This is a genomic window from Rhizobium sp. UFLA01-1127 (genome assembly GCF_059803845.1).
This window is the reverse complement of sequence record NZ_JAUQTZ010000003.1, coordinates 1-56,124: the sequence shown is the minus strand read 5'-3', so window position 1 is coordinate 56,124 and position 56,124 is coordinate 1. Positions and strand designations below refer to the sequence as shown.

Annotated in this window: 54 protein-coding genes and 1 pseudogene; 31 read left to right on the top strand and 24 right to left on the bottom strand. The window is 56.9% G+C overall.

What is annotated here, in order from left to right; genetic code table 11:
* Positions 1 to 162: 162 nt before the first annotated feature.
* Positions 163 to 2,136: an erythromycin esterase family protein gene (locus Q4Q11_RS01505; protein ID WP_498568380.1), complete on the top strand. Its 1,974-nt coding sequence runs from the start codon at positions 163 to 165 to the stop codon at positions 2,134 to 2,136.
* Positions 2,137 to 2,268: 132 nt separating this feature from the next.
* On the opposite strand, the gene Q4Q11_RS01500 is transcribed toward Q4Q11_RS01505, so the two are convergent.
* The 3 genes from Q4Q11_RS01500 to Q4Q11_RS01490 form a co-directional block, all read right to left on the bottom strand.
* Positions 2,269 to 2,598: a hypothetical protein gene (locus Q4Q11_RS01500; protein WP_498568350.1), complete on the bottom strand. Its 330-nt coding sequence runs from the start codon at positions 2,596 to 2,598 to the stop codon at positions 2,269 to 2,271.
* 54 nt (positions 2,599 to 2,652) lie between these two features.
* Positions 2,653 to 3,129 carry a pyridoxamine 5'-phosphate oxidase family protein gene (locus Q4Q11_RS01495; protein ID WP_498568349.1) on the bottom strand — a complete coding sequence of 159 codons (477 nt, stop codon included), beginning with the start codon at positions 3,127 to 3,129 and terminating at the stop codon, positions 2,653 to 2,655.
* 166 nt (positions 3,130 to 3,295) lie between these two features.
* On the bottom strand, positions 3,296 to 3,604 hold the full coding sequence (locus Q4Q11_RS01490) for a hypothetical protein (RefSeq protein WP_498568348.1): 309 nt from the start codon (positions 3,602 to 3,604) through the stop codon (positions 3,296 to 3,298).
* 187 nt (positions 3,605 to 3,791) lie between these two features.
* Between Q4Q11_RS01490 and Q4Q11_RS01485 the strand changes: the two genes are divergently transcribed.
* The gene (locus tag Q4Q11_RS01485; protein WP_498568347.1) at positions 3,792 to 4,169 is read left to right on the top strand and encodes a phasin family protein; all 378 of its coding nucleotides are present in this window, start codon (positions 3,792 to 3,794) and stop codon (positions 4,167 to 4,169) included.
* Positions 4,170 to 4,325: 156 nt separating this feature from the next.
* Here the strand turns inward: Q4Q11_RS01485 and Q4Q11_RS01480 are convergent, their stop codons facing one another.
* Positions 4,326 to 4,685, bottom strand: coding sequence for an SPW repeat domain-containing protein (locus Q4Q11_RS01480; protein WP_498568346.1), 360 nt, complete (start codon positions 4,683 to 4,685; stop codon positions 4,326 to 4,328).
* 195 nt (positions 4,686 to 4,880) lie between these two features.
* Between Q4Q11_RS01480 and Q4Q11_RS01475 the strand changes: the two are divergent.
* The 4 genes and pseudogenes from Q4Q11_RS01475 to Q4Q11_RS01460 all read left to right on the top strand — a co-directional run bounded on the left by Q4Q11_RS01475 (position 4,881) and on the right by Q4Q11_RS01460 (position 6,852).
* Positions 4,881 to 5,354, top strand: a pseudogene (locus Q4Q11_RS01475) (NUDIX hydrolase).
* A 281-nt stretch (positions 5,355 to 5,635) separates the two neighbouring features.
* Positions 5,636 to 5,992 carry an SPW repeat protein gene (locus tag Q4Q11_RS01470; protein WP_112510613.1) on the top strand — a complete coding sequence of 119 codons (357 nt, stop codon included), beginning with the start codon at positions 5,636 to 5,638 and terminating at the stop codon, positions 5,990 to 5,992.
* 117 nt (positions 5,993 to 6,109) lie between these two features.
* Positions 6,110 to 6,322 carry a ChaB family protein gene (locus tag Q4Q11_RS01465; RefSeq protein WP_498568345.1) on the top strand — a complete coding sequence of 71 codons (213 nt, stop codon included), beginning with the start codon at positions 6,110 to 6,112 and terminating at the stop codon, positions 6,320 to 6,322.
* A 62-nt stretch (positions 6,323 to 6,384) separates the two neighbouring features.
* The gene (locus Q4Q11_RS01460) at positions 6,385 to 6,852 is read left to right on the top strand and encodes a DUF2267 domain-containing protein (RefSeq protein WP_498568344.1); all 468 of its coding nucleotides are present in this window, start codon (positions 6,385 to 6,387) and stop codon (positions 6,850 to 6,852) included.
* 58 nt (positions 6,853 to 6,910) lie between these two features.
* On the opposite strand, the gene Q4Q11_RS01455 is transcribed toward Q4Q11_RS01460, so the two are convergent.
* From Q4Q11_RS01455 to Q4Q11_RS01440, 4 genes are all read right to left on the bottom strand, one after another.
* The gene (locus Q4Q11_RS01455; protein WP_498568343.1) at positions 6,911 to 8,506 is read right to left on the bottom strand and encodes an MBL fold metallo-hydrolase; all 1,596 of its coding nucleotides are present in this window, start codon (positions 8,504 to 8,506) and stop codon (positions 6,911 to 6,913) included.
* Between the two features lie 105 nt (positions 8,507 to 8,611).
* Positions 8,612 to 8,887, bottom strand: a complete 276-nt coding sequence (locus tag Q4Q11_RS01450; protein ID WP_112510624.1) for a hypothetical protein — start codon at positions 8,885 to 8,887, stop codon at positions 8,612 to 8,614.
* A gap of 462 nt (positions 8,888 to 9,349) precedes the next feature.
* Positions 9,350 to 9,622, bottom strand: coding sequence for a hypothetical protein (locus Q4Q11_RS01445; protein ID WP_498568342.1), 273 nt, complete (start codon positions 9,620 to 9,622; stop codon positions 9,350 to 9,352).
* Between the two features lie 544 nt (positions 9,623 to 10,166).
* Positions 10,167 to 11,435 (bottom strand): trypsin-like peptidase domain-containing protein, encoded by a 1,269-nt coding sequence (locus tag Q4Q11_RS01440; RefSeq protein ID WP_498568341.1) that lies wholly within the window; start codon positions 11,433 to 11,435, stop codon positions 10,167 to 10,169.
* Positions 11,436 to 11,586: 151 nt separating this feature from the next.
* On the opposite strand from Q4Q11_RS01440, the gene Q4Q11_RS01435 reads away from it, so the two are divergent.
* Complete coding sequence (locus tag Q4Q11_RS01435) at positions 11,587 to 12,018, top strand: universal stress protein (protein WP_498568340.1); 432 nt, start codon at positions 11,587 to 11,589, stop codon at positions 12,016 to 12,018.
* Here Q4Q11_RS01435 and Q4Q11_RS01430 read toward each other — a convergent pair.
* Positions 11,952 to 12,389, bottom strand: a complete 438-nt coding sequence (locus Q4Q11_RS01430; protein ID WP_498568339.1) for a DUF3775 domain-containing protein — start codon at positions 12,387 to 12,389, stop codon at positions 11,952 to 11,954. The two genes, Q4Q11_RS01435 and Q4Q11_RS01430, sit on opposite strands and share 67 nt — an antisense overlap.
* An 81-nt stretch (positions 12,390 to 12,470) precedes the next feature.
* Positions 12,471 to 13,118, bottom strand: a complete 648-nt coding sequence (locus tag Q4Q11_RS01425) for a BON domain-containing protein (RefSeq protein WP_498568338.1) — start codon at positions 13,116 to 13,118, stop codon at positions 12,471 to 12,473.
* Between the two features lie 513 nt (positions 13,119 to 13,631).
* Between Q4Q11_RS01425 and Q4Q11_RS01420 the strand changes: the two genes are divergently transcribed.
* The 3 genes from Q4Q11_RS01420 to Q4Q11_RS01410 all read left to right on the top strand — a co-directional run bounded on the left by Q4Q11_RS01420 (position 13,632) and on the right by Q4Q11_RS01410 (position 18,196).
* Entirely contained in the window at positions 13,632 to 15,188 is a 1,557-nt protein-coding gene (locus Q4Q11_RS01420) for a bifunctional aminoglycoside phosphotransferase/ATP-binding protein (protein WP_498568337.1), read from the top strand.
* A gap of 122 nt (positions 15,189 to 15,310) precedes the next feature.
* Entirely contained in the window at positions 15,311 to 17,149 is a 1,839-nt protein-coding gene (gene ftsH, locus Q4Q11_RS01415; RefSeq protein WP_498568336.1) for an ATP-dependent zinc metalloprotease FtsH, read from the top strand.
* 18 nt (positions 17,150 to 17,167) lie between these two features.
* On the top strand, positions 17,168 to 18,196 hold the full coding sequence (locus Q4Q11_RS01410; RefSeq protein ID WP_498568335.1) for a lysylphosphatidylglycerol synthase transmembrane domain-containing protein: 1,029 nt from the start codon (positions 17,168 to 17,170) through the stop codon (positions 18,194 to 18,196).
* Positions 18,197 to 18,256: 60 nt separating this feature from the next.
* Here Q4Q11_RS01410 and Q4Q11_RS01405 read toward each other — a convergent pair whose 3' ends face one another.
* Positions 18,257 to 18,433: a hypothetical protein gene (locus Q4Q11_RS01405; protein WP_162701383.1), complete on the bottom strand. Its 177-nt coding sequence runs from the start codon at positions 18,431 to 18,433 to the stop codon at positions 18,257 to 18,259.
* 212 nt (positions 18,434 to 18,645) lie between these two features.
* Between Q4Q11_RS01405 and Q4Q11_RS01400 the strand changes: the two genes are divergently transcribed.
* From Q4Q11_RS01400 to Q4Q11_RS01385, 4 genes are all read left to right on the top strand, one after another.
* Positions 18,646 to 19,482: a universal stress protein gene (locus Q4Q11_RS01400; RefSeq protein WP_498568334.1), complete on the top strand. Its 837-nt coding sequence runs from the start codon at positions 18,646 to 18,648 to the stop codon at positions 19,480 to 19,482.
* 173 nt (positions 19,483 to 19,655) lie between these two features.
* The gene (locus Q4Q11_RS01395) at positions 19,656 to 20,093 is read left to right on the top strand and encodes a universal stress protein (RefSeq protein ID WP_498568333.1); all 438 of its coding nucleotides are present in this window, start codon (positions 19,656 to 19,658) and stop codon (positions 20,091 to 20,093) included.
* A 19-nt stretch (positions 20,094 to 20,112) separates the two neighbouring features.
* On the top strand, positions 20,113 to 22,833 hold the full coding sequence (locus Q4Q11_RS01390) for a bifunctional acetate--CoA ligase family protein/GNAT family N-acetyltransferase (RefSeq protein ID WP_498568332.1): 2,721 nt from the start codon (positions 20,113 to 20,115) through the stop codon (positions 22,831 to 22,833).
* An 88-nt stretch (positions 22,834 to 22,921) separates the two neighbouring features.
* Positions 22,922 to 23,569, top strand: coding sequence for a BON domain-containing protein (locus Q4Q11_RS01385; protein ID WP_498568331.1), 648 nt, complete (start codon positions 22,922 to 22,924; stop codon positions 23,567 to 23,569).
* A gap of 89 nt (positions 23,570 to 23,658) precedes the next feature.
* Here the strand turns inward: Q4Q11_RS01385 and Q4Q11_RS01380 are convergent, their stop codons facing one another.
* From Q4Q11_RS01380 to Q4Q11_RS01360, 5 genes are all read right to left on the bottom strand, one after another.
* Positions 23,659 to 24,006 carry a hypothetical protein gene (locus Q4Q11_RS01380; protein ID WP_498568330.1) on the bottom strand — a complete coding sequence of 116 codons (348 nt, stop codon included), beginning with the start codon at positions 24,004 to 24,006 and terminating at the stop codon, positions 23,659 to 23,661.
* A 126-nt stretch (positions 24,007 to 24,132) separates the two neighbouring features.
* Positions 24,133 to 24,438, bottom strand: coding sequence for an SPW repeat protein (locus Q4Q11_RS01375; protein WP_498568379.1), 306 nt, complete (start codon positions 24,436 to 24,438; stop codon positions 24,133 to 24,135).
* 2 nt (positions 24,439 to 24,440) lie between these two features.
* The gene (locus Q4Q11_RS01370; protein ID WP_498568329.1) at positions 24,441 to 25,502 is read right to left on the bottom strand and encodes an ISAs1 family transposase; all 1,062 of its coding nucleotides are present in this window, start codon (positions 25,500 to 25,502) and stop codon (positions 24,441 to 24,443) included.
* A 271-nt stretch (positions 25,503 to 25,773) separates the two neighbouring features.
* Entirely contained in the window at positions 25,774 to 27,873 is a 2,100-nt protein-coding gene (locus tag Q4Q11_RS01365; protein ID WP_498568328.1) for an ABC transporter permease, read from the bottom strand.
* 12 nt (positions 27,874 to 27,885) lie between these two features.
* Positions 27,886 to 29,124, bottom strand: coding sequence for an efflux RND transporter periplasmic adaptor subunit (locus Q4Q11_RS01360; RefSeq protein WP_498568327.1), 1,239 nt, complete (start codon positions 29,122 to 29,124; stop codon positions 27,886 to 27,888).
* Positions 29,125 to 29,565: 441 nt separating this feature from the next.
* Here Q4Q11_RS01360 and Q4Q11_RS01355 point away from each other — a divergent pair, with 441 nt between their 5' ends.
* The 5 genes from Q4Q11_RS01355 (at position 29,566) to Q4Q11_RS01335 (ending at position 33,088) form a co-directional block, all read left to right on the top strand.
* Positions 29,566 to 30,150, top strand: a complete 585-nt coding sequence (locus Q4Q11_RS01355) for an NAD(P)H-dependent oxidoreductase (RefSeq protein WP_498568326.1) — start codon at positions 29,566 to 29,568, stop codon at positions 30,148 to 30,150.
* A gap of 185 nt (positions 30,151 to 30,335) precedes the next feature.
* The gene (locus Q4Q11_RS01350; RefSeq protein WP_498568325.1) at positions 30,336 to 31,037 is read left to right on the top strand and encodes a CBS domain-containing protein; all 702 of its coding nucleotides are present in this window, start codon (positions 30,336 to 30,338) and stop codon (positions 31,035 to 31,037) included.
* A gap of 100 nt (positions 31,038 to 31,137) precedes the next feature.
* A complete protein-coding gene (locus Q4Q11_RS01345) occupies positions 31,138 to 31,536 on the top strand; it encodes an SPW repeat protein (RefSeq protein WP_498568324.1) in 399 nt (132 codons plus the stop codon).
* A 12-nt stretch (positions 31,537 to 31,548) separates the two neighbouring features.
* A complete protein-coding gene (locus Q4Q11_RS01340) occupies positions 31,549 to 32,007 on the top strand; it encodes a host attachment protein (protein ID WP_113215125.1) in 459 nt (152 codons plus the stop codon).
* A gap of 106 nt (positions 32,008 to 32,113) precedes the next feature.
* A complete protein-coding gene (locus tag Q4Q11_RS01335; RefSeq protein WP_498568323.1) occupies positions 32,114 to 33,088 on the top strand; it encodes an ABC transporter ATP-binding protein in 975 nt (324 codons plus the stop codon).
* Between the two features lie 164 nt (positions 33,089 to 33,252).
* Here the strand turns inward: Q4Q11_RS01335 and groL are convergent, their stop codons facing one another.
* From groL to adhP, 3 genes are all read right to left on the bottom strand, one after another.
* Entirely contained in the window at positions 33,253 to 34,881 is a 1,629-nt protein-coding gene (groL, locus tag Q4Q11_RS01330) for a chaperonin GroEL (RefSeq protein ID WP_498568322.1), read from the bottom strand.
* A 195-nt stretch (positions 34,882 to 35,076) separates the two neighbouring features.
* The gene (locus Q4Q11_RS01325; RefSeq protein ID WP_498568321.1) at positions 35,077 to 35,988 is read right to left on the bottom strand and encodes a universal stress protein; all 912 of its coding nucleotides are present in this window, start codon (positions 35,986 to 35,988) and stop codon (positions 35,077 to 35,079) included.
* 222 nt (positions 35,989 to 36,210) lie between these two features.
* Complete coding sequence (gene adhP / locus Q4Q11_RS01320) at positions 36,211 to 37,284, bottom strand: alcohol dehydrogenase AdhP (RefSeq protein WP_498568320.1); 1,074 nt, start codon at positions 37,282 to 37,284, stop codon at positions 36,211 to 36,213.
* 146 nt (positions 37,285 to 37,430) lie between these two features.
* On the opposite strand from adhP, the gene Q4Q11_RS01315 reads away from it, so the two are divergent.
* The gene (locus tag Q4Q11_RS01315) at positions 37,431 to 37,883 is read left to right on the top strand and encodes a hypothetical protein (protein ID WP_498568319.1); all 453 of its coding nucleotides are present in this window, start codon (positions 37,431 to 37,433) and stop codon (positions 37,881 to 37,883) included.
* 112 nt (positions 37,884 to 37,995) lie between these two features.
* Positions 37,996 to 38,733 (top strand): helix-turn-helix domain-containing protein, encoded by a 738-nt coding sequence (locus Q4Q11_RS01310; RefSeq protein ID WP_498568318.1) that lies wholly within the window; start codon positions 37,996 to 37,998, stop codon positions 38,731 to 38,733.
* Positions 38,734 to 38,965: 232 nt separating this feature from the next.
* Here the strand turns inward: Q4Q11_RS01310 and Q4Q11_RS01305 are convergent, their stop codons facing one another.
* Complete coding sequence (locus Q4Q11_RS01305) at positions 38,966 to 39,481, bottom strand: GNAT family N-acetyltransferase (protein WP_112510680.1); 516 nt, start codon at positions 39,479 to 39,481, stop codon at positions 38,966 to 38,968.
* A gap of 346 nt (positions 39,482 to 39,827) precedes the next feature.
* Here Q4Q11_RS01305 and Q4Q11_RS01300 point away from each other — a divergent pair, with 346 nt between their 5' ends.
* Genes Q4Q11_RS01300 through Q4Q11_RS01280 form a run of 5 tightly spaced genes read left to right on the top strand, consistent with a single transcriptional unit; the run spans position 39,828 to position 45,156 of the window.
* Positions 39,828 to 40,994 carry an HlyD family secretion protein gene (locus Q4Q11_RS01300; RefSeq protein WP_498568317.1) on the top strand — a complete coding sequence of 389 codons (1,167 nt, stop codon included), beginning with the start codon at positions 39,828 to 39,830 and terminating at the stop codon, positions 40,992 to 40,994.
* Positions 40,991 to 41,932, top strand: a complete 942-nt coding sequence (locus Q4Q11_RS01295; protein WP_498568316.1) for an ABC transporter ATP-binding protein — start codon at positions 40,991 to 40,993, stop codon at positions 41,930 to 41,932. The genes Q4Q11_RS01300 and Q4Q11_RS01295 overlap by 4 nt, the downstream gene beginning before the upstream one ends.
* Positions 41,929 to 42,888, top strand: coding sequence for an ABC transporter ATP-binding protein (locus Q4Q11_RS01290; protein WP_498568315.1), 960 nt, complete (start codon positions 41,929 to 41,931; stop codon positions 42,886 to 42,888). The genes Q4Q11_RS01295 and Q4Q11_RS01290 overlap by 4 nt, the downstream gene beginning before the upstream one ends.
* On the top strand, positions 42,885 to 44,021 hold the full coding sequence (locus Q4Q11_RS01285) for an ABC transporter permease (protein ID WP_113215130.1): 1,137 nt from the start codon (positions 42,885 to 42,887) through the stop codon (positions 44,019 to 44,021). The genes Q4Q11_RS01290 and Q4Q11_RS01285 overlap by 4 nt, the downstream gene beginning before the upstream one ends.
* A gap of 4 nt (positions 44,022 to 44,025) precedes the next feature.
* Positions 44,026 to 45,156, top strand: coding sequence for an ABC transporter permease (locus Q4Q11_RS01280; RefSeq protein ID WP_498568314.1), 1,131 nt, complete (start codon positions 44,026 to 44,028; stop codon positions 45,154 to 45,156).
* Between the two features lie 156 nt (positions 45,157 to 45,312).
* Here the strand turns inward: Q4Q11_RS01280 and Q4Q11_RS01275 are convergent, their stop codons facing one another.
* Positions 45,313 to 45,963, bottom strand: coding sequence for a CBS domain-containing protein (locus Q4Q11_RS01275; protein WP_498568313.1), 651 nt, complete (start codon positions 45,961 to 45,963; stop codon positions 45,313 to 45,315).
* Between the two features lie 241 nt (positions 45,964 to 46,204).
* On the opposite strand from Q4Q11_RS01275, the gene Q4Q11_RS01270 reads away from it, so the two are divergent.
* Entirely contained in the window at positions 46,205 to 47,041 is an 837-nt protein-coding gene (locus Q4Q11_RS01270; protein WP_498568312.1) for a universal stress protein, read from the top strand.
* Positions 47,042 to 47,341: 300 nt separating this feature from the next.
* On the opposite strand, the gene Q4Q11_RS01265 is transcribed toward Q4Q11_RS01270, so the two are convergent.
* Positions 47,342 to 48,037, bottom strand: a complete 696-nt coding sequence (locus Q4Q11_RS01265; RefSeq protein ID WP_498568311.1) for a CBS domain-containing protein — start codon at positions 48,035 to 48,037, stop codon at positions 47,342 to 47,344.
* Positions 48,038 to 48,153: 116 nt separating this feature from the next.
* Entirely contained in the window at positions 48,154 to 48,591 is a 438-nt protein-coding gene (locus tag Q4Q11_RS01260; protein WP_498568310.1) for a universal stress protein, read from the bottom strand.
* Between the two features lie 864 nt (positions 48,592 to 49,455).
* On the opposite strand from Q4Q11_RS01260, the gene Q4Q11_RS01255 reads away from it, so the two are divergent.
* The 3 genes from Q4Q11_RS01255 to Q4Q11_RS01245 all read left to right on the top strand — a co-directional run bounded on the left by Q4Q11_RS01255 (position 49,456) and on the right by Q4Q11_RS01245 (position 53,896).
* The gene (locus tag Q4Q11_RS01255) at positions 49,456 to 50,703 is read left to right on the top strand and encodes an NRAMP family divalent metal transporter (protein ID WP_498568378.1); all 1,248 of its coding nucleotides are present in this window, start codon (positions 49,456 to 49,458) and stop codon (positions 50,701 to 50,703) included.
* A 113-nt stretch (positions 50,704 to 50,816) separates the two neighbouring features.
* On the top strand, positions 50,817 to 52,553 hold the full coding sequence (locus tag Q4Q11_RS01250; RefSeq protein WP_498568309.1) for an ABC transporter permease: 1,737 nt from the start codon (positions 50,817 to 50,819) through the stop codon (positions 52,551 to 52,553).
* 8 nt (positions 52,554 to 52,561) lie between these two features.
* On the top strand, positions 52,562 to 53,896 hold the full coding sequence (locus tag Q4Q11_RS01245; protein WP_498568308.1) for an ABC transporter ATP-binding protein: 1,335 nt from the start codon (positions 52,562 to 52,564) through the stop codon (positions 53,894 to 53,896).
* Here the strand turns inward: Q4Q11_RS01245 and Q4Q11_RS01240 are convergent.
* Positions 53,868 to 54,854, bottom strand: coding sequence for a zinc-dependent alcohol dehydrogenase family protein (locus Q4Q11_RS01240; protein ID WP_498568307.1), 987 nt, complete (start codon positions 54,852 to 54,854; stop codon positions 53,868 to 53,870). The genes Q4Q11_RS01245 and Q4Q11_RS01240 overlap by 29 nt on opposite strands.
* A 352-nt stretch (positions 54,855 to 55,206) precedes the next feature.
* Here Q4Q11_RS01240 and Q4Q11_RS01235 point away from each other — a divergent pair, with 352 nt between their 5' ends.
* Positions 55,207 to 55,731, top strand: coding sequence for an Hsp20/alpha crystallin family protein (locus Q4Q11_RS01235; RefSeq protein WP_112510716.1), 525 nt, complete (start codon positions 55,207 to 55,209; stop codon positions 55,729 to 55,731).
* Positions 55,732 to 56,124: the final 393 nt, after the last annotated feature.

The window sequence follows — 56,124 nt, the reverse complement described above, 5'->3', positions numbered from 1 at the left end:
GAAATGCGTCGATACGCCGACGCGATAGTATGCCTTCATCCTGCCAAGAGCTTTCAGGGGGTGGGATCGTTCTATCAGGACTTTCATCAGCTGACCGATGAAGAAACGATCGGACTGCTGCGTCAGGGATGGGCCGGTGCCGATCAGGCTGCCACCGGCTCGATAAAACGCCAGATTACAGTTCCACCGCTCGCTCTGGTCGGCGATCTCAGCGTGCCCGCGGACCCGCGCGGCATCATCCTGTTCGCTCACGGCAGCGGTTCAAGCCGTCTTAGCCCGCGAAATATTGCGGTTGCCGACAGGCTGAATGCCGAGGGTTTCGCCACCCTTCTTCTGGATTTGCTGACGGAGAACGAGGCGAAAGATCGCCGGAACGTCTTTGATATTCCCTTGCTCGCGGAGCGCCTGCTCGAAGCCGCGATCTGGATCGGCGCCGAACCGGACATTGCCGACTTGCCCTTGGGTTTGTTTGGCGCGAGCACCGGGGCCGGCGCGGCAATGCTGGCGGCTGCGGAACTGCGCGACCGCGTAGCTGCGGTGGTGTCGCGCGGCGGCCGGCCCGATCTTGCGGCAGAACGACTGGCCGAAGTCGAAGCGCCGACCTTGTTCATTGTCGGCGGTGACGACCAGCAGGTCCTTGAACTGAACCGCAAGGCACTCGCTGCCCTGACATGCGACAAACTGCTGAGGATAGTTCCCAACGCCACACATCTGTTTGAGGAGCCCGGCGCGTTGGAAACCGTGACGGATATGGCGAGCGCATGGTTCCAGCATCATCTGGCGCCGCCAACGTCCAGGCAAATGCCCGCGCCGGCAGGACCACAGCCCATACAGCAGATTCCTGCGGCCGCCGTCTTACGGGCCGCTGCCGAGCGGTTGCCGTCATTGGATGATCCGGAATTCGCCACCGCCTTCGATCGGTTTTCCGATGCCCGTGTGGTGCTGCTTGGTGAGGCTTCGCACGGCACGTCGGAATTTTACCAGGCTCGCGCCGCCATCACGCGCCGGCTGATCGAGCGGCATGGCTTCACGATCGTTACCGTGGAGGCTGACTGGCCCGACGCTGCCGCGATAGACCGCCATATCAGGCAAAAGCCGCATCAGCCCATGAATTCGCCCCCATTTTCACGGTTCCCGACCTGGATGTGGCGCAATAAGGATGTCGATGCCTTCGTCGAGTTTCTGCGTGATCACAACGCCAATCAGTCGCCGGCAAACAAGGTAGGCTTCTATGGTCTCGACCTCTACAATATGACGGCTTCGATTTCTGTTGTGCTCGCTTATCTCAATCGCGTCGATCCGCAGGCGGCGCAAGTCGCCCGTGCGCGCTACGCTTGTCTGTCGCCGTGGTCGCGAGAGCCGGCGGCCTACGGCCGCGCATCGCTGACCGAAGGATATGCGCTATGCGAACAGCCCGTGACGCGGATGCTCGTCGATCTCCTGCAGAAGGAGTTCCAATACGCAAAAAAGGATGGTGCGGAGTTCTTTGACGCCATGCAGAATGCCCACCTTGTAGCGGATGCGGAGCGATACTACCGGGCAATGTACTATGGCGCCCATGAATCATGGAACCAGCGGGATCAGCATATGTTCAACACGCTGCAAAATATCCTCGCATGGGCAGGTCCAAAGTCGAAGGCGGTCGTCTGGGCACACAACTCGCACATCGGCGATGCCCGTTTCACGGATATGGGGATGGAGCGCGGCGAGCTGAACATTGGCCAATTGTGCAGACAGGCCTATGGGCAGGATGCTGCGCTGATCGGTTTCGGCACGCATACCGGAACGGTCGCTGCAGCGTCGGAATGGGATGCGCCGATGGAGGTAAAGGCAGTGCGCCCGTCTCGGCCCGGTAGTTTCGAGGCCCTCTTCCACGGCGTCGGTGCCGATCGCTTCCTGCTCGACCTTCGCGCCGGGCAACACGACGATGTTCGCCGCGTCATGGCCGATCCACGCCTTGAACGTTATATAGGAGTTGTCTACCGGCCGGAGACGGAGCGCTGGAGCCACTATAGCTACGCATCGTTGTCCGATCAGTACGATGCTTTCGTGTGGTTCGACAAGACCAGCGCAGTCACCCCCCTGCCGACGCAGGTAACCGCCAGCGAGGATGAGACCTATCCTTTCGGCCTGTGACACAGACGCGGGCAATCATCGTTTTGAGTGCTGAAAGCGAGCCATCATGGGAACTGGCGAGCGACGCCGTCCATTGGGGGAGGTTGTATCTTCAATTCGACGATGGCGCCGGGAGCGCATCTCGTGAAGATTCTAATCCTGATTTCGATCGAGATATCCATGTTTTATATTATCAAGACGGTCGGCCTGCTCTTGGGCGTCGCCAAGTAGCTTTTTGGCGTAGTCTTGAGCATCCATTATATCGCGAAGGAGAAGCCCTTTTCTGCGGCAGGTCGTGTCGATCTCGTCGAGAATTTGGGCGGTAAGTTCCGCTTTCTCCTGGCCATCGTGGAGGCGCAGCAATCTCACGGTGGCGCTCGCCGCAATCATGTCGAGCACCAGGAGGTGCCCCATAATTTCCTCGATCGATGGTGCCACGGTACTGGTCGTCTCATTCGAAACGGTTTTTTTTGCTTTCAGCATGGCTGAACTCCCCATGTTAGGTCCACTTGATTGTTTCGTCCGTGGGTTCTCTTTCTAATCGTCAGTTTTCCGCCCGCTCAGATCGATGATTTCGAGCGCAAAAAACATATGTGTGTGTGAGGGATTATCCGCGATCCTGCCGGTCGGCTTCAACGCGCCCGGCTCCCACCAATCGGTGCGTTTCGCAAGCAAGGACCAAGCCTGATCCTTTTCTTCCCGACATTCTTCCCCGCTGAGATCGATGAAGCGGGTATCGACGATCACGCTCTTCCAAGAATGTTTGCTTTTCAGTTGATCGATCTGAACGCAAACACGAGGATTTCTTCTCATGATGTCCAGTTTTTTACCAGGCAGCGTAAAAACGTATAGTCTGTCACCGGAGTAGGAGTATTGAACGGGGATGACATATGGCACGTTCTCATCCGCGCAACCGATCCTCGCAAGCCATTGTCTTTTTATGAATGCGATGCACTCGTCGTAGGACATCAGCTGAACATTCATTGCATTCACCTCGAATTTCTGGGCGGTCATTCAGCGACTGCGTCTTGATGTTCCGGAATTCCACTTGTCTTGAGCAGCCGGAGTTCGAATCCTTTGCAAGGAAGCACGCCGGATGTGAAATGGGTGGAGTGGCATGCCTTCCCGTTTTTACCTCCATGAACCATTGCCGCGATGACTTCGCAGCTGACGGAAGCAGTTACCGGTTGTCGACGGAACCGTTCCCGTTGGCCAGCGCAAGCGCCTCGTCAAACAGACCTTGAGCATATTTCGCGGCTGCCACGGTGTCGGCTTCGGTGAAGTTCGCGTACTTGACTTTTCGTTCGATCGTACGGCGAAACGCGGCCAGAAGTGCAGCCTTACCTTTTCCATCATGATGCTTCAGAAGCCTCTGAAGTGAGACCGTTGCCACAACTCGCGCGACGAGCATTCTGCCTTCGACCTCGTTTAAAGACGGAATCGCATAACCGAACGGCCCGCCTAATTTGCCGCGCTCTCTCCTAGACATCGTATCGATCCAGTCTTTGAGTGTTAATCAAAGACCCACGATAGCCTTGCCCTTGCGCCATTTCATTGAGGCAGATCAACCAGCCTGCGGAGCACATGACCTTTGCATCGGTCGATTTTGATGCGCGTCAATGTCAGCAGCAGGCGATCGTTTATGTTGGACGAAAGCTTGAAAGGAGCGCGACATTATGACCGATGCGAACGAACATCCTCTTTTCTCCGTGCCGATGCCGCTTTTTACGGACGGTGGTCAGAAAATGGCGCTTGCCGTAACGGGCATGCAAGCCCAGGCATTCAAGGCCTTCTTCCGTTACCAGATCGAAGCATTGTCCTTTCTCAAACATCGTTTCGAGCAGGACATCATGCTGGCGGGCGACCTGGCTGACAGTGCCGATCTGAAAACCACGCTTGATGTGGTTTCCAAATACATGCAGACTACGACGAGCGAATATGCTGCCGAAATGAGCAAGCTTGTTGCGATGAACTCAAAAATCGCATCGGAAACGGTCAGAAATACACAAAAGCAGACTCGCACGCTGTTTGAGGACAGCAACACCGCAGCTTGAAGAAAGAGCTGCTTCTTTATCTGGTATCGTTGGCTGCATCCTCCTGGTGTGAGTCTGGCAACCTCATCATCAGGGGCAGCGCGGACATTGATTCGCGTCCAGTAGATCGAATGGCGCTGATACGACGACATCGGTGCAGATGAGCACACAGTTCAGCTAATCGCCTCCAACCTTCGGACGCCTCGAGGCAAAAGCCAGTCCACTTACAACGATCAGAAACATCCCGGCGAAAACAAAGCTGCAGGTGAAAAATATGTCGTTGCTGAAGCGAAGCAGCCACGGTGTGACGAGGAGGCCCAGACCCAGCAAAAATTTCAGCCAATCAATCCAAATTTCCGGATCGATAATGCCGAACAGAGAGACGGCTGCAATTATCAATCCGGCCGCCAATCCAGCTATATCCGTCGTCAATGATGCCGGAGCGAGCGAGAACATGTTCGGAAGAGCCCAGGGCATCGCAAGTATATAGACACCGAGGAAAAGACCTAGCCAGTTTTGCCACCGTGGTTCGTGCATGGTAATCTCCCACTGCAAACAAGACAATTTTAGCGCAATGAGGATCATGCTTGCTTGATTTCGATCAAGTATGGCTTCCGGTCGATATTCCTTCGGTTGAGAAGGATAGTTTTATCAGGGGAATTTAATGTTCGATGCAATATGCGGGATGCCGATCTGACGCTCGATGCAGCAAGGTGATCGAAGGAGTGCAGAATGGGGAGACAGAGCGCAGGTATCCTGGCTTATCGCCTCGACCACGGTCAGATCGAGGTTCTTTTGGTTCACCCGGGAGGGCCTTTTTAGCAAAACCGCGACCTGGGCGCATGGTCTATTCCGAAGGGAGAGCATTCCAACGAAGAAGCCTCCGATGCGGCTGCCAGACGGGAGTTTACAGAAGAGACGGGATGGCTGTCAGCGCCCGAGCTTCACCCGCTCGGTCAAATCCGTCAACGAAGCGGCAAACTCGTCACCGCTTTCGCGATGGAAGGCGACTTTTCCGTCGCGAGCCTGGTGAGCCAACCATTTGAAATGGAATGGCCGCCACATACTCATCGCAGGCAATCTTTCCCCGAGATCGATCGGGCAGAATGGTTTCCCCTTGCGCAAGCCCGTGCAAAGATCATTCCAGCCCAGCGGCCATTTCTCGATCGGCTTGAGGCTTTCGTTGCGGATGACGGTCGGCGGTGAACCCTTCCGGTATGCGCCGAAACGGTGCGGTTGGGCAACTTGCACGAATTTCGGGGTCACGAACCCAGGCGGTTCGCATTGGCCGACGTGAAGAGAGCGAAATTCGGTTATACCAACATCGTTGCCCCTCGCCGAGATGTCGAGAAGTCGAAAACGGCGAGAGGGAGATTGCGGTAGGCATTCAATCAATGTGACCGGCGTATCGCTCCAATTTTGATCCTGCGCAATGCGCCCTCCGGGTTTTATCAGCAGTATTTTGCTTTAAGCCGGGAGTAGCGATCATGAAAAATATTCACTGGCAGAACGTCATCACGCTTATGATAGGAGCATGGCTTTTCGTTTCGCCGTGGCTATTGGGCTACTTTACCAATGGCACAATTCCGGTGGGGGCAGAAGTCTGGAACCTTTTGATCAGTGGCGCGGCTCTGATGATTTTAAGTGTCATGACAATGCTGACATCTCAGCGATGGGAAGTCTGGATTGAAATCCTGCTCGCTGGGTGGCTGGTAATATCACCTTGGCTGCTGGGTTTTCAGGTCGAATCTGCTGCAGTACTCAATCTTCTTTTGAGTGGAGGCATTGTATTCATTACGACGATGTGGGCCTTGAGCAAGGTTGGTCATACAGGAGAACGGTAACGGATGGATACCTACTACTTCGAGCATGTCGTCGTCACCTATTTCTCGCAGACAAGCATCGATAGCTGATCAAACATCCTTCGATGAACAAGCGGAAAATATGGAGGAAGTGAAGTCGTGCCTTATACATCGCTCGTTCAATTACCTGTCGCAGTTCATCGGCATTTGCCACTCCATGCCCAGGAGATTTACCACGCTGCATTCAACAATGCCTGGATTACCTATGCCGCCCGAGGTGATCAGCGGGAACGAATTGCTCATCAGGTTGCTTGGGCCGCTGTCAAGAAGCACTATGTCAAAAAAGGTGACAATTGGATCGCTCGGGCCTGAGCCAGATCGACGTTGCGTTGCAAAGCAGACGTTTTCACTATCCTCGAGGAATGGAGGCTTCAATGAGCTATATCCCTTCACGCACCTTCCCTGATGCGGCGCAGCAGGCGAGTATCTGGGTCTGCGAACTGGCCGACCGTCTCGGTTGCGAACAGCGGGAAGCCTACGAGATTCTAAGGGCCGGGCTGCATGCCCTGCGCGATTCAATGGCAGTCGAGGATCACAGCGAGTTGGCGAACCACCTGCCAGTGCTTCTTCGTGGGATTTTCTACGAGAGCTGGCATCCGACAGCCGTTGGATCCGGCCTGCATCCCGCCGATCACGTCCTTGCCGGGGTCGGAACGCGCCTGAATTGCGGTGAGGCTGAAAGCCGCAAGCTGGTGGCAAAGGTCTTGGAAATACTTGAATTCCGTTTGAATTCGCACATTACCGCCAAGCTCAGAGCGCTATTGCGGGAGAGATCTCAATGGCTGCGGTCAGACAGGAAACCGCCGCCTGCCGCGGTTTCTCGCCGAAGCGGCGATGCTTGACGGTAACAGGTGGCAATTACCTGGACGTTTTCATGGCGAGCTTGATCTACATTCCAGCTTAGCGGTCGTCGCTGTGAAGAGCCTCTCTAACGCGCCGCAGTATGACGGCCCGCCGTTTCTGGTCTGCCGCGTCACGCAGTTTTTCGTCCAAATCCAGTACGAGTGATTGGTAGTCGTTGTGCCAATCGAAATGTCCGACCTCATCGGCTTTCAACCTGGGGGGCGGAGCTGCCGTCGAAACGGCAACAGCGCGATCCTTGGTCAGGCGATAGATGTCGTCGAGCTTCGGTTGCAAAATCGCCGGCATGGACTTGCGCCCGGCCTGTCTGCGCATGAATTGATCGGTCGCCTTCGGTTCGCCGTGCACGAGGAAGAGCCCGCTTCGGACCGGCATTCGTGCGGTAATCCAGTCGTCGAGCTCGGTGGCGTCTGCGTGACCGCTGTAAGCGTCGAATGATTTTATCGTTGCTCGAACCGCAATCTGCTCGCCCTGAATCTTCACGGTATTGGCACCGTCCTGCAGGATGCGGCCCAATGTGCCGGCGGCCTGGAAGCCAACCAGCAAAATTGTGGCCTCCTCACGCCAGAGCCAATTCTTGAGGCGGTGTCTTATGCGGCCGGCTTCGCACATTCCACTTGCTGCGATAACGATATGGAATTCGCGAATGAGGTCGAGTGCTTTCGATTGCTCGACCGTCTCGGTAAAGCGCACGTTTTTTCCATCCAATGCGCGAATGAGAAGGTCGCCATTCAGCATGTTTCGTGCATTTCGTTTGAAAACGGCAGTGGCGCGCGATGCGAGCGGCGAATCTATGATGATCGGAATCCGCGGCAGATCGTTGGCATCCATTAGCGTATTGAGATCGGCCACCAACTCCTGGGTGCGTTCGACGGCGAATGACGGAATAAGCAGCGCACCGTTCGGACGGCTAGCCTCTTTCACGATCTGGCGAAGTTGATGGCGGCGAGCCTGCTGCGATACGTTTTCTCTTTCTCGGTCGCCATAAGTCGTTTCGCAGATAAGGTAATCGATGCCACTCGGAGCGTCCGGAACCGCTTCGAATAACTTGTGCTGCGGTCCGATGTCGCCGGAAAACAGGATACGCATTGTTTCATTGTTGGCGGTCATTTCGATTTCAACGGATGCCGAGCCGAGAAGATGGCCTGCATCCCAAAGGCGAAACCTGATGCCCCCCTCGATCTCATGCCATTCTTTGTAGGGCACCGAATGGAACTGTGTCATTGCAGCCTGTGCATCGGCGACCGTATAGATCGGCTCGATGGGCTGATCGGATCGGGATTTGTGTCGGCGGTTCAGCTGTTCGACTTCTGCTTCCTGGATGTGGGCGGAGTCCTGCAGCATGATCGCGCAAAGATCCAAAGTCGGAGCTGTGCAGTAGATCGGCCCCTGGAAACCCGCTTTGGTCAACTTTGGCAGAAGGCCCGAATGATCGATATGGGCATGGGTCAGGATGACCGAGTGTATCGCCGGGGCATCGAAAGGGAAGGCGCGATAGTTCAGTTCTTTTTCGGTCTTCGATCCTTGGAACATTCCGCAATCGATCAAGATGCGGATGCCGGAACGGTCGAGCAGAAAGCAAGATCCGGTTACCGAACCAGCCGCGCCATGAAAGTGCAAAAGAGGGGTAGCCATCATACATCTCACTTTGGTTGACGATTTCGAGCTTCGCTTCGAAAAATCCAGCGATTGATAGTGCCGTTGCGCCAAACCGTGTTCCGGAGAAGCAATCAGGCGCCTTTAATGAAGCTCTCGCCATTTCGCCACGTCATTGGAGGTGATCCAGACACGTCCATCTGGCCTGATTTCACCGAGATCATACTTCGTGCTGGCAATTTCGCCGAACACGCCGATATACTCCTGCAGGCGGCTCTCGTCGCACCGCGGCGGATTTGCCATATCGAGAAGTGCCTGCTTCGTGACAAGAACGATTTTGTTCATGGAACCCGAGTCCATGACCAATAGGGCTTCGTTGCCGGATGATTTCATCATACCCGTAACGAGTTTGAGCGGCATTTTATTCCTCCGAGTTGCTTCCATTGTTAATATTGGCGACAAACTGATGGTCAGTATGGGCCGAAGAACAAGCTGCGCGCTTTGAGTAATGTCAAAAACGAAACCCAAATAGCCGAAGGCAGATCATGTCCATCCCGCGGTTTGATGGAGCAGACAAGTTACAGGGCCGATTGGTCGCGTCAGATTGGCTGATTACGCGGTTGCCGACCTTGCCGGATCGTTAGCGGCAGGTGACGAAAGAGCCTGCCAGGCATGATGACAAGCGGTCTTCCATAATTTCTCTCCCTATCGAGGAGCCGGCGGGGCGTTTAAAATGTGTCGGTCGCGGCCACGGGAGCGGGTGGCGTGGTCCCGCTTGGAGACCGGGCGTTCATCTTCATCGATTGGCACACGCGTATCGTGCTTCAGATTTACTTCGCAATCAATGGGGACGTGGTTCAGATTGCGCCTGAACCCTCCCGTTTAGTGTTCCTTGCCGCGCAGATCGACGACGTGGGATCCTATATCCAATTCGGTCTCCGCAAAGGCATCGAGAAGATGGATAGTGAAATCGCACAGTTCAATCATCCATCGATAACGGACAATGTCGTTCGGCGTTATCTCAATATACTCTTCTGCTGGAAGATGGAGTGCGAAGATCCGCTCGCCACCTTTAATGGCTTCGACTCGCGCCTTGAACCGCTCCCGGCGGTCAACGACAACTTCCCTGTTTACCCGAAGGGCCTCATTTTGCATGATCTAGCTCCAAGAACTGAAAAAGGAGACACGAAACACTACTCTGGTTTCCTCTCAACCGAAATACAATTTCCGCATGCGTGGCAGGGGCTATCCCAACTTAGGTTATTTCTTTCAGGCGTATATTGCCCTTGGGAGAATTAACCTAAACTGAAACATTGCAACTTTCAGAAATCAGTATTGAAGAAGAAAAGCTTCAGTAAAACGGAAAAATATATTTGCAGTAACATTCCGCTCGGTTAGGACGTAAATTGCAAGCGGGTTCTCACCCAAGTGATCGATAATCGCAGGCTCCAGTGCGCAGCGAGGAAGGCCCGGACAATCTGGGCTATATGCAGGCAGCAAGACTTCTGGCTGAAGCGGAGGCGAATGCGCGGCGTCTGGGTGTTCGCTGCCGCTCGGTCGCAGAAACCGACGCGCAGGTCCACGCCGCAATTATTCGGGGGCGCCGTTAAAGACCTGGTGGAAAACGAAGCCCGATCTTGCCGGGAAGCACGGCAAGTCTTTCGGCTGGCTTTTTTTGCAGTTCACATGGAGCGCAGCGCTATTTCACAACGAGAAAGCGCTTGTGGCTGTCGCGGAAGATGCCCAGGAGCACGAATTCATCAGACCCCTGCGAGAGTTCCGCAGCCAGGCGAGGCGTCGGGCTCGGATGCTGGTTGACGCTGATGATGACGTCACCAGGCAGCAAGCCGGCACCGGCTGCCTTGCTGCTGTCGATCACGGATGACACAAGCGCGCCTTCGACTTTGCCAAACGCATCGGAGTCGGGGCTGAGCTTTTCGAGAGTGATGCCGTCGAGCAATCCGCGACCCTCCACTTCGGTTGAGATTGCCGCCTGGTCGCCCTTGAATTCCGCACTCAGTGTCGTGTGGAGATCAACCCTTCCCGAAGGACGCGCAAGCGAGATCCGTACGGATGCGCCGGGAGGAAGGGATGCTATTCTTGCGTGCAGCTCGGTGGCACTTTTGATCGGGACTTCATCGACGGCGACAATGACATCCCCGGGCTTCATCCCGGCGCTTGCCGCCGGGGATCCGGATATAACGTCACTGATCAACGCTCCGGCGGATGCATTGATCCCAATGGCTCTTCCGATGTCCGGATCGTTGTTCTGGACCTCAACGCCGAGCTGACCACGGCGAATTTCGCCGTTGGTTATCAGTTGCCGCATGATATCCCGCGCAGTATTGATGGGGATGGCAAAGCCGATACCGACATTGCCGCCCGAAGCACCGATGATGGCACTATTGATACCGACGAGCTCACCTTTGAGATTGACAAGGGCGCCGCCGGAATTGCCGGGATTGAGCGAAGCATCGGTTTGTATGATGTCCTGATATCCTTCCACTCCGAATTCTGCCCGACCGATCGCACTGACTATGCCGAATGTCGCTGTTCGTCCGAGGCCAAACGGATTTCCGATCGCTGCCACATAGTCACCGACGCGCAGCTTGCTCGAGTCGCCAAGCCGTGCAGCCGTCAGGCCCGACGCCTTGATCTGAACGACGGCGATGTCCGTTTCCGCGTCTGAGCCGATGACGGAACCCTTATAGGCGGAACCGTCGGCAACCGCGACCTTGATGTCGGTCGCTCCCTCAACGACATGGTTGTTCGTGAGGATATAGCCATTGCCGGCATCGACGATGACGCCTGCGCCGACGGTTTGGGAAATCCGCGTGAAGGGCACGGCGTTTACGGAGGATTCCTGCGATCCATCCGCCTGAGGCAATGTCGCGCCGGCGGCATCGCTGGACGTCGCAGGCGCGCGAACGGAAATGCTGACGACGGTTGGAATGACTTTTTCCAACATAGGCGCCAACGAGGGGAGCGTCAGAGACGTTGCATGCGTTGGATAGCAACCCACAAGGACGGTCAGAGCTGCCGACAGCGCGATGATTGCCTGATGCCTCAAGGGGAGATGGGGCAAGCATCTTGCTCCGCCAGGAATACCAGGGATCCATATGAGTGGGATTGTGCGCATTTCCATCGTCCTCCTTGGAAGAACGGCAGGATATCGGCGAGGAAAAGGCTCTGCATTGACAAGAAGCAAAGAGGGGACGCGAGCCGTTCATGCGTTCCGCCGGGCTCACCTGGACGGTGGCGCGGCGGAGGAGATCACGAAACTCATCCATAATGAAAATCCCGATCTTGTCGTCTGTGGCGCCGGAGGTCTTTCAGGCCTGTCCCAGCCGACTCTCGGTAGCGTATCCGCAAAGGTCGCGCATTCATGCCCTGCGACCTGCGGAACGGTGCATCGAGATGCCCGCAATGTTTGCCGCAGGAAGGAAGATTTGGGCGCCCCGATGTTCACCGCGGAGCGCCGGCCTTACAAATGGCTGCTTTCGAGCGCCTTGCAGGACTGGCCGAACATTGACAGCGCTTCTTCAAGATAATCTCCAAGCAACGGCGTGCCGATGAGATAGTCAGCCGTGCGGCCATTATGCGCCTCTGTTGCGGTGTCGCGCACTTCCTGCCAGTCGAGCGCAGTTCCGTCACCTCGTCCGAGCCAAACCAGGGTGACAAGGTCGATTTGCTCGTCAATGCTGAGCGCCCAAATCGCACTGCGGATTTCCTCCTGAACCGGGTCGTCCGCGCCGTCTTCCAGAACGTCGATCATGGCGTCATCCGACGGATTGGAAGAGGATCCTTCGTTGCTCCAGGCGTCCTTGCCATCGAATTGGCGAGCCTTCATTATGAAAAAGCACACTTTTTCCGGTGGTATGGTCAATGGCCAAGCTGGTAAATCGTCGTCAACCTTCTTCATGATCACGCTCCAGGGGTGAAATGGCATCCGGCCAGTCAATCAATGCCGAGCAGCCTTGCACCGGCTGCCCGGCGACCGGGCTCAGCCGATCGAAAGGTGGTCTTCTACGGTTCGCACGCCCGGAGCCGACCAGGCAGCGTGTTCCGCAGCTTGACGTTCCGCCCAGGTCTTGACTTTGCCGCGCAGCGTCACCGTGCCGTCGGTAACGTTGACGTTGATGGCATGCGCCTCGATTTCCGCGTCCCGCCGGAAGGCGTCCTCGATACGTTTCTTGACGTCGAACGAGCTGACGCGAGGAGCTACCTCGATCAGGTTGGAAACGCCGACGACGCCGGACAGATCCCGCACGGCGCCTGCCGCGGCGTTCTTCTGATATTGCCACTCCACTCGTCCATTGAGCGTCACCCAACCATTCTGGACCTTCACCTGAACCGCATCCTTCGGGATAGTGACATGCCAGCCGATGGTATTGACGGCGCGTTTGGCGATTTCGTCGTCGGCCGTCCGGTGCGCCCCTGCGGGGCGGACTTCAATACCCACAGCAATCGCCTTGACACCCTTGATGCGCCGCGTCGCCCGCTCTGCAACCTCTTTTTCGGCATAGGTGGAAACGTGGCCTGAAAGAGTAACGACGCCGTTGTCGGAGGTAACACCGATATTGGCTGCATCGATGCTTGGTTCGAACTCAAGCTCATCCAGGATTAATTGGCGAAGTGTGATATCGTCCATGAGACAATCTCCTCTGTTAATACCTCGAACGAACGCACATTACGACAGTGTTCGGTGTTGACATTGACATGGCTCAATTGCTTCCTCGCGGAAGCAAGGATGGTTCACGCGGCATTGATGATCTGCGCTGCAAGTTGCGGCGTGCTTGCGGCAATGACGCCGTCGATCCTGAGCGCCTCGCGCTTATCTTCCTGGAAGGGCGCTCCGTCGGAACGCAGGACAAGCCTCCTGTCGCCTCGACAAGCACCTGTCCTAAGACGGATGTCCCACGATCGGCCTGATCTATGCGCCTGCGCGAAAGCGATAAATTCCTTCGTTCTCCCGCCTTTCGGACGATCGGGATCAGGGCCTCGGCCAGTCGCTGTCGCGAAGCGGGCTGCATTCCTTTGCACCTGCGATCGACGCCCCTGCGATCATTATCGACATACGCTTTGTTTCATTGATGCGCATCAATGAAACAAAGCGCCGCCGGCTTCAGTTTTACTTCACAGAAACCATATGCGGGGCCGGCCGATGATCATCCAAGACCAATTCAAGGTCACATCCTTTCTCAAGCGCGCTCTTTCGCAGCATGGTGATCCGGTGCAGACGATGGAGACGCACATCTCCAGAATATTTTTGTCCGGGGATCACGCCTACAAGATGAAGCGGGCCGTTCTACTGCCTTACGTGGACTTTTCCACCGTGGACAAGAGGCGCGCTGCCTGCCTGAAGGAAATCGAGCTCAACGGGCCGACCGCGCCTGGAATCTATCTTGCCGTTCGCACGGTTACGCAAGCTGCGGACGGGGAACTCGCCATCGATGGCGAAGGACCGGTCATCGAGACCATTGTCGAAATGAAGCGTTTCGATCAGTCGCTTCTGCTTGACCGTGTAGCGCAGTCCGACGGATTGACGCCAGAGATGATGACGGCGCTTGCAAGGGCCGTCACGCAGTTTCACCGCCAGGCGCCGATCATCCGCGATCGCGGCGGCGCGGCCAATATGGCTGATGTCCTCAAGATCAATGAGGCGGGTTTTGCCGCCAGTCACGTCTTCTCCGGAAAAGAAGTCGAGGAGTTGACGATCCGCTTCAACAAGCGGCTTGCCGCGCTTTCCGATTTGCTCGACAGGCGGGGAGCTGCGGGAAAAGTCAGGCGTTGTCACGGAGATTTGCATCTGCGCAATATTTTCCTCCTTGATGGCCAACCCTGCCTGTTCGATTGCATCGAGTTCAATGACAGTATTGCCACCAGCGATATCTTATATGATCTGGCCTTTCTGCTCATGGACCTCTGGTATCGGGGACATGCCGAATTTGCGAATCTCGTCATGAACCGATATCTCGATGAAACCGGGGAAGACGACGGTTTCGCCGCGCTTTCGTTCTTTATGGCGGTGCGCGCTGCCGTGCGCGCCCACGTCGTCGCCACCCAGGCGGAGGAGCTCGGCGATCGCGGAGCGGCGCTTGCATCCGAAGCCCGCTCCTATTTCGTGCTGGCAGGCAATCTCCTTCAGCTGCCGCGGGCAAGCCTTGTCGCGATTGGCGGGCTCAGCGGATCGGGTAAGTCAACGCTCGCCGAAGCGCTTGCGCCCCATGTGGGGGTGCCGCCCGGCGCCCGCGTCATCGAAAGCGATCGCATCCGCAAATCCCTGTATGATGTGCCTCCGGAAACACATCTGCCTCAAAGTGCGTATCACCCCGAAGTTTCGGTTCGGGTCTACCGGGAAATATCATGGCGCGCCCGGGTCATTCTCGCGCAGGAGGGCGCCGTAGTCGCCGACGCGGTCTTCGACAGGGTCGAAAATCGCAAGCTGCTCGAGTTCGCGGCAACGGAGAAGAGGTGCGCATTTTCCGGCTTCTGGCTGGATGCGGACCCAGCCCTGCTTTGGCAGCGTGTCCAGACGCGTAAGGGAGGCGTATCGGACGCGACGGTGGACGTGCTTTCGAAGCAACTGTCGAAGGAAGTAACCCCGGTGGACTGGAACAAGCTGAACGCTGCGCATCGGACTGACGATCTCGTGAGCGAAATTCTGCACCATCTTCAACCGGAAAAGCCAGTTCCGGCCTGCATCGCAGAGGGAATTTGAGAAGGCCTTGCTCCCGGCGGAAAAGGTGCCGGGCGGGTGCCGAATTCGCCCGTCTTGATCATCGTCAAAGCGCCCGAAGCCAGGGAGTGCGACAGTAAAAATAATCTGCGGTGGAGAGACGGATGGAACAGAAGCATAGGTTCAATATCGGCTATCTCTTCGTGGCCATGGTATTGCTCGGCATCTTCCAGTTTTGGCTGGCTGCGCGCAACGTGCAGGAAGTTTCCTACAGCGATCTTATGCGGCTGGTCGCCGACGGCAAGGTACAATCGGTCACTTTGACCGAAACGATGATCGAGGGTGTGTTCAAGCAGCCCCAGAACGGAAAAACCGAGTTCGTCAGCAACCGCGTCGACCCCGCGGCCGCGGCCGCGTTCGAAAAGGCCGGCGTCCAGGTATCGGGCGGATCGAACAGCAGCCTTCTTTCGATAATTCTTTCCTGGATTCTTCCCATATTGCTGTTTGCCGGCGTCTGGTTCTTTCTGTTCCGAAACATGGCGGAAAGGCAGGGCATGGGAGGGCTCATCCAGATCGGAAAGTCGCGAGCCAAGGTCTATCTCGAGCGCAAAACAGGCGTAACGTTCGAGGATGTGGCAGGCGTCGACGAAGCCAAGGCGGAATTGAAGGAAGTCGTCTCGTTCCTCAAGGAGAAGGATAGATATGGCCGTCTCGGCGCCCGCGTTCCGAAAGGCGTCCTGCTCGTCGGTCCTCCGGGCACCGGCAAAACTCTTTTGGCCCGTGCCGTGGCAGGGGAGGCGGACGTGCCTTTCTTTTCAATTTCCGGGTCGGAATTCGTAGAGCTTTTTGTAGGTGTGGGAGCCGCTCGGGTGCGAGATCTGTTTGAACAGGCCCGGGCAACGGCTCCGTGCATCATCTTTATAGACGAGCTCGACGCATTGGGACGCGCGCGCACCGGCCTTGGCAGTTTGGGTGGCAATGACGAAAAGGAGCAGACGCTCAATCAGCTTCTTTCTGAATTGGATGGTTTCGATCCGAGCGTCGGCATCGTTCTGCTGGCTGCGACGAACAGACCGGAAATTCTCGATGCGGCTTTGTTGCGCGCTGGTCGATTTGATCGACAGATCGTCATCGACCGGCCGGATCTCAAGGAGCGGGCCGCAATACTCGCCGTCCATGTAAGGAAAATAGCAATGGCCCCCGGCGTCCGGATCAACGATATCGCCGGTCTTACGACCGGCTTCACCGGCGCCGATCTCGCCAATCTGGTCAATGAAGCGGCAATCTGTGCAACCCGCAGGAATGCCGATATGGTGACCGCGGACGATTTCACGCAGGCGGTGGAACGCATCGTCGCCGGTTCCGAACGGCGTGGCCGCCTGTTAAACGCTAGGGAGCGGGAACGTGTCGCCTATCACGAGATGGGACACGCGCTGGCGGCGGCCCTACTGGAAAAAACCGATCCCGTCCAGAAGGTTTCGATCATACCGCGTTCGATCGGAGCCCTGGGCTACACCTTGCAGCGCCCCACGGAAGATCGCTTTCTGATCACCTCGAGCGAATTGCAGGAGCGTATGGTTGCGCTGCTCGCAGGCAGGGCCGCAGAGGAGATCATCTTTGCCGAGGTCTCGACCGGCGCTGCGGACGATCTGGCGAAAGCGACCGACATAGCTCGGCAATATGTTACCCGATTTGGAATGAGCCCGGTCGGCCAAGCCGTTCTCGAACCGCAGCGGCTTCAGTGGCTGGCGCAAGATCATCCGGAGGTCCATGAACGGGACTATTCTGAAGCGACGGCGAGAGAAGTGGACGTCGCCGTGCGTGACATGATCGAAACCGCCTACAGGGCTGCCAAGACCATGCTGTCGGCGCATATCGATGATTTGCGGGCCGGCGCAAAGCTCCTGCTCGACCGCGAGACGATTACTCCCGCCGATTTTACGCCGTTGCGGCGCGGCAGCACTCAAAATGAAAGAACCGGACCTGAAAGCGTGACGGCATAGCGCTGAAAGGAGCCTTCGATGATTGATCGGCCCGAACCGGGTGCGGCTGGGAAGCCGGATCGCCAGTTCACGTCGCTTCGCGAAAGGAAAGGCGTGTTCGGTATCGTGGTCAGCTGGATGATCGGCATCCTCCTTCTTGTCGTTCTTGTCACTCTGGTTCTTGATCGTGGCGACATCACGCTTTTTGCCGCGGCATTCATGTCGGCCGATCCGCTTTGGCTCGCCGCCGCATTCCTGCTTCAGTCGACGACCTATGCATGCGCAGCCGCCATTTGGGCTTCTGTCCTGGTAAAGGCCGGCTTACGCGAGAAGACATTCGACCTTCTTGGTCTTGCAATCGTGGAATTGTTTGCAAACCAAGCCTTGCCGACCGGTGGCTTGAGCGGCAGCATCATGGTCATGCACGGTCTTCTTCACCGGTCTGTTCCTGGCCCAATCGCGGCAACAGCACTCTTGGTTGCAACCTTATCCTACTATGGTGCCTATCTGCTTATGGCAATATCTGCCTTCATATTGCTCTGGTGGTACGGCGACTTCAGTAGAGCATGGCTTTCGATGGCCATACTATTTGCTCTCATCATTATTACTATCAGCGGGTCGCTTCTGCTCATGATCCGATCTCATGGCCGGATTTTTTCAAAATTCACAAACGGATGGTCGTTTGCGGAGCAGTTATACGACGTCATGCCTTCGATAAGGCGCGATATTGTGAAAGACTGGAGGGTTCTGTCCAAATCCTTCGTCTTGCAGTCGACCATATTTATGCTTGACGTCGTAACGCTGTGGCTGACATTGCGATCTATTGGCGTTGCAATTTCTCCAGTTGCTGCCTTCATCGGCTTCGTCCTTGCATCCGTAATAGCGACGCTTGCGCCGCTACCTCTCGGCCTTGGTTCTTTCGAAGGGGCTTGCGTCGCTTTACTGCATCTTTTTGGCGTGCAGGTCGAAACTGCGCTTGCGGCAACGCTTATCTTCCGCGGACTCACATTCTGGTTGCCGATGGCGCCCGGAATCTGGCTTGCACGCAGAGAGGCTCGGGCGACTTGAGGCCGTCAGTCGTCTCGCCCAAGGGCTTAACACCTGCGCCATGCATGCGAGGTCGTTCTGTTAAAAGCCGTGGCCCTTCGCCGGAGGGAAATAGGGATCCTCATATCCGAGGCGAGGCTTTTTCTCCACCTTCTTCGCGTGTTCTTTTTGTTCGGCGTTTGTAGAATTCTGGCCTGAACCGACGCTCGCGTAAGCGATTCCAAGAGCGGCCAGGGCGATGATGATCGTTCGAAGCATTTGAGTCTCCTTCCGTTGAGACAATTCCGCCGAAAGAAACTCTGCCGGTAGGCGGCCTTACCCGCATTGTCCTTGATCAAAACATCGCAAGCGCTCGGAATCGTGCCGGGCTGGCGAATTGAGATGGAAAGTTGACGTCGATCAAGGCGCGTTCGAAACGAACATCGCAATATGGAGATCTAATGCTCGTGCTTGGACATGGAGATCAGGCGATGGATTTCAGGACTATCCTTGCCCCTATCGGGGTGACCCATTTGGAGAAGGACCTTAAAAACGCTATTGCGTTGTGTCAGGCGGCGGAGGCGCATCTCACAGTTCTGGTCGTTGCGATGGCAGCTCCACCGCCGATCGGCGGTTTCGGCGAAGTCGTTTCCGCAGCATGGCTGGAAGAGCGGGAAGGCGATCTTACAAAACTGGCCGACGCGGTGCAGATTGCCAAAGCCAGCCTCGAGCAGTCCGGCCTATCCTACGATGTGCAAGACCTGTACACGGAATATGCGTGGGCGGACGAGGATATTGCCCAGCATGCCCTCTATGCCGATCTGGTGCTTGTTGGCGCACAAGCGGCCGCGGACTTTCAATTCACCAAGCGCGTGATCGATGGGGCGCTTTTCCAGTCGCCGACGGCTTTGCTTTTCAATCCCGCCGATCAACCGGCGACGATAGCGCCCCGGTCGGTATTGGTGGCATGGAATTCTCGCATGGAAGCGGCCCGTGCAGTGCGGCAGGCTTTGCCGTTGCTGAAAACGGCGGAAGAAGTTCATGTGACCATGATTGATCCCGTAGAGAGGGCTTCGTCGAACGGCGAGGAGCCAGGGGCTGATGTCGCGGCCTATCTTGCGCGACATGGAGTTTCAGTCTCTGTCGACGTGCTTTCAAGCCAAGGCAAGGGTGTCGCGCAGATGCTTGCCCAGCATGCGGTTGACGTTCGTGCCGATCTCGTCGTCATGGGAGCGTATGGCCATTCTCGTTTTCGCGAGTTCGTTTTCGGAGGTGTTACCCGCACGATGCTGGAAACTGCAAAACTGCCCGTGTTCTGGGGGCACTAAAGCATGTCGCGCAAATGTGACAAGCGGTTTTGCGCGACGTCCGACCGCCACGGCCGAGCTAAGCAGCCGATTGCAGTTGTTAAGGGGCCTCTCCCGCAAGTCGGCGGCTAAACGGCCGGTCGATGTCGACGGATCTTTGACGGTCCGCCGCAAGCTCAGCTAGGAGGCTATCGATGTTCAGACATATCCTGGTTCCAACCGATGGATCCAAAATTGCCTCGCAGGCGGCGGGCCAGGCGATAGCACTTGCCGCTGAAATGAACGCCGAGGTCACGTTGCTGGCCGTCGCCGAACCCTTCCGCATGCTCGCCGTCGATAGCAGCGAGTATCTGTATCAACAGCAGCAACACGAAAAGACGGCCGCTTCGAATTGCGGTGCGATGCTGGCACAGCAGAAGGTCAAGGCTTCGGACAAGGGCGTCCTTTGCAAGACGCTGGTCATCAAGGGCAACGATGTTGCCAAGACCATCGTCGATACCGCTGAAAGTCTGGATTGCGACCTGATCGCGATGGCATCACATGGGCGAAGCGGCTTGTCCTCATTGCTATTGGGAAGCGTTGCCGCCGGTGTGATTGCCGGAGCCCACATACCCGTTCTGGTCTATCGTTAACCCAGAGGAAAGCCACCGGATGTCGATCAACAATCTCGCGGTGCTGGCGCATCCAACATCGGTTGCCATTATCGGCGCGTCGGTACGGGAGGATGCCATCGGCTTCAAAATCCTCCGGAACGTCATTGAAGGCGGCTTTTTGGGAGACGTATGGCCTGTCAACCCCAAGTACGGGTCTGTCCTCGGACTGAAGTGTTTTGCCGATGTCGCTGCGTTGCCGAATGCCCCCGATATCGCCGTCATTGCAACGCCCGCGCACACGGTGGTCTCCATTATCCAGGAGCTCGGTCGAAAGGGAACGAAAGTCGTAGCCATCGTCACCGGAAACCTTCAAAACGAGCTTAAGCAGGACGTACTGGCGGCAGGAAAGCCCTATGGTCTGCGCATTTTCGGACCTAATATCGTCGGCCTCATTCTCCCCGATGCGAAGCTCAATTTGAGTTTTGTCCTGACTGCCGCGGAGCGTGGAAAAATCGGTCTAATCTCGCAATCGGGGGCCATCGTCAGTTCGCTTCTCGACTGGGCATGCGATCATGCGATAGGTTTTTCCAAGGTGCTTTCTCTCGGCGACATGATCGATGTCGATGCAGGCGACGCGATAGATTTTTTGGCGGCCGATCATGAGACGGCGGCAATCGTCATGTACCTGGAATCCATTCCCGACCCGAGGAAGTTCGTCTCCGCTGCCCGCGCAGCCGGTCGCCTAAAGCCTCTGATCGTCATAGCGCCAGGCCGGCATCGCGAGGCTGCGAAAGCGGCAGCGACCCATACGGGCGCATTGGTTGGCGATTTTCGCACCGTCGATGCGGTGCTCAAGCGTGCGGGAATCATTCGGGTCGAAAGCTTGACGGAACTTCTGGCCGCAGCCGAGATCACGCAGAAGGCCGATCCGCCGAATTCGTTGCGTGTAGCGCTCGTTACCAATGGCGGAGGCGCCGGCGTTCTGGCCGTTGACGGTCTGCTTGACCGTGGCGGGCACCTGGCAACGTTGACCCGGCAAACGACGAGTGAGCTGGACGAGATCCTACTGGCGGGCTGGTCACGAAGCAATCCTGTCGATGTCTTGGGAGATGCGCCGCCCGCAAGAATTAGCGAAGCCATCAGGATTGTTGCCCGAGATCCCAACGTCGATGCGATCCTCGTTCTGCATTGTCCGGTGCAGGCCGCCGAACCGGCCGCCGCGGCGGCAGCAATCGTCGAAACGGTGCGGGCAAAGGATTGGCCCCGCAAGCCATTGCTGGCATGCCTGCTTGGCGGCAGAGCCAGCCGCGAAGGCCGGCAAATTCTGCGCACCGCCGGCATACCGGATTATGCGATGCCCGATGATGCCATTGCTGCGCTGCATGTCCTTGGCGAATGGGGACGGCAGCAGGGGGCATTAACCCATATCGCCGCCACACCGGAACTTACGGTCAACAGAAAAGAAGCATTGAAGGTGATGGAGGCCGCGGCAAGCCAGTCGCGAACGATGCTGACCGAGCCAGAAGCCAAGGCGGTTCTGAGCCTTTATCAAATTCCGGGCGCCGAATGTTCGATCGCAAGAAATGTGGCGGCGGTCGGACAGCTTGCCAGCACGATGCTTCGCAAGCACCGGTCCATCGTCGTAAAGATTCTGTCGCGTTCGATCACGCATAAATCCGAGATCGGCGGTGTCGCGCTCGACATTCGTACGCGGTCTGCAGCATGCCGGGCGGCGCGTGAGATGCAAAAGAGAGCATCGGACGCTGGGTTGTCCGGGAAAATCGACGGATTTGTCATCGAACCCATGATCAAAGCGGAAGGTGGCATCGAATTGTTTGCCGGGCTTTCCGTGGATCCTCTGTTCGGTCCGGTAATTGCCTTTGGCGCCGGAGGAATAGCCATAGAACAAATCGGCGATATCGCGGTTTCGCTGCCGCCTCTGGACGACGACCTGGCTGCCGATCTCATCGACGAAACGAGAGTTGCAAAATTATTGCGCGGGTTCCGCCATGTGCCGCCGGCAAATCGTGACGCCATCAAAAAGACGCTTCTTGCCCTGTCGCAAATTGCGATCGACTTTCCCTTCATACGTGCGATCGACATCAATCCCTTGGTAGTTTCAGGCGGGACTGTCGTTGCAATGGACGCACGGATAGAGATTGACCCTTCCCGTCTATACGAGCCGGTGCCAAATCGCAGCCTCGTCATAAAGCCTTATCCTGCCGAATGGGTAGGAAAGGTCAATTTGGCTGGTCGAACCTTCGTGCTGCGTCCCATCCGCCCCGGTGATGCCAAGGCCTATGCCTCGATGCTGGAGCGTACTTCGCCGGCCGACATACGCGCTCGTTTTTTTGGCCAGACAAAGCTGTCCCAAGCGGCAATCATACGGATGACGCATATCGACTACGAACGGGAAATGGCAATTTTGGCGATTGATGCCGATGAGCAGATCGTCGGGATTGCCCGGCTTGCGATCGATAAGGGCAAAGAAATCGGCGATTTCGGACTGCTTGTGCGAAGCGACTGTCAGCGGATTGGCCTGGGGACCGCGCTGCTCGGCAAGCTTTTCAATTTTGCCAATGAGCAAGGCCTGCAAAATCTGCGCGGTTCCGTGCTGCCCGACAATCTCAAAATGCTGAGCTTCTGCCGAAAGGCGGGCTTCAGAATGCTGGCGCCATCCGACGACACGGGTCTTTGGCAGATTGATCTGCCGCTGCCCGGCTGCAGCGATTTGGAGACAAGTTTTTCTTCGCAGCTCGGGAAGGTGCATTCGGCCTAATTGATTGAACGCAATGACGCCCGCTGCAGAAGAGCGATCATGCTTTCGAGGTTTGCCTCAAGCCACTTTACTTGATGGGAGAAGAACGATGAATGATCTAGCCTTGCGCCAGGACGTCATAGACGAATTGCAATTCGAGCCCAGCATAGATGCGGCCAATATTGGGGTCGCCGTGGAAAAGGGCGTCGTTTCCCTTTCGGGCCATGTCGGCAGCTATGCTGAAAAATCGGCAGCTTCATCCGCCGTCAGGCGTGTCCGGGGCGTACGCGCCATCGCCGATGAGATTGAGGTTCGCTATCCTGGCCGCAAAATGCACGCAGACGATGAGATAGCGTCGCGCGCGCTCGATATCATTGAATGGGATACGGCGTTGCCTGACGGCGCCATCGATGTCCAGGTCCGGCATGGCTGGGTGACGCTGTCCGGTGAGGTCCCATGGCATTTTCAGCGTATTGCGGCGGAAAATGCGGTCATGAAGCTTGGTGGTGTCATCGGCGTTTCCAACCGACTGACCATACGGCCAAGCGCAATGGTTTCGAATATCAGAGGCCGGATCGAAGAGGCCTTGCGACGGAACGCAGAGGTCGGCGCGAGCCGCATCCAGGTCGACATCAAGGATGGGCGAGTGGCCTTGGAGGGAGCCGTGCATGCATGGAGCGAGCGGAGCGCGGCGGAGCACGCCGTCTGGTCGGTGCCCGGCGTAACTGCCGTCGAAAATCACCTGACGATCGGTTGATCGCCCAGGATTATGCTCTGGCACGAAGCAGAGCATGATGCCCTCCGAAAACCGCTCACGCTTTCGCGCGTCATGCTCTAACTTATGGATTATACGTCGTGATGCACGCACAGGATCGCCTTCGCCGGATATTTTGGTTTGCCCTCGATCATCTGCTGACGATTGTATTGGTTATCATGATTGCAGCAGTAATCGCGGTGCTCTTTGTCGATACTCGAAGGGGACTGTTTCACAGTAATGTTCAGTTGCAGAATTCCGTGAAATAATTCCGATTCCGGAGATTCGCCGACTGATGATTTACGAAAGTCCATGATCTCGGATGATACGGAAGAGACCATGTTTGAGGCTTTGACGCAGAGTTCAACCTTGGGGCGTAGGGCGATTGCGAATTTGTCGCTCGCCGGGCAGAAGAGAGCATTTTGCCTGTCACGGTTCATGTCGAGGAAAGTCTAATGCGGCAGCAAACCAACGTCTTGCGCCAGTGCCCACGAATTTCCGGTTCGCCCAAAGGTTTTGTCTGTCGCCAGCAATGCCCGCCAGTGTGGTAAGTTCCACCAGAGTTGTCACTCAGGCTTTGAAATGTTGGCGAGATGCTTTTTCCAAAGGACCCAGCCCGCCAATATCATCAGGAACAGCCCGGAAAGAAGAGCATTCCAGGTAAGCAACATGTGGTCGGTAAATCGCAAAGTCCATGGAGATGTGAAAAGCCAGACACCAAGCAGGATGTCCACTCTATCCTCCCATACCTGACGAGAGGCATATGCAAGCCCTCCGAGGGCCGCAACAATCAGGCCGCAGAAAAAGAAGTTCCACGCGGCTGCCCCAAAGGGAAGAGAATCGGAACCGTAAGCTCCGAGGCTCCAGGGCAGGGCTATCGCATATGGGCGATAGCCGCGATGAGATAGTCATCGTTCCACGCGCATTTTCGGATGCGATGGCTGATGGGAACCTTGTCGGCATCGGCAAGCTGAAGGATGTTTCTAACGATGCGATTGACGAGGGCGATATTGGCGGGAGCATTGCCTTTTCGGGCTCGGCTGCCGTCTTCGCGCAGGTGCACGTCCAGTATCCAATGCAGGCCGTTTTCGATTTGCCAGTGGGCTCGTGTGACCTCGAGTGCCAGTTGTGGCGGCAGTATGGTGGAGGCCATGAATAGGCGTGTCTTGGTCTCGGCCTCGCCGCGCCGACTGGTGATGCGCACGAAAGCCTTGTGACCGTCCATCAGAGCTTCGTCGGCGGCTACGACTTCGGCCCGGCGCCATTCGCGCCGGCCATGGGCGGTCTCTTCACATTCGGCATGGCCGGGCCGCTCAGTGACTAGCCGTTCATTGGCGCGTTTGTACCAGGCTGGCCTGTTCTTCTTCAGCGCCAAAAGGTAATTGCCGCCACCGTCGATGATCGTCGTGGCCATTCGCTTGTGGCAGTGAAGCGCATCAGCCGTGACCAATTGGTCCGTTATATCAATGAGATCGATCACTTTGAGGGCGGCTTCGATCTCGTTTTCATCCGCCGCCGGCGTCGCTGCTGCAAGGCAGAGCCGGGTGCGCGAGGCAAAGGCCGATACGGTCAACGGCGGGGCAGCAGCAAGGCCTGTCTCATAGGCACGCCGCAATGCCTTGCCGTCGAGCGCCACGACCTCCTGGCGGGCTTGAGCGAAGGCAGCGGCAAAAGCGGCAAAGGCCCGGCCGAAGGCATCCGGGTCCATGAGACGCAATAGCCGCGAGAAGGTGTCATGGCTGGGGGCGGCATCGTAATCGATCAACCGCGACAGCACCTGCCGGCGCTCTTGGGCAAACAGCGAAAACTCCGTCGCCGAACTGGCGCCGCAAAGGCTCGCCGCAATCATCATCACGATCAGGTCGCCGAGACGATGGCTGGCATTGGCAGCACGCGGGTCGGGCACCCCACCGAAATAACCTTCAAGGCACGACATGGCAGATCTCCTTAAAAGAACTGCCACCTCAAAGAATCCTTTTTCTCAACCTCCGCAACTCTAAAATCGCCATATGCGATTCCCCTGGGCTCCAGGGCGATACGATCAGCCACAAGCCGATGACAAATATTATATGATCTTGCCAGCGTCGATCTTTCATCTCATGTCTCCCTGATCTTCCAAATCCGATTGCGGTAATGGTATCGGTCCATTGCCATGGTCTGCGGCGTAGCGCTTTCGCGCCAGGCAAGAGATTGTATCTCATCATGCGCTATTCGTAGCGAAGGGCCTCTATCGGGTTAAGACTGGCGGCCTTGTGTGCCGGATAATATCCGAAAAAGATCCCAACCATAACGGCAAAGAGAAAGCCGCCGGCGATCGCGGTTGCAGACAATACTGCCGGCCAGTTCAGGACCTGCGAGATGATCAGGGATATGCAAACCCCCATGCCGATCCCGGCAAGCCCTCCGCTCACACTGAGAAAAACAGCCTCGGCCAGAAATTGAAGCAGGATATGCACGCGCCGTGCACCCACTGCCATCCGCAATCCTATCTCGCGTGTACGCTCGGTTACCGACACCAAGAGAATGTTCATGATGCCAATACCGCCGACCAGCAATGAAATCGAGGCAACCGCGGCAAGAAGCAGGGCCATGATACGGCTGCTGCTCTTGGCGGTTTCGGCAAACTGGCTGAGATTTCGAACGTCGAAGTCCTTGCTTTCTGCTCTCTTGATATTGTGGCGCCGCATGAGAACTGTATTGATGCCAGCAATAGCATCACCGACCTGATCGGCGCTTTTGGCCTGGACGAACAGTAGATTGGCAAATCCCGTCAGGCGCGGCTGCAGGCCATATGGATTTGGCGCTGGCAAATAGGCCCAATTGGTCTGTGTTTGGGCCTGAAGCGGAGCAGCCACACCCAGCACGCGCCGCTCCGCCGTTGTAAATGGAATCATGACGATGTCGTCCTGGTCCTGACCGATCGCCGATTGCCCTTTGCCGGCGAGGAGCCCGATGATCCGCATCGGCACATTCCTGATCCTGATCGTCGCTCCTATCGGATTCTGGCCGGCTTGAAACAATTGATGAAAGACCGTTTGGCCGATGACCGCCACCAATGATTCATTTTGCTCGTCCTGCCTGTCGATCAGCGCGCCTGCCGCGACGCGCCAGTTGGTGATGGCGGCATAGGATTCGCTTACTCCTTGAATATTGGTGGTCCAATTATTTCCACCATAGGCGATCTGGCCCTGTTGACGAATGAGATAGCCGATACTTGCAATGGGCGCCTCCCTGGACAGCGCTTTGGCATCCGAGACTGTCAGCGTGGTCGCGCTGCCGAAGCCGCTGCGTATCCCGCCGCTGGTCAGTGCTCCTGGCAAAACCACCACGACATTCGTTCCCAGGCTTTCTATCTGTTTCATCACGGCTACGTTAGCGCCCTGACCCAATGCAACCATTACGATGAGCGCAGCCACGCCGATAAAGACACCCAGCATCGTCAGAAGCGAGCGCATCTTATTGCGCATGATGGCTTCCACGGCGGCGTCGAGTGCCATGACACAGAATGAAAGTGCTGTACTGAGCTGGGAACGAGCGTCAAGAGCTGCTGCGGGTCGCGGGGTTGCAGTATGATGATCTGCAGCCATCCGTGAGACAGGGTTTCGTTCATCGGAAATGATCTCGCCGTCCCGCATGGTGATGATACGATCGGCGCAAGCGGCGATGTCCTGTTCATGTGTGACGAGCACGACGGTTACGCCGTTGCGGCGATTGAGCGCTGCGATCACGTCCATGATTTCACGCGACGTTTTCGTATCCAGATTGCCCGTCGGCTCGTCTGCCAACAACAGGTCTGGAGTATTGATGAGGGCACGGGCTATGGCGACGCGCTGCTGCTGCCCGCCAGATAGCTGCCCGGGCGTATTATACTGTCGATCACCAAGGCCCAGTCGTTCAAGCGACAGGCGAGCGCGACCGACCATGGCTGCGCGAGCAAGCGGGCCCGTTCCGGCATAGTAAAGGGGCAGGCATACATTCTCCAATGCGCTTCGACGCGGCAAGAGATTGAAGCTTTGAAAGACGAAGCCGAGATGTTTGCTGCGAATCGCCGCCAATTCGGGCTCTCCGAGTTTGCCGACATCGGCTCCTCCAAGCAAATAGCTCCCACCGCTCGGCCGGTCGAGACAGCCGAGAATCGACATCAAGGTCGATTTTCCAGAGCCTGACGAACCGACGATCGCAACGAACTCACCACGCGTTATCGTAAGGGTGACACCCCGAACGGCATCAATCCAGCTATCGCCGATTACAAAACTCTTCGTAATATCTTTCAGTTCTATGATCGGAGGATTTACCGGATATGTCATGACAGCACGAACCTAGAATCTGGGGAAATGGAAGCCTGTCGATGCGCTTGGTGATGCAGCCTGTCCAATAACAACCCTGTCTCCGGCCTGCAGATCACCATCGGCAATTGCCGTGTAGGATTCATCGCTGATCCCAATCTTCACCGGAACCATCGCCACCGTGCCGTCACGTTCTATCCAGACGCGGTCGAACTTACCGCCATCCGGATGCCGAGCGGTGGAAGTCTTGGGTTCAAAGCGCAGCGCTTGGTTGGGAACGCGCAAAACATGCTTTTGCTGATCGGTCACGATATTCAAGGAGGCGGTCATGCCGGGTTTGAGCCGAAGATCGGCATTGTCGATGGTTACCACTGCATCGAAGGTTACGACATTCTGAACCGTCTGGGGCGATTGCCGCACCTGCGTGACGATACCGCTGAAGATGTGATCCGGAAACGCATCAACGGTGAAAGTGACGGCCTCGCCATCTTTGATTCCGCCGATGTCGCTTTCGCTGACATTGGTATCCACCTGCATCCTGGTAAGATCGGTGGCGATGAGGAAAAGCGTCGGCGTTTGAAAGCTTGCTGCCACCGTCTGTCCCTGGGTAACGTTGCGTGAAACGACCACCCCATCGACCGGAGATCTAATATTCGTATAATCGAGATTGATCCTGGCGGCTGACAGCGCCGCCTTGCGCTGTTCGATTGCCGCCCGATCAAGGCTGGCTTGCGCGTCGGCTTGATCGACGAGGTTCCGTGCGACATCCACCGTTTCCTGAGAGACCGTATCAGCGTCCTTAAGCCGAAGGTTGCGGTGGTAATTTAACTGCGCATAGGTAAGATTGGCTTGATCTTTCTTAAGTTGAGCCATGGCCGCGGACAGGTCGGCATTATCCTGATCGACCGCGGTCTGGTAGGGGCGGGGATCGATCGTGGCGCAGACCTGACCTGCTTTGACGACTGTATTGTAGTCGCAACGAATTTCCGTAATGGGACCGGATACATAACTGCCGACGATGATCGTCAGCTGCGGATTGACCGTGCCCGTTGCCATGACCTGTCGGCTGATATCGCCCTTGTCGACGACTGCTGTTTCATAAGAAGGTGGCTGCTGCTCATTGCGATCCCAAAGCACCAGAAGTGCAATCGTGCCGGAAACAAGGGCAACGCCGGTAAGCCAAAAAGAACGCAGCCGGCTTTTCTTCGTTTTGTTCATTGAAGGGGGAACGGATACGCTCTTCCGCAATGGCGCTTCAACCACATTGTCCATCTGAATTGCTCCTCTGGCCGTGAAGAGCATGCAATTGGAGAAGGCGGACGGCATTGATCCTGCTCAAACCTCACGGAAATGGCGGCATTTGGCGCAGGTGGAGCAAATTTCCGCACGAGCATCGCTTTTGCTCACCGATTCAGTCGAAATGCTGAGCCGAGTTCGATATGCGCGATGCTGCCGCGCTCTACGGGGCGGCGTCCGCAGCTCGGCGAGCCGTAGGCCGGGAACGGATGCTCGCGCGGATTCCGCTCCAGAAAATTGCCTTGGCCGCCATTCTGCGGGCGCTATGGGATTGCGATAGATCAAAGCCCCATCAGCTGGATTGATGATGATGACAAGCGAAGAACAGGCTGTGATCAGGCCGGCCCGATCGCGGAAGGTCGGTAGGAGGCAGCCCGTGATCATGATGCTCTTCTTCGAAATGCAGGAGGCTCCAACTTGTCACGGCATATACTCATTATCGAGGCGCATCCCGGCGGCCATGACGGCCATCTTTGCGGAGCTTTCGCCGACTCCTATGCGGCAGGAGCCGCTGAAGCAGGCTTTTTGCTGCGCAGGCTGGATATTTCCCTGTTGGATTTTCCATTACTTCGCTCACGCGAAGCGTTTGAAAATGGCCCGATACCCGAATCTCTTATCCCCGCAAGCGAAGCTATCCAATGGGCGGAACATATCGTTTTTGTTTTCCCGCTGTGGCTCGGCACGATGCCGGCCCTTCTGAAGGCTTTTCTGGAACAGGTATTCCGGCCCGGGATCGCTTTTCAATATGGAGAAAGCGGTATTGCCAAAAAGCTGCTTCGGGGCTGCACCGCACGTATCATCGTCACCATGGGCATGCCGGTTCCCATCTACCGCTTCTGCTTTGGCGCCCACGGCACGAACGCCTTGCGGCGCGGCATCTTGAATTTCGCGGGAATTCGACCGGTTCGCCAGACATTCTTTGGGATGATCGAACAGGTCGGCCCGGAAAGACGAAAGGAATGGCTCGGTAAAGTCGAGATGCTTGGCCGCCATGGAAAGTGATCTTTCCCTATCCCTCTGTCGGTTTCTCAATCTCGCCCGAGAAGCGATCGCAGCCAGACTTTGATTTTGGTATTTGACATCGATCAACCCCCATCCTTGCCATCCGCGCTATTCATTAATGCGTTGCTTTATCGAAAGCCGATCCACGCCTAGCTTTCCTCGACGTCAACTCAAGGGAGATGACCATGCTTATCCAGGATATCATGACGCCCGCACCGATAACTGTGAAGGCGTCCTCATCGATTATGGATGCTGCGAAACTGCTGCTGGATAATCACATAAGCGGGCTTCCCGTCATCGGCGAGAGCGGCGCGGTTGTCGGCATCGTCAGCGAGGGAGATTTCCTGCGGCGGGGCGAGCTCAACACGGAGCGCCAACGCTCGGCCTTTCTGGAGTTCTTCGTAAGCCCGGGCCGGCTCGCGGACGAATATGTGCATGCCTACGGCAGGAAAGTCGAAGAGGTCATGACTTCGCCAGTACGGACGATCTCTCCGAATGTCTCGGCCGGAGAAGCCGTCGAGATGATGGAGCGCGACGGCATCAAGCGGTTGCCGGTGGTGGATGGCGAAAAACTGGTCGGCATCGTCACGCGTTCCGACCTCTTGCGCGCTCTTGCAGGCATCCTTGCCGACAAGATTAAGCCGTACAGCGATGCGGAGATCGAAGCTGTCATCATTGCCGAACTCGGCAAGAGAAGCTGGAGCCAGAACGGCTTTATCCGTGTGAGTGTCAAGGATGGCGTAGCAGAGCTTTCCGGCTCAATTTTCGACGAACGTGAGCGCTTGGCTGCCAAAGTGCTTGCCGAAAACGTGCCCGGCGTGAAGGCTGTCACCGATAACCTCACCTGGATAGATCCCTACATCGGCGTTGCCATGTCCATACCCTGACCGATCATCTGCAACCTCTCGTCTCGTCGAATTGATCGGACGCAATGTGAAAACGTCTGGACGCGATAGGCTCGCAAGAAGGAAAGTATAGGAGGCCAATATGCGAAATCAAAATCCAAGTGATTATGCCACCGACACGATCGGCGCCGTCCTCATCGTTGCATCGGTCGCTCTGCTTCTTCTTTACCCCGATTTGCCTGGCCTGGCCGTATCATCGGTGAACTTTGCTCTGACGGGTTTGATGCTGCTGTCCGGTACGAATATGCGGGATCGACAGGTGCTCGAATGGGAGCGGGTAGGATTGGCTGCATGGCTTGCCTTGTCACCCTGGGTGGTCGGCGTTTCGGCAATTGTCGGTGTAACATGGACGAGTACTATCTGCGCCACGCTGGTCTTCGTCCCTGCGGCGCTGCAGGTCTCGCAGCCATCGGCGTTCTGCAGAGTGCCGTTGCCGAGGTCAAATCGGGATGCCCGTTCGCCTGAAAAGAGAAAGATATAGGTGGGTTGCGATATGAACAGGTTCAAAATCGTTTCTAAGACTTGGGTTATCGTCTGTGACGGAGCCAAGGCGCTTTTCCTGCGGAACGACGGTGATGCGCAATTTCTCAATCTCGTTGAGATCCGCAGCTTCCACGAGCCCCTGAAGGCAACGCACGATCTCGGCACGGACCATCCCGGCCGGGTCTTTGCCTCCCAGGACGGCACACGCAGCTCGGTCGAAACCGCCGATCTCCATCACAAGGCAGAAGAGGCATTTATCGTCAGGGTCGCCGATCAACTCGACGAATATGCGCGCAGCGGTGCCATTGCGCAATTCGTGCTGATTGCCCCGGCCAAGACACTCGGTTTCCTGCGCCGGCATATGACGCCGGCCGCTCAGGCCGCGATGAAAGGGGTCGTGAACAAGGATCTGACGAAGTTGCCCATCGGTGAAATAGAGGCCCATCTGCAGCGCCAGACCGAAGCTTGAGAAGTTGAGCTGCCGCTGGGTCTGCAAGTTCCGACTTGCTACCGATCCAAGCGCACAGGGCTTGAGCCTCGACGTTTCGCGCTGCGCGCCAATTAGGGAGCATAAGGTGCCTAGAAGCCTGCTCGGCTTTATCTTGATGGTGGGGCGACGTCATCAGCTTGCCCTTGCAGCAATTTCTATCCTGCTTTTCGTTGTCGAAGCAGCGCCACTTGAGCTGCAGCGGCGTATCGTCAATGCTGCCACGACAGGAGCCACATATCATGCCATTTTGGTGCTCGCATTTGGCTACCTCGGTCTTGTTACGGCTGAAGGCCTGACAAAGCTGCTGCTCAATATCTATCGCAGCTGGATCGGCGAAGTCGCAATCCGATGGCTGCGAAACTGGGCTCTCGCTTCCTCCGCGCATCCGGACGGATCTTCTGTGGAAGTTGTCGCCGAGAGCATTCAGCTTTCGATTATCCTGGCCGAGGCGGAACCCGTGGGAGGTTTTGTCGGAACAAGCATCTCGGAGCCGCTGTTACAGATAGGAATTCTGGCTGCCGTTGGCGGATACCTCATCTTTCTTCAGCCGTTGATGGCGCTCGTCATCGCTGTCGTCTACTGTCCGCAAATTATCTTTGTTCCCATTATGCAGGCTGTCATCAACCGATGGATCGGAAGCAAGGTCAGCGTTATGCGCGACATTAGCGAAGGCATGATAGAGCATATCGGTTCTGCCGAAGCCAACGCTGCTCAATCCCATCATGTTCGTACGCTATTTTCCATTAACATGAGCATATATAAATTGAAGTTTGTTATGAACTTCCTGATGAATTTGATGACCCAGCTCGGCTATGTCGGCATCTTCATCCTGGGCGGCTACTACGTCGTCACGGGAAAGACCGAGATAGGCACAGTCGTTGCATTCTTGTCAGGCCTTTCGAAGCTGACCGACCCCTGGGGCGCATTGATGGACTGGTATCGGGATCTGAAGACGACACAAGTCAAATATGCTCTTATCCGCGATGCGAGCAAAGCTGAGATATTGTCGGACCGGGCAGACCTTGGCCAGCTCGAGACCGGATCGATATCGGCGGGATGATGCACCGTGCGTATCTCAAATGTCCGGAGAAGAAGCCGCCATTCGGCGAGAGCCGGATGATTTCAGGTCGGCCCTACCTAAGGTCTGAATTCGCTCTAGAATCAAAGAAGTAGAGCATGATATCGTCCGAAAGCCGATCGCATTTTCTGCATCATGCTCTCACGCTAGGCTTGAAGCCCGGCTTCGCCTGAGCTGCCTTTTTCCTTCAGGTCATCATCGACGTCCGTCATCGTGGCTTCAGTGAGCAGAAGTACGCTCGCAACCGAGACCGCGTTCTCCAGTGCTACACGAATGACCTTGGTCGGATCGACGATACCGGTCTCGAACATGTCAGCGTAGATTTTCTTCTCGGCATCGTAGCCGAAGGTTCCGTTTCCCTCCGATACCTTTGCGACGACAACGCCGCCATCGATGGATGAATTTTCCGCGATCTGTCGGATCGGCACCTCCAGCGCGCGCCTCAAGATCTGAACCCCTGTTCGTTCGTCGCCTTCGCAGCGTTCCTCCTCTGCCGCGACAGCCTGCGTGCAGCGCAGGAGGGCCAGGCCGCCCCCGGGAGAAATGCCTTCCGCAACGGCTGCCTTCGTGGCATTGATCGCATCGTCAAGCGCTTCCTTCTTGGTTTTCATCTCGGCTTCCGTGGCCGCGCCGACGCGAATGACCGCAACGCCGCCTGCCAATTTCGCCAGACGCTCACGCAGTTTTTCCTTGTCGTAGTCACTGGAGGTTTCGTCGATCTCTCGGCGTAGCTGATCGATGCGCCCGGCAATGGCATTCTTGCTGCCGGCGCCGCCAACAATTGTCGTCGTATCCTTGGTTATGACGACACGCGAAGCGTGCCCAAGCTGATCCAGTGTGACCGCGTCGAGCTTGATTCCCAGATCTTCCGATAAAACCTGGCTGCCGGTTACGATTGCGATATCCTGCAGCATGGCCTTTCGCCGATCGCCGAAGCCCGGCGCTTTCACGGCGCAATTCTTCAGCGTGCCGCGAATCTGATTGACAATGAGTGTCGCCAGGGCTTCGCCTTCTACGTCTTCGGCAACGACCAGCAGCGGCATATTCGCCTTGGCGACAGATTCCAGCAACGCTACGCAGTCATTGAGCGCATTCAACTTGCGATCGATCAGAAGAACAGCGGCTTCTTCCAAGACAATTTCCATCCGCTCGCTATTCGTCACAAAATAAGGCGACAGGAAGCCGCGATCGAACTGCAATCCTTTGACCACCTCAAGCATGGTTTCCGTTGTTTTCGACTCTTCGACGGTAATGACGCCGTCGTCGCCGATCTTCTCCATGGCATCGCCTATCAGATTTCCGATTTTCGTATCGTTGTGGGCGGAAATCGTGGCGACCTGCACTTTCTCTCGCTTGCCCGCCACCGGCCGACTGTTCCGTCTTAGAAAGTCCACGGCGCAGGCCAAGCCTCGATCGAGCCCGCGCTTGATATCGATCGCGCTCGCGCCGGCGACGACATTGCGCAGCCCGTCTGAGAAGACCGCCTGGGCAAGAATAGTTGCAGTGCTCGTTCCGTCGCCGACGATGTCTCCGGTTTTCTCGGCCGCCTGTCGTAGCATGCGTGCGCCGAGATTTTCCTCCGCATCCTTCAATTCGAATTCCTTGGCTATGGTCACGCCGTCATTGCAGACAAGCGGGGTGGCCCACTTCTTTTCGATGAGCACCGCCTTGGACCGAGGACCGAGCGTAACGCGCACCGCGTCCGCCAGTTGGGTCGTACCGCGGAGAATCTTTTCCCGGGCGGCAGAGCGAAACAGAACGCGCTTGTATGTCATGGCATAATCTCCTTCAGAGGCTTTCCGCTTTTCTTCGAATCGCGGAAAGGCTCCATCCCTTTGTTTTCATGCAATTCCGGATGGAAAACTGCAGGGCACTTTTCCTGGAATGGCTCCAGGCGCTCATATCGGTCCTAAGCCTTACAGGCGATCATCTGACATCTCGGTTCGACACTTCCCTGTTCGGCTACCTCTTCAGTTGGATAAAAGGAGATGCAGCGGACAATGCTGAAGCAGATGCTGCGTGGCGCCGCCGAGTATCCATTCCCTGAAACGGCTATGCCCGTAGCCGCCGGCGACGATCAGATCAGCCTCGATTTTTGTAGCGACATCGACAATCGTTTCTCCGATGCTGGCCGGCTGCATCGGCTCCACGATGCTTCTCACCTTCACATTATGCCGTTGCAGATTATGCATCGCATCCCGTGGCGGATCAGCGTTCCCGCCAGTTTCCAGCACGGTGAGCAGCACGACGTCCTGTGCCTGCCGCAATAGGGGTAATGCGTCTGCGACCGCGCGTCGTGTTTCCCTTGTGTCTTTCCAGGCAACGACGATTGTATGTGTCTTGAGACCCTCCATGGTCGGGGAAGGGATCAGGAGGGGACGGCCAGCGGCCAGCAACACCGCACCTTGGTCAGCGGTTCTCTGGCGATCGTCTGCCTGTCCTTTGTCAAGGCGAAACAGTACGATCAAGTCAGCGCAGCACGCCCGCTCGATGATCGTTGTTGTCGGATCTGCGATCTCAGCGCGCCATTCGACATGATTTCGGAATGGCCCGTGCTGCATGATGTGTTCATGCAGATCACGCTGGCGCGCCTCGATGGCAGCCACGTCCCGGCGCATGATATTCATGCTCAATGCGGCGCTGCGCCCCGCAGCGAACGGGGACAGCGGCTCTGCAGACGACACGCATTGCAGTTCGGCATCGAACCCATTCGCCAATTCGAACACGAACTCAGCGCGCTTTTGTGGGCAGGCATCAATGTCGAAATGGACGAGAATGGATTTGAAGGTCATGGCCCGCCCCTTTATCTCGACGGATGAAACACGGCTGATCACTTCAAGATGATCGTGCCGATGCGGCAGCAGCGCCTTGACCTCAATCAAAGTCCGCGTGACGAACCGAAAGTTCGATTGGCCATAAAAATAGATATTGCCCGCGCTTGGCGCCCTGCATCGTAAAATTCGAAGCCGCTGCGGCCTTCGTCAGCTGCAGCGAATCCTATACTCCCTTTCCGATCGTCGGCACGCATCCAAGCGAGTGCCGCTTCGGCAAGCAAGGCAACGGTTTCGATGTTGCCTTGCTTGAATGCGAGCGCTTCCGTTCTTTCAGGCATAGAGCTGTTTGGCAGCCGTTTTCTCGCCTGCGGCTCGCATGTCCATATCCAGAACGACGCGTCCGTCGATGCGCCCCTCTTTCAGATCGGCAAACACCTTGTTGATATCTTCAAGAGGGGCGCGATGAATGGCGGCCTTGACCTTGCGATCTGCGGCAAAGACGATCGCTTCGTCGAGATCTCGGCGCGTTCCGACGATCGATCCTCGAATCGTGATGCGCTTGAGCACCACGTCGAAGATCGGGGTGGCGAACCGGCCCGGCGGCAGGCCAACCAGACTGACCGTTCCCTTCTTGCGCACCAGCGACAGGGCCTGAGAAAACGCCATCGGCGACACAGCCGTTACAAGTACTCCATGAGCGCCGCCGTTGGTGACTTTTGTCACTTCCGATAGGGTGTCCGGCAAGGTCGCGTTGATGGCGATGTCGGCGCCGGCCATCCGTGCGAGATTGAGCTTTGCCGCGGTTATGTCGAGGGCGATGACCTTCAACCCCATCGCCTTGGCGTATTGGATTGCGACGTGCCCGAGGCCGCCGACGCCGGAGATTGCCACCCATTCGCCGGGCTGCGCTTCGGTTTCCTTCAGCCCCTTGTATGTCGTGACGCCGGCGCACAAGATCGGCGCAATTTCGGCGAACTCCACATGGTTGGGAAGCTGGGCTGCAAAAGCTGCGTCGGCGATGACATAGTCGGCAAAGCCCCCATCACAGCTATAGCCGGTATTGTGCTGATGATCGCACAACGTTTCCCATCCGGTCTCGCAATATTCACATCGAAGACAAGCATCATGGAGCCATGCGACACCGACGCGGTCACCTTCCTTCACGTTTGTGACGCCCGGCCCAACGGCGGCGACGATACCCGCCACCTCATGCCCTGGAGTAAAAGGCAGGCTTGGACGCACCGGCCAATCGCCATCGGCGGCATGCAGATCGGTGTGACAGACGCCGCAAGCCTTGACCTTGACGAGAATCTCACCCGCACCCGGCTGTGGCACCGGCACCTGTTCGATAGTCAAAGGCTTGCCGAATTCCTTTACGACTGCAGCCCGCATAAGCTTATCCATGGAAATCTCCGTCCATACGCAAATGGTGATCGATGAGTTCGGAGCTTGCCGCAATATGCAGGCACAACATTGATCTGCCGCAATGACGCAAATCGTCCAGACTGATTTTCATTATTCATCGGCGGATCAACCATGAGCGAGGCGGGATGCAAGACGATTACGCACTCGGTCCCATGAGGACAGGTCAGATTGTGCCGGCTTTTGCCCTTCTTCGAGCTTTCAGTCCGCAGATGAGCATCGAGCGCTGGCAAGTCGTTGCCGGGCAGGGCCGCTGGACGATTATCGTGGCAACCGACTGTGTCGGTTACGTGCGTGGGATGACCCTCTCCTCCGTATGCACCCATCCAGTAGCACATAGGCTCATGGATATTCCGATCTTGATTGCCGGTAGCGTTCTGGACGAAAAAACCATAGCGGATCTGCTTTTTCGCGAGGCCAAACGCCGGGCGATCGTTTTGGGTTGCGATTTCATGCGCGTATGGACCTGGTCGCCCGACATACTCGACCAGCTTGACGATCTGCCTTTCCGCGAGCGTTGGAATCACGGCTTGCTACACTGCCTTACGCCGGCCGCAGCCCGATCCCTCGGCGACCGCTGATCCGGCGCTGTTACACTCAGTTACAAATTAGCACGAGTTAGCACATATCTGGCGTTTCCCTGTTACGCGAGAATTGTCAACTGTTCCTCATCGAAGCAGAGGAGTGGCTGGTATGATGACGGGCAATCTGCATCTGGTTCCGGACGTGAAGGGCGACAGGTCGGCTGCCACCGGACTGTCGGACTTCAACAGCATATTTTGCCGGCAGCCTCTCGAGCACGCGCGGCCGGGACAAGTTCTCTTCTTCGAAGGTGATCCGGCCAAACACATTTTTTCCCTGGTTGAGGGAAACCTTCGAATTTGCCGGCTGCTGTCAGACGGCCGGCGCGTCATTACCGGCTTTCTCAGAAGCGGTGATGTCGTGGGCGTTTCGTTCAGGAACCGATATCTCTATAGTGCCGAGGCGATCGACGAAGTTGCCTTTCGGCGGGTCGGCAAGGGATCCTTCGAAGAGGAGCTCGCCACATCCCCGCAGCTTCGGCCCCTGGCATTTTCGAGAGTCTGCGACGAAGTTGCCGCGGCTCAGGACCAAATGGTGCTGCTGTCATGCAAGAGCGCTGAAGAACGCCTTGCCAGTTTCCTCTTGCATCAGTTGCGGTGCGATGAGGCGCGGGGAGGAGCGCATGGAATGATCACGCTGCCCATGACGCGTCTCGATATCGCCGACTATTTGGGGCTGACAATCGAAACGGTATCGCGGACGATGACCAGATTGTCCAAGAAGGGCATCATCAGCCTATGCAACCGTCACGGCATAAAGATCCTCAGCCGGACGGCTCTTGCGCTTCAAGCGGCAGATGATGATGTGGTGAATGATGGCGGCAGCATCATTGGACAACGCCATCACTAGAGCCGGATGATTTCAGGTCGAATCGACCCACGATCTGAATCCGCTTTCAAATCAAGAAGTCAGCCGGATGCTACCCAAAATCCCCTGACACTTATCGGCATCCCGCTCCGAGATGTGGCGCCAGCGCGATTTGACGTGCCAGAGCCATCACCCATGCTGCCGATCGATACGGCTCCCGCCTGAAGTTGGCGGGAGCCGATGCGGGTCCGTCATCGGCTCGTCAATCGCGATCTCAAGCGGTCAGTGACTTCGACAATAGGAGATGCACGGGATCGTCGGGGCAGGGTTCAGCCTTGAAACCCATATTCTCTTCCAGTTCAATCGTGTCATAATTGCTTCTGTCTTCCACCGACTCGATCTTTTCCAAGCCGCGTAGTCTGGCTTCCTGCACCATCAGGTTTAAAAGTCCCCAGCCGAGGCCATGGCCTTTGAAGTCGCTCCGCACGGTGACGGCAACTTCGCCGCGCTTCTTTTTGTGATCGCAAGCCAGCACTGCCGTCGCGACAGGGATTTCGCTGCCGCCGATAAAAGCGAGATAGCTTTCTATGGCGTTGTGATCCACTCCGATCAGGTCGGCAATCTGCTTTCTCGAAACATGCTTGATCGCCGACAGAAAGCGGAAGCGCAGATCCTGCGGGCTGACATGATCGAAAAGCTCGATCATCAGGCCTTCGTCTTCGAGATCTGCAGGTCTGACTGTCACCTGCAGACCTTCCCGCGTCGTAATATTCCACTTTTCTTCCGACATGGCGGTCTCCTGTTCAAATGGTATTTCGCTCAATCCGCTTTGGGTACTCGGACGGTGAAACCGAACCGGTACGCGCCGTTGTATGCGCAGCGCGGATCAATCTACCGCGCCGTTCTCCCCGAGTGTGGCGCTGACACCCGTGGCTGGAATTGACATTTTGCATCTTGTCCGGGGCTGCGCAGATCGACCTTGCGCTGAATCAAATTGGCAAACGGATAATTCCGGAGCCTTGATAGATATCGAGCTTCCACTCGTCATTGGCAAAAGGCGCGGATGTCAAGAGGTTGACGTATGTCAAAGTCGATCGACGAAGGTCACCTATAACAATGATCATGAGAGGTGACCGATGAGCATCGAAGCCCATGATCGACAAGATGGTGTGACCGAGGTCATATCGCAGCAGACGGCATCATCCTCGCCAGTACCCACGGAACCCGAGGGGCTGGCGCCGGCCATGCGGCGAGAGATGCCGCGTACGGCCCCGCCGGAAAGCAAAGATAATTCCAATGCAGTTTTGCGACCCCGCCGCCAAAGGCTTCTTATTGCTTCGGCAATCGTGGTTGCGATCGGTGCGGTGGCGATATGGTATCGCCAGCCTATCGGCGAAGCCTTTTTCGGCCGACCGGCCGTTGCCGATACCGTGCTTGTTTCCGGGAACATAGAGGCTCATGAGAGCACATTGAGTTTTACGCAGATACAGGCTCCGATCGTTGAACTGCCTTTCAACGAGGGGCAGACCGTTCGGTCGGGAGATATCCTTGCCCGCGTTGACGACCGCTTCTATCGGCAGCAGGCAGACATCGATCGTTCGGCCTTAAAAGCGGCGATCGCGCAGGTCTCCGTCGGGCAGAGCAATCTGGATGCCGCTCAACATATTGTCGCCAGCGACGAATTCGATCTTGCCGGAAAGCAGCGGGAATATGCTCGTGCCGAGCAGCTTGTCAAAAGTGATGCGGTGTCGCAGCAGGACAGAGACCTGGCTTTGACGGCAAAGCAGCAATCGTCCGCTCTCCTGGCACGCGATCAATCACTGATGGATGTCGCGGCGGCGAACATCCGGCTTGCCAATGAAAACGTCAGGACTGCGCAGGCGAGGGTGGAACTTGATGAAACCACTTTGGCCTACACGATGCTTCACGCACCATTCACCGGCGTCATTGCCGTCCGCGAAGCCGAGCTCGGTCAGCTGGCGGCTCCCGGGGTTGCCATTTTTACGCTTGCCGATCTCGACCACATTTGGCTGAGAGCCTATCTCAACGAGCCGGATGTCGGCAAAGTGCGCCTCGGGGCGCCGGTCGACGTGACCACGGACACCTATCCCGGCAGGACTTATCGCGGTCGCATAAGCTTTATTTCGCCCAAGGCGGAATTTACGCCGAAGACTGTCGAAACCCATGCCGAACGCGTGACGCTGGTTTATCGCGTTCGTATCGATATCGACAATCCGAACCACATCCTCCTGCCGGGAATGCCCGCAGACGCCGCAATATCCATAAAGGCGGAGCGGCAATGATTTCCGACGCGGCGGACATCGTCATCTCCGTAGACGGTCTCAGCCGCAGTTTCGGTGTGATGAAGGCGGTGCAAAAGGTTGGTTTCCAGGTCGCCCGTGGGGAAATATTCGGCCTTGTCGGGCCGGACGGGGCAGGTAAGACGACCATCATGCGTATGCTGGCGGGCATACTTGCCCCTGATTGCGGCGCAATCCGCATCGGCGGCACCGACGTTGTCGGCGATCCCGAGGCCGCCAAGGCGCGTATCAGCTACATGCCGCAGCGTTTTGGTCTGTACGAAGATCTGACTGTCGCCGAAAATATCGGTTTTTACGCCGATCTGTTCGGAGTGCCGCGCAGGGAGCGCCGAGCCCGCGGCCGCGAATTGATGGCGGCAGCCGGTCTCGATGCGTTTGAGCAACGGCTGGCGGGGAAGCTTTCCGGCGGCATGAAACAAAAGCTCGGGCTCGTGTGCGCACTCATCCACACGCCTCAGGTTCTTCTGCTCGACGAACCGACGACCGGCGTCGATCCCGTCTCGCGCCGTGACTTTTGGGGTATTCTTTACGGCCTGCGCGAGAGCGGTGTAACCATCGTGTTGTCGACGGCCTACATGGACGAGGCCGAGCGCTGTTCGCGGCTGGCCCTGGTCCATACGGGGTCCATTTCCCATTGCGATACTCCGGACCGGTTGAAGCGGCTCATGCCCGGTGCGCTCCTGGCCATCATTTCAGACAATCCGCGCGAGGTGCGTGCGATATTGACGGGCGCCTCTGGCGTGCTGGGCATGTTGCTGATGGGCGACCGCGTTCACGTTCATGTGGACGACGCGACGCGACGTATCGCCGAAATACGGGATCTGCTGGCTGAGAAAGGTATGAGTGCCGAACTCGGCGTTGTCGAGCCGGGGATCGAGGATGTGTTCGTTGCGCTGCTGAATGCGGGAGAACCGTCGTGAGTTCCATCGCCTCAAAAGGTGACGTGCCGGCCGTTCAGGTTGTCGATCTGACCAAACGGTTTGGCGCCTTTACGGCAGTCGACCGCGTGAGCCTCAGTATCGGCAAGGGTGAGATCGTCGGATTCATCGGCCCCAATGGCGCAGGCAAGTCGACGACGATCCGCATGTTGTGCGGCCTCCTGCATCCAAGCTCGGGAAGGGCGTGGGTAGGGGGCTTCGATGTCGGCCGAGAACCGGAGAAGGTCCGCGCCCACATCGGCTACATGTCGCAAAAATTCTCCCTGTACGACGATCTTACGGTCTGGGAGAACCTGCGCTTCTTTGCGGGCATGTATCATGTGCGGCGACACGATCTGAGCGATCGCCTGGCGGCTGCTGTCGCCATGGCTGGACTGCGGGGCCGGGAAAATAGCCTGGTCGGCACTCTGGCTGCGGGCTGGAAGCAGCGCTTGGCGCTCGGCTGCGCGATCCTGCACCGCCCGCCGGTCCTGTTTCTGGACGAGCCGACATCCGGCGTCGAACCGGAAGCGCGGCGGCGGTTTTGGGATCTCATTCACGAACTCGCCGGGCTGGGTGTCACCGTTCTCGTATCGACGCACTACATGGACGAGGCGGAATACTGTAATCGCATCGCTCTCATCAACGCCGGTCGGCTGATTGCGATCGGCAGTCCCGGCGAACTGCGGCAACAGCGGTTGGGCGGGGAGCTTTTTGAGCTTGCATGTCAACCCCTGGGCGCCGCACTGGCAGCGATCCGTGCTATTCCCGAGGTCGTAGATGCTGCCATCTTTGGGGACAGATTGCATATATTGCTGCGGGAGGGTCAGGCAGTCCCCGACTTTGCATTGCTGCTCCAGGCTGAGGGCATTCAGGCAACGCCGGCCCATCGCATCGCAGCGAGTCTGGAAGATGTTTTCGTTCAGCTTGTCTCACACGAGCAGGGTGCTCATCCATGAAAATGCGCCGCGTCGTTGCCATCGCCTATAAGGAAGCATTGCAGATATGGCGTGATCCGCGCAGCCTCGCAATCGCATTGTTCTTGCCGTTCATGCAAATGGCGCTGCTGGGCTATGGGGTAAGTCTGGACGTAAGACACGTTCCCTTGTGCGTTTTCGACCAGGAGAGAAGCCAGTTGAGCCGCGAGCTCGTCAATCGCTTTACAGCCTCCGGCTGGTTCGATACCGTTCATCTCGTCGATAGCGACAATGCCGTTCGCAAGGCGATCGACAGCAATGTCTGCAGAGCTGTGGTGATTATCCCCGTCGATTTTTCCCGTGTCCTGAATGTGACGGGTCAGGCATCCGTGCAGGCGATTTTCGACGGTACGGACGCCAATACCACCAATATCGCCACCGGCTATGTCAATGGTATCGTCGCTCAGGCGAGTGCCGATTTCAAGCGGCGCTGGGCCGCTGCTCGCGGTCTTGGGCAGACGAAGGTCGATCAGGTAGACCTGCGTTCGCGTGCCTGGTTCAATGAAGGCCTCGATAGCCGCAATTTCATCATCCCGGGCGTCGTCGCCATCATCATGGCCTCCGTCGGCGCGCAACTGACGTCGCTTACAATCTCCCGCGAATGGGAGCGGGGAACGATGGAGCAATTGATCTCGACACCCGTTACGGCGATGGAGGTCATGTTAGGCAAGCTCGTGCCCTATTTCGCAATCGCCTTGGCGGATGCGATTTTCTGTCTTCTCGTTGCGGTCTATTGGTTCGAAGTGCCATTCCGCGGCAGCCTTGCTACGCTCGCGGTCACGACGGCACTGTTTGCCGTCGTGGTTTTGGGGATTGGATACCTTCTTTCGGTGCGCATTCGCAGTCAGCTGGGAGCAAGTCAGGTCGCATTGATTTTGACGCTGCTGCCGACGACGATGCTTTCGGGCTACACTTTCCCTATCGATCAGATGCCCGCTGCCGTCCAGGCCGTCACCTTCCTCGTTTATGCACGATATTATGTCAGCATCCTGCGCGACGTCTTTCTCAAGGGATCGCCGATCGAAGATCTTGCCGCGCCTGTTCTGGCGCTGGTGATCTTCACGGCAGCGATCGGCTATCTGGCGGCCACCGCATTCCGCAAACGATTGGACTGACAATATGTTTGACCGCCTGCAGGTGATGTTGATGAAGGAATTCCTGGAGCTGCGCCGGGATCCGTGGGCGATATTTCGCCTGGTCGTGCCGCTGGTGATCCAGGTGATCGTTTATGGCTATGCGGCAACCTTCACCGTCAATCATGCCGCCATGGCGGTTCTGGATCTCGATCGAAGCCAGGCCAGCCGCAATCTCATTTCCCACTTTGTCGCAACCGGGCGCTTTTACATCATCGATCGCAGCGATAGTGAAACGGAGATCTTGCGCACCATCGATACCGGCCGCGCGACCGTTGCGATTCTCATCCATGCCGGCTTCGCACAAGCGCTGCAAAACGGCCAATCGGCGCCCCTGGAGGTTGTCGTGGACGGCACGAATTCCAACACCGCCCTGATTGCCTTGGGCTATGTCGGGCAGATCGTATCAAGATTCGAGACAGATCTTGGCGATCCCTCGATGCTGGCGCCTGCCAGGGGCGCTCCGGCGACCGTCAATCTGTCGCTGCAGGAGCGTCCTTGGTTCAATGAGAGCCTGGACGATCGCTGGTTCTTCATACCAGGGGTGATCGGCACGCTGACATTGATGCAGGTCGTCAGCCTTACGGCCTTTGCAATCGTGCGTGAGCGGGAGGTTGGGACTCTGGAGCAGGTGATGGTAAGCCCTATCCGTCCGGTCGAGTTCATTCTTGGCAAAACCATACCGTTCTTTCTGATCGGTTTGGGCGATATCCTGCTCGTCGGAGTGATCGGCGTCGTCTGGTTCCATATCCCCTTTGTCGGCAGCTTTTGGCTGATGCTATTCAGCGCGTGTCTGTTCCTGCTATCCGCCCTTGGACTTGGCTTGCTGTTGTCTACTTTTTCCTACACGCAGCAGCAGGCCTTCGCGTTGACATTCTTTCTGATCAATCCCCTGTTCATTCTGTCTGGCTTTGCATTTCCGATATCGGCAATGCCAAAAGTCCTGCAGTGGCTGACGTTCATCAATCCGCTTCGCTATTTTCTTGTCGTCATCCGTTCCATATTTCTTAAAGGTGTTGCAATCGAAGTTCTCTGGCCGCAATTATCGGGTATGGCTGCTTTGGGAGCAGGCATGTTGGCTCTGAGTGTAATCCGCTTCCGAAAATCACTGGATTGATAAAGTTCATATACAGGTAAATTTGACCGTATTTGGCAAACTCGGCCGATGATATCAGCCTATGTGAGACGGTCGATCATCTATGATGATCGATACATATGCTATCGGGATGCCGATTGGCCAGGCTCTGTCGCGGGGCAGGCAGTTACGTGGAGCTCAGGCAGTTCGCGGTGCCACGTGCAGCCCATCGATGAAGCCGTTGGTACCATTGATGTGTTCGATAAGGACTTTGATCGCCTGGCGCTGAAGTTCGGAATCGATATTTCCCGTTATCGAGATCTGCGAGTTTCGAACCGCCACGTCGATCCGGTCGCCGGCGAGGCCCAATTCGGTTTTCAACCGCGTGGCGATCGCCAACTTGAGTGCGTCGTCGCCGGTCGCCACGATATCCGGCTTCCTGCTGGTGATGACGCGTAGAAGATCGCGGCGGCTCACAAGGCCTGTCAGATGACCCTGGTCAAGAACCAGAACACGCTTGATGTTATGAGCAGCCATAAGCTTTGCGATAATCGAGACCGGTGCATCCGGTGTGACCGCCACGATATTCGGAGTCATCACGTCGCTAATGCGCCAGGCATTGATCTTGATATATTGCCGGATATCGCAAACAGGCTGCTCCGAATCGTCACGTATTCGCGACGGAGGGTCGTTTTCACAACGCGCCAGCAGGTCGCCTTCCGTCACCATCCCGCAGATGCGGCCAAACTCGTCCGCCACCGGCAGGCCGCTGATGTGATTGTCGATCATCAAGCGGATTGCATGGCTGACATTGGCGCAGGCATCGATCGTGATAACCTTGGTTGTCATGATATCTCGTGCCCGCATGGTCATCACTCCCGATAAAGCAGCCGCTGTCCAGATCACGCTTGGCATTTCATCCGATTCATGATGCCGGACATTGATCGGCGTCAATCTCCGCAAGTAAGACGGATGAGGTGCGAAAATTGATATGATGAGCCGTTTGCCGGCCGGTTGTTGACGCCGATCAATGCTGCGGCGACATGAACTGCATAACCTTCGATCGTCCCATCAGCGGAGGCCAGAAATCATGTCATGCAAAACAATTCTCAGTGTCATCGCCGCACGTCACGACGATAAGGATCTGCAAACAGCCATTTCGTTAAGCGATGTCACGGGAGCTCACCTTGTTCTCGTCGTCGTCGCGTTTGGCGCGATGCCGCCTTACAGTGGATATGCGGATGACGCGGCAAGCATCTGGATCAACGAGCGCGAACGTGAGACCGCGGCTCTGAACGACAAGGTCGCTTCGGCTAGGACGAAGCTCGCCTCCGCGGGCATATCCCATGAAATACAGGAATTCTTCTGCGATTTTCCCTGGGCCTCGGATCTGCTTGGACAACGGGCGCTATATGCCGACATCACGCTCATCGGTGGGGACGTGGTGGCGGACGAGGATCTCAGAGGTTTTGCGATCGATGGCGCGTTGTTTCACGCTCCGACGCCGGCCCTGATCGTGCCGAAGGATTATTCGCTCGCATGGCCGCCCCGGACGGTGATGGTTGCCTGGGATTCCAGCTATGAAGCCGGCCGCGCGGTCCATCAGGCACTCGACGTGCTAAAGTCGGCAGCGCGGGTGCACATTGCGATGGTTGACCCCGTTGCCTTGCCCGGTCTGCAGGGTGAGGAACCGGGCGCCGATATTGCGGCCTACCTCGCTCGCCACGGGATCGATGTGTCGGTGGATGTCATCGCGAGCGGCACGCGATCAATCGATGCCGCACTGCAACGGCACGGCACGGATATTGGCGCCGATCTGCTTGTCATGGGTGCCTACGGCCATTCCAGAATGCGGGAGAGAATTTTTGGCGGAGTCACACGGGCAATGCTTGAACATTCAAACCTGCCGCTTCTGATGGGGCGCTGAGGCCTCGAGGCAGCACCAGCCATGAGTCGATCTGCCCGGGAATATTTTGTGTCCCTCCCGATCCTCTTGCGCAGCCGTGCGGCTGCGCAAACTCTGATTTCACTGCAATGACATCGGCTGCCGCTGGATCGAAGCACCTGCCTTGATCCATGCGCCGTGCCGCATGCAAATGCAAACGAAGGACAAAAGCATCACAGGATAGCCATTGCCGCGGCAAATACATCTTGATCCATCTTGAATAAGATGCGGCCGGCGTTGCCGATAAGGCAGCGCTGGCCGATTTCGTTCCATCCCTGCGCGTCAGACGATGCCGATACCGATGAGAGGATCGATGTAGACAAGCTGGTCGGAGACGGCGCGCACGCCCGGAGTGTTTTCGGCTGCGACCTTTGCTGCGAGACGTTCGCGCTCGTCGAGTATTCCACCCGAAAGCTCGGCTATTCCGTCTACGACTTTTACGCGGATTGAGCCGCCGCGCCCCCAGCTCTGAGCCGCCAGTTCGTTTATGATCGCCGCCTCAATTTCCCGATCCTTTGCGTTCGAAAGCGGGGCGGGAAGATATTGGGTGAGTGTTTTCAAAAGATCCGAACGAGACACGATTCCCACGAGCTTGCCGCGTGACACGACAGGAAGGCGTTTCACATGATGTTTTTCCATCAGATCGACCGCCTCGGCCAGCATTGTCGTCGGCTTTACCGTGACGACGTCGCAAGTCATGACCTCCTCTGTCGTGCGGCCGTGGGTGAGAACATACTCGTCCGCGAGCTTTCCGGGGCTAGTCAGGAAATCCAGCAGCCAGAAGCGCTTGCGTTCGGTGCGAAGTTCCGCACGGCGGACGAAGTCTCCTTCGCTGACGATTCCGACCAGATCGCCGTCAGCATTGACGACCGGGAGGCCGCTGATGTGGTTGTCGAGCATTATTTTCGCAGCTTCCGCAATCGGCGTCTCAGGTCGAACGGCAATTGCAGGCGATGTCATGACTGCATGAATAAGCATGATCGCTTCCTCGCTTTATCTGACGATATAGGCCAAGCACCTCGGCGAAATCGTTGATAAAGAGATATCCGCTATTTTCATCGCTCGCTTTGACGGCAATCAAATGGCCGTTGAATCTAGAAGCCCGCTTTGTCGTCCTGACCTTTGGCGATCCGATCGATGAGCACGGAGGATCGGGCGTGCCGTACGATATGGTCGATCGTCGAGCCGAATATGCGATCGAATATGTCGGTGACGTGAGCGGCGACGACGATCAGATCCGCTTCCCTCTCATCGGCGATCTTCAAGAGCGTTCGCGATGCTGGGCCTGAGCGGACATGGATAAACGCCGGTATGTCGAGGCGCTTGCACAATGCGCTTAGTTTCTCCTCGGCCTCGCCTATCACCGAAATCGCCCAGCCGTCAGGGCTTTGTTGCCCGGCGGGGAAACGTTCGACGACATGTGCAACGGTCAACTCACCGCCGGGCGCCAACAAGGAATACGATGTTCGCAGAATATGCTCAGCGCGTTCGCGAGATCCGAGCCCGATCGCACAAATAATACGTGTATACATGGCACGTCCTCTAAATCATGTCCGTGCCTGAGCAACAGGTAAATTCTGTCCTTAGCCCCTTTGCATGCGCCTCCTTGAGCAGCCGGTCGGCGCCCAACACGTCAACTACGATACCGCCGGCAAAGGATTGCGTCAGGGGATACGATAGAGTTTCCCGTATCCATGTTTCAGCGCGCGGAGAAACAGCCTCAAACTGCCATCGCGAGTTGTCCAGGCGGATGAGGCGAAAATCGCATCGCTCATTCCTTGCCGGTGCGCAACCCGCACCGGCAAGGAGCGCCTCCTCATTTCGCGTGATGACAGGTTCATGAGTCATCGTTTGTCTCCAATATCGAGTCGCATCTGCATCTCTTTTCAGCGATGCAAGGCGGAATAGGACTGCAGGCAACATAGCTTGACGGCGGGAGGACCGGCATTGACCGCGATCAAACGAGCGCAAATTCGCTTGATGCGCTGTCCGTGTCTTCCGTCAGCAACGGTCGCCTCGGCAATGATTTCCTGGTTGATCGCCTGCTATCTTGCCTGCGCATACCGGTCATTCGATGGAAAAGCTGACGGCGCTCAATGTCTTCTTGATCCAGCGCAATGCTCCGCCCTGCGCGAAAAGTAATGCTGAGCGGCAGTTGGAGCGCTCCAGGGCCGACGCGAGCTTGCCTGGGCCGGCTCGTAAACGGCGAAATTGATCGGCTGGAGGAAACCGGGTTCCGGCATTTCGGAGGTCCATGTTCAGTATCCATCCATCGTCGTTCGGATTTCGATGAAGCTCACTGATTTTGTTAAACTGGAGACAGGGCGCATATGGCATCTTCCGAAGATACTGCTCAGACACGGCGCACAAGGATCGGCGATCTCCTCTGGTCTCGTTTGAAGGAGCATCCGCTTGCGCGTGTCGGGCCGGGTCTTGTCACAGGCGTTGCCGATGACGACCCGAGCGGGATCGCAACCTATTCCCAGGCCGGAGCGCAATTCGGGCTCAATATGCTGTGGACCATGCCTCTGACATTTCCGTTGATGGCAGCGATTCAATCCATGTGTGCCCGTATCGGCCGGGTGACGGGCAAGGGGCTGGCAGCCAACATCAAGCTTGCCTTTCCGCCCGCCGTACTTCGAGGTGTGGTGCTTCTCCTTCTTCTTGCCAATATCCTGAATATCGCGGCCGACGTCGCCGCCATGGGTGAAGTCGCAGAATTGGTCACCGGTTTCAACCGTCATGCCATGACCATATTCTTCGTCGTTTCTACCTTGCTGCTTCAGGTTTTCATTCCCTATCATCGCTATGTCGTATTTCTGAAATGGTTGACCCTGTCGCTGCTTGCCTACGCGGCAGTTCTGTTCACGGTCCATGTTCCCTGGCGCGAGGTCGGCCTGAGAACGATCTGGCCCAAGTTCCCACTTGGTTCAGATGCTGCAGCGGTGGTCACGGGCGTCTTTGGCACCACCATCAGCCCGTATCTGTTTTTCTGGCAGGCGTCGGAAGAAGTGGAAGACATGGAGCGGCGATGGGGCGGCGTCTCTCTTATCGCGGACAAGCCCAACGCCGATGCGGAATTGCGGCGCATTCGCTGGGATACGTGGAGCGGCATGTTCTATTCCAACATAGCGGCTTATTTTATCATCCTGGCCACCGCCATGACCCTGAACGTGGCCGGCATTACCGACATCAATACGGCGGCCGAGGCCGCAAGTGCGCTGAGGCCGCTTGCAGGTGATTTTGCCTTTCTTTTGTTCGCACTCGGCATTCTTGGCGTCGGTCTGATCGGAGTTCCCGTTCTGGCGGGCTCGGGGGCATACGCGCTTTCCGAGGCCATGGGGTGGAAGGAAGGGCTCGAACTGAAATTCAGCGATGCGCGCGGCTTTTACGGTGTGATAGCAATCAGTGTGCTTGCGGGGATGATTATTCAATATTCACCGATCAGCCCCATGAAGGCACTATTTTGGAGTGCGGTCATCAACGGCGTAGTGGCCGTGCCCCTGATGGTCGTGGTCATTCTCCTTGCGTCGAGCAAAACGGTTATGGGCGATTTCACGGCTCCTCGGTCAATCATAATTCTCGGCTGGATCGCGACAGCCATCATGGGCATTGCCGCCGTTAGTATGTTCATTCCCGGCTAGCGCTATAGAAGACAACAGTGCCGGCAAGGTGGGTCGGTTCCCATGCCGTCGCCTTGATTGCGGTCAATGACCGAACTTGCTTCCTCAGGAAGAATATCGGGCAGGAGAGGGCAATGGAGCGCCGCGTTGAAAAGTTTGGAGACGGCATTTGGCGGCAGCGAATACCAGGCTGGCGCGATCTTCTTGCCGTGATCCTCCTGTCTGCCGTCGCAACCCTTCTCGGCTTCGGAGCCTGGCAGATGGTCGGTCCGTTTCCTGTAGACGGTGGGATCGAGATCTCGCTGTCACCGCTGGTTCTACCCCTTTATACATTGAATACGGTAATGCGGATGTTGGCCGCACTTGCTGCATCCTTAATCTTCACATTCACATATGCGACATTGGCAGCCAAGAGCCGCCGGGCCGGGATGGTGCTCATTCCAATCCTCGACATGCTTCAATCGGTTCCGATCCTTGGCTATCTATCGTTCACCGCCCTTTTCTTCCTATCGCTTTTTCCGGGCAATTTGCTTGGTCCGGAACTGGCAGCGATCTTTGCGATCTTCACCAGCCAGGCCTGGAACATGGCGTTCAGCTTCTATCAGTCCCTAACCACCATTCCTGCAGATCTGGATGAAGTCAGCCGCAGTTTCCGCGCTTCGGCGTGGCAGCGTTTCTGGCGCCTTGAGATCCCATTCGCAATGCCGGGCCTTGTCTGGAACATGATGATGTCGATGTCGGGAGCATGGTTTTTCGTCGTCGCTTCGGAGGCCATATCGATCGGCAAGTTTCAGATAATGCTCCCTGGCGTCGGATCGTATGTGGCGCGGGCGATCGAGGAGCGCAATCTGGCAGCGGTGGGATGGGCGATCGTCGCCATGACGATTGCGATCCTTCTTTGCGATCAGCTCCTGTTCCGGCCGATGGTAGCCTGGGCCGACAAGTTCCGGTTTGAACAATCCGCCGCGCAGACAGTTCCGCAAAGCTGGGTTCTTGACATGTTTCATCGATCGGCCCTTCTCCGTCGGCTGTCGATTCCCATCGTCGCCGCCTTGAGAAGAGTTACGCGAGCCCGTCTCAGTGTTCCCCGAGGCCTGGTTGGATTGTCGCGCTTTCGGCCTGCGGCGCGCGTTGCGGATGGTATTTGGCACGGCATCGTCCTTTCGCTCATCGGCTATGCCATCTTCGAACTCGCGCAACTTGCGCAGCACTCCCTGTCATGGAAAGACATCGCGGTCGCGATAATCAACGGTGGCATTACGCTATCCCGCGTCCTTGTGCTGGTCGCGCTTGCCAGCGTCGTCTGGGTACCCATAGGCGTTATGATCGGGCTTCGTCCGAAGTTGACGGAGCGGATCCAGCCGATCGCGCAGTTCCTTGCTGCCTTTCCGGCAAATTTACTGTTCCCTGTTGCGGTCCATATCATTGTGCGGTTCGATCTTGCTCCCGGGATTTGGCTGAGCCCGCTGATGATCCTGGGTACGCAGTGGTATATTCTTTTCAACGTCATCGCTGGAGCCAGCGCATTTCCCAACGATCTGCGCGAAGCGGCGAAAAGCTTCCGCCTCCGTCCATGGCGCTGGTGGCGGAAAGTCATGCTGCCCGGCATTTTCCCCTATTATGTGACGGGCGCCGTCACGGCTGCGGGCGGAGCCTGGAATGCGAGCATCGTTTCCGAAGTCGCCAGCTGGGGGCCGGACAGACTGAGCGCCGGTGGTCTTGGCGCATACATAGCGCAGATGACCGACACAGGCGACTATCCGCACATCGCCCTTGGAATCGCAGTCATGTCGGTGCTGGTCATCACCGTGAACCGGCTGCTGTGGCGCCCTCTACATGCCCTTGCCGAACGCCACATGCGGCTTGATTGAGAGGAAACATGTCTGTCGACGCAGCTATGCCCATTATCGAACTCAGGAATATCTGCATGGATTTTGCCAAGCCTTCCGGTGAAGCGTTGCGCGTGCTGAACGATATCAGCATCTCGCTTCACGAAGGGGAGATCCTTGGTTTGCTCGGCCGTTCCGGTTCGGGAAAGTCAACATTGCTGCGTATAGCCGGCGGGCTGATCCAGCCGAATTCGGGGGAGGTTCTTTATCGAGGCCGTGCTTTATCCGGCCCCGCCGAGGGTATAGCGGTCGTGTTTCAGAGCTTTGCGCTCTACCCATGGCTGACCGTTCTCGACAATGTCGAATTGGGTCTCGATGCGGCCGGTCTCACGGATGACGAGGCACGCCGCCGGGCGTTGTCCGCCATCGATCAAATCGGTCTCAGCGGCTTCCAATCGGCTTTCCCGCGCGAGCTTTCAGGTGGAATGCGTCAAAGGGTCGGCTTTGCCCGCGCGATGGTCAGCAATCCGCTGCTGCTGCTGATGGACGAGCCTTTCTCGGCTCTGGATGTTCTCACTGCGGAGACCTTGAGAACGGATTTCCTCGATTTGTGGGCCGGTCACCAGCTATGCACGAAGGCAGTGCTGATGGTCACGCATAATATCGAAGAAGCAGTCCTGATGTGCGACCGCATCCTGGTTCTCGGTGCGCATCCTGCCCACATTGTTGCGGAAGTTCCGGTGCCGCTGGAGCAGCCGCGCAATCGAATGGATGCGGCGTTTCGCACGATCGTGGATGAGATATATTCGATCCTCACGGCAAGGCTCGCCCAATCGATCACCGCCCAGGGGCAGGTTCACGGCGGATTGGCTCAGATCCTGCCTGATATTGCGATCAGCCGCCTTATCGGCTTTATCGAGACGCTGCATTCTTCTTACGAAGACCATGCGGAACTGGCAAAGATCGCGGCGTTTCTGAGGCTGGAGATGAAAAGCCTGTTCGCTATTGCTGCTGCCCTGCATATCCTCGAGTTTGCCGAATTGGAGGATGGCGCCATAAGGCTCACTGCGTCCGGTCGGGTATTCGCGGAAAGCGACGCCGAGCAGCGCAAGCGTCTTTTCAAGGAACATCTGCTGCGGTTTGTGCCGCTGGTCGCGCATATCCATCAGATCCTCGATGAGCGTGACGAACATCGTGCTCCGCGCAAACGCTTCGAGCTCGAGTTGCAGGATCATCTGAAGCCGAGCGACGCGGAGGAAACCATGCGGGCGGCAATCGGTTGGGGCCGATATGCGGAGCTTTTCACCTACGATGATCGCACTCGGACGTTCGGGCTCGGCATGAACTCCGCCATCGCTACGGCACAAGCACGGCGGCTCCCTTGATCGTTCCGTCGCGTAATTGTTTCAGCGCCTCGTTCGCATCGCTCAGCGGGAAGGGCGAGGTTGTGGTACGCACGGGGATCTTGGCGGCGATGGCGAGAAATTCGTCGCCGTCACTTCTGGTCAGATTGGCGACGGACCGCACGACGCGTTCCTCCCAGAGGATATTGTAGGGAAAACTCGGAATATCCGTCATGTGAATGCCGGCACAAACAACCGTACCGCCTTTGGCAGTGGCGCGAAGCGCTGCCGGGACGAGCTCGCCCGCAGGCGCGAAGATCAGCGCGGCGTCAAGCGGCTCAGGTGGCAACGCGTCGGAACCGGAGGCCCAGACGGCGCCAAGTTCACGCGCGAAGGCCTGCCCTGCAGTATCGGCCGGCTTTGTAAAGGCGTAAACCTTCTGTCCCCGATAGCGCGCGACCTGGATCGCAATATGCGCCGCGGCTCCGAAACCATACAGACCGAGCCTGGGCGCATCGCCCGCCAGCCTCAGCGCACGATAGCCGATCAATCCGGCACAAAGCAGCGGCGCAGCCTCGACGTCGGTAAATCCAGCCGGAATAGGAAAGCAGAAGCGCTCGTCGGCGACGGTGTATTCCGCATATCCACCGTCAATCTGATAGCCTGTAAAGCGTGCGCCCGAGCAGAGATTTTCGCGTCCGCTTTTGCAATAGGCGCATTCTCCGCATATCCAGCCAAGCCAGGGTACGCCAACGCGGTCGCCAAGGCGGATATTGGCAACTTTTTCTCCCAGGGCGGTTACGACGCCGACGATCTCATGTCCCGGAACGAGGGGAAGTTTCGGTTGCGTAAGCTCGCCGTCGACGACATGAAGGTCGGTACGACATACGCCGCATGCGCAGACCCGGATCTGGACTTGATGTTTGCCAGGCAGCGGCAAGGCTTTGTTCTCATCCAAGCTGAGCGGCTTGTGGGCACTTTCCAAGATCATGGCGCGCATGGTTCGGCTTCCCGGATGTTTCGCCTGCAGGAGTGTCGCACAGTTCGGCGCATGAATTCCAGTCTTGTCTCAATAGAACCACGTTTCGGATCGGAGATGTATCCGAACTTGACGCGCATCAATGTGAGAACATGCCGAAAGGTATTTGCTGGAGTTCCTGCTGATTATGTCGGATTGGGTAACGCGATGCGGCGGAAATTTTCCAAACGCCGACGGCGAATCCATGAACTCGCATTGGCGTTGATATTCGGCAGGATCCGTCGCTCTCCGGCCCAGCGTTTCAGGAAAATCCGGAAGCTGGGGACCGTGGCGGCGGACATGTAGAAATCTGTTCAATTCCAGGAGATTAGCCATGGCCGAAGCCGCTACCAAACTACCTGTCCAGAAATCTGTCGGGGCTGCCAGAACTGAACCGCAGACTCGCCTTCAAAGTCTACGCAAAGAGATTGACGCCCTTTTCGACGATTTTCATCCGTTCGATTGGCGCTTGCCGTCGAAGATGTTCGGTTTCGAAATTCCGCGGATATCCTACGCAGAATGGCAGATCGCTCCAGCGATCGACCTCCTCGAGAAGGATGGCGCCTATGAAATATCGGCCGAGCTTCCTGGCCTTGACGAGAAAAACGTCGAGGTAAGCCTCACCAATCACACCTTGACGATCAAGGGTGAGAAGAGTGAGGAAAAGAAAGAGGACCAGAAGGATTATTATCTTTCGGAGCGCCGCTATGGTTCCTTCCAGCGAAGCTTTCAGCTTCCCGAGGGCGTCGACGTAGACAAGATCGATGCACATTTCGCCAAGGGTGTGCTGACGGTGATGCTGCCCAAGACCGCCGAAGCAAAGAAGGCGGAAAAGAAGATCGAAGTGAAGACAGCCTGATATCCGCCGGTTGCCGTCGCTGCATCGTTTCCATTCGACGCAGCGACGGCAAGGAGAAACAGATAAGTCTCGTGCGATGCGGCGATCCTTCGATTCATGATTGCCGCCCCGCCCTGCGCGAACGCTATCTGCCCCGGGTATCCGAGCCGGGGATCGAACGCTGGGAATACGGTGCGACTTGAAACGGTGGAGCATCCGCTTGCGGATGTTGCACATGATGCAATTCGGGCGTGGCGGCGCACGAGGAACCAAATGATGTCCGGGAAAAAATCATGGATTCTTTCAGCGAGAGAAAAGACCCAGCCCTGCCGAAGATGTATTTCTTCGACGGTTGCGTGAAAATCGTTTCGGCCTATGTCAGCCACAATGCGGTCCCGCTACACAGCCTTCCGC

What these genes read in the sequence shown, in the direction of transcription:
- Q4Q11_RS01500 (WP_498568350.1), bottom strand. Translation starts at nt 2,598, where the DNA reads ATGCTGAAAGCAAAAAAAACCGTTTCGAATGAGACGACCAGTACCGTG.
- Q4Q11_RS01495 (WP_498568349.1), bottom strand. Translation starts at nt 3,129, where the DNA reads ATGACCGCCCAGAAATTCGAGGTGAATGCAATGAATGTTCAGCTGATG.
- Q4Q11_RS01490 (WP_498568348.1), bottom strand. Translation starts at nt 3,604, where the DNA reads ATGTCTAGGAGAGAGCGCGGCAAATTAGGCGGGCCGTTCGGTTATGCG.
- Q4Q11_RS01485 (WP_498568347.1), top strand. Translation starts at nt 3,792, where the DNA reads ATGACCGATGCGAACGAACATCCTCTTTTCTCCGTGCCGATGCCGCTT.
- Q4Q11_RS01480 (WP_498568346.1), bottom strand. Translation starts at nt 4,685, where the DNA reads ATGCACGAACCACGGTGGCAAAACTGGCTAGGTCTTTTCCTCGGTGTC.
- Q4Q11_RS01470 (WP_112510613.1), top strand. Translation starts at nt 5,636, where the DNA reads ATGAAAAATATTCACTGGCAGAACGTCATCACGCTTATGATAGGAGCA.
- Q4Q11_RS01460 (WP_498568344.1), top strand. Translation starts at nt 6,385, where the DNA reads ATGAGCTATATCCCTTCACGCACCTTCCCTGATGCGGCGCAGCAGGCG.
- Q4Q11_RS01455 (WP_498568343.1), bottom strand. Translation starts at nt 8,506, where the DNA reads ATGGCTACCCCTCTTTTGCACTTTCATGGCGCGGCTGGTTCGGTAACC.
- Q4Q11_RS01450 (WP_112510624.1), bottom strand. Translation starts at nt 8,887, where the DNA reads ATGCCGCTCAAACTCGTTACGGGTATGATGAAATCATCCGGCAACGAA.
- Q4Q11_RS01445 (WP_498568342.1), bottom strand. Translation starts at nt 9,622, where the DNA reads ATGCAAAATGAGGCCCTTCGGGTAAACAGGGAAGTTGTCGTTGACCGC.
- Q4Q11_RS01440 (WP_498568341.1), bottom strand. Translation starts at nt 11,435, where the DNA reads ATGTTGGAAAAAGTCATTCCAACCGTCGTCAGCATTTCCGTTCGCGCG.
- Q4Q11_RS01435 (WP_498568340.1), top strand. Translation starts at nt 11,587, where the DNA reads ATGAGTGGGATTGTGCGCATTTCCATCGTCCTCCTTGGAAGAACGGCA.
- Q4Q11_RS01430 (WP_498568339.1), bottom strand. Translation starts at nt 12,389, where the DNA reads ATGAAGAAGGTTGACGACGATTTACCAGCTTGGCCATTGACCATACCA.
- Q4Q11_RS01425 (WP_498568338.1), bottom strand. Translation starts at nt 13,118, where the DNA reads ATGGACGATATCACACTTCGCCAATTAATCCTGGATGAGCTTGAGTTC.
- Q4Q11_RS01420 (WP_498568337.1), top strand. Translation starts at nt 13,632, where the DNA reads ATGATCATCCAAGACCAATTCAAGGTCACATCCTTTCTCAAGCGCGCT.
- ftsH (WP_498568336.1), top strand. Translation starts at nt 15,311, where the DNA reads ATGGAACAGAAGCATAGGTTCAATATCGGCTATCTCTTCGTGGCCATG.
- Q4Q11_RS01410 (WP_498568335.1), top strand. Translation starts at nt 17,168, where the DNA reads ATGATTGATCGGCCCGAACCGGGTGCGGCTGGGAAGCCGGATCGCCAG.
- Q4Q11_RS01405 (WP_162701383.1), bottom strand. Translation starts at nt 18,433, where the DNA reads ATGCTTCGAACGATCATCATCGCCCTGGCCGCTCTTGGAATCGCTTAC.
- Q4Q11_RS01400 (WP_498568334.1), top strand. Translation starts at nt 18,646, where the DNA reads ATGGATTTCAGGACTATCCTTGCCCCTATCGGGGTGACCCATTTGGAG.
- Q4Q11_RS01395 (WP_498568333.1), top strand. Translation starts at nt 19,656, where the DNA reads ATGTTCAGACATATCCTGGTTCCAACCGATGGATCCAAAATTGCCTCG.
- Q4Q11_RS01390 (WP_498568332.1), top strand. Translation starts at nt 20,113, where the DNA reads ATGTCGATCAACAATCTCGCGGTGCTGGCGCATCCAACATCGGTTGCC.
- Q4Q11_RS01385 (WP_498568331.1), top strand. Translation starts at nt 22,922, where the DNA reads ATGAATGATCTAGCCTTGCGCCAGGACGTCATAGACGAATTGCAATTC.
- Q4Q11_RS01380 (WP_498568330.1), bottom strand. Translation starts at nt 24,006, where the DNA reads ATGAACCGTGACAGGCAAAATGCTCTCTTCTGCCCGGCGAGCGACAAA.
- Q4Q11_RS01370 (WP_498568329.1), bottom strand. Translation starts at nt 25,502, where the DNA reads ATGTCGTGCCTTGAAGGTTATTTCGGTGGGGTGCCCGACCCGCGTGCT.
- Q4Q11_RS01365 (WP_498568328.1), bottom strand. Translation starts at nt 27,873, where the DNA reads ATGACATATCCGGTAAATCCTCCGATCATAGAACTGAAAGATATTACG.
- Q4Q11_RS01360 (WP_498568327.1), bottom strand. Translation starts at nt 29,124, where the DNA reads ATGGACAATGTGGTTGAAGCGCCATTGCGGAAGAGCGTATCCGTTCCC.
- Q4Q11_RS01350 (WP_498568325.1), top strand. Translation starts at nt 30,336, where the DNA reads ATGCTTATCCAGGATATCATGACGCCCGCACCGATAACTGTGAAGGCG.
- Q4Q11_RS01345 (WP_498568324.1), top strand. Translation starts at nt 31,138, where the DNA reads ATGCGAAATCAAAATCCAAGTGATTATGCCACCGACACGATCGGCGCC.
- Q4Q11_RS01340 (WP_113215125.1), top strand. Translation starts at nt 31,549, where the DNA reads ATGAACAGGTTCAAAATCGTTTCTAAGACTTGGGTTATCGTCTGTGAC.
- groL (WP_498568322.1), bottom strand. Translation starts at nt 34,881, where the DNA reads ATGACATACAAGCGCGTTCTGTTTCGCTCTGCCGCCCGGGAAAAGATT.
- adhP (WP_498568320.1), bottom strand. Translation starts at nt 37,284, where the DNA reads ATGGATAAGCTTATGCGGGCTGCAGTCGTAAAGGAATTCGGCAAGCCT.
- Q4Q11_RS01315 (WP_498568319.1), top strand. Translation starts at nt 37,431, where the DNA reads ATGCAAGACGATTACGCACTCGGTCCCATGAGGACAGGTCAGATTGTG.
- Q4Q11_RS01310 (WP_498568318.1), top strand. Translation starts at nt 37,996, where the DNA reads ATGATGACGGGCAATCTGCATCTGGTTCCGGACGTGAAGGGCGACAGG.
- Q4Q11_RS01305 (WP_112510680.1), bottom strand. Translation starts at nt 39,481, where the DNA reads ATGTCGGAAGAAAAGTGGAATATTACGACGCGGGAAGGTCTGCAGGTG.
- Q4Q11_RS01300 (WP_498568317.1), top strand. Translation starts at nt 39,828, where the DNA reads ATGAGCATCGAAGCCCATGATCGACAAGATGGTGTGACCGAGGTCATA.
- Q4Q11_RS01295 (WP_498568316.1), top strand. Translation starts at nt 40,991, where the DNA reads ATGATTTCCGACGCGGCGGACATCGTCATCTCCGTAGACGGTCTCAGC.
- Q4Q11_RS01285 (WP_113215130.1), top strand. Translation starts at nt 42,885, where the DNA reads ATGAAAATGCGCCGCGTCGTTGCCATCGCCTATAAGGAAGCATTGCAG.
- Q4Q11_RS01280 (WP_498568314.1), top strand. Translation starts at nt 44,026, where the DNA reads ATGTTTGACCGCCTGCAGGTGATGTTGATGAAGGAATTCCTGGAGCTG.
- Q4Q11_RS01275 (WP_498568313.1), bottom strand. Translation starts at nt 45,963, where the DNA reads ATGACAACCAAGGTTATCACGATCGATGCCTGCGCCAATGTCAGCCAT.
- Q4Q11_RS01270 (WP_498568312.1), top strand. Translation starts at nt 46,205, where the DNA reads ATGTCATGCAAAACAATTCTCAGTGTCATCGCCGCACGTCACGACGAT.
- Q4Q11_RS01265 (WP_498568311.1), bottom strand. Translation starts at nt 48,037, where the DNA reads ATGCTTATTCATGCAGTCATGACATCGCCTGCAATTGCCGTTCGACCT.
- Q4Q11_RS01260 (WP_498568310.1), bottom strand. Translation starts at nt 48,591, where the DNA reads ATGTATACACGTATTATTTGTGCGATCGGGCTCGGATCTCGCGAACGC.
- Q4Q11_RS01250 (WP_498568309.1), top strand. Translation starts at nt 50,817, where the DNA reads ATGGAGCGCCGCGTTGAAAAGTTTGGAGACGGCATTTGGCGGCAGCGA.
- Q4Q11_RS01245 (WP_498568308.1), top strand. Translation starts at nt 52,562, where the DNA reads ATGTCTGTCGACGCAGCTATGCCCATTATCGAACTCAGGAATATCTGC.
- Q4Q11_RS01240 (WP_498568307.1), bottom strand. Translation starts at nt 54,854, where the DNA reads ATGCGCGCCATGATCTTGGAAAGTGCCCACAAGCCGCTCAGCTTGGAT.
- Q4Q11_RS01235 (WP_112510716.1), top strand. Translation starts at nt 55,207, where the DNA reads ATGGCCGAAGCCGCTACCAAACTACCTGTCCAGAAATCTGTCGGGGCT.